51 protein-coding genes and 1 other RNA gene (1 of these 52 cut by a window edge) are annotated in these 55555 nt (G+C 74.3%); 27 read left to right on the top strand and 25 right to left on the bottom strand.

The window, feature by feature from the left end:
- The 3 genes from DT057_RS11650 to DT057_RS11640 form a co-directional block, all read left to right on the top strand.
- Positions 1–21: the 3' end of a sensor histidine kinase gene (locus DT057_RS11650; protein ID WP_128562269.1), read on the top strand. 1005 nt of this gene lie to the left of the window's left edge; only the last 21 of its 1026 coding nucleotides appear in the window; its start codon lies beyond the left edge, outside the window; its stop codon occupies positions 19–21.
- Positions 22–126: 105 nt separating this feature from the next.
- Positions 127–555, top strand: a complete 429-nt coding sequence (locus DT057_RS11645; protein WP_128562268.1) for a SufE family protein — start codon at positions 127–129, stop codon at positions 553–555.
- 119 nt (positions 556–674) lie between these two features.
- Positions 675–2843 (top strand): S9 family peptidase, encoded by a 2169-nt coding sequence (locus tag DT057_RS11640; protein WP_128562267.1) that lies wholly within the window; start codon positions 675–677, stop codon positions 2841–2843.
- A 45-nt stretch (positions 2844–2888) separates the two neighbouring features.
- On the opposite strand, the gene DT057_RS11635 is transcribed toward DT057_RS11640, so the two are convergent.
- Together DT057_RS11635 and DT057_RS11630 are read right to left on the bottom strand one after the other, a co-directional pair.
- A complete protein-coding gene (locus DT057_RS11635; RefSeq protein ID WP_128562266.1) occupies positions 2889–3641 on the bottom strand; it encodes a DUF1275 family protein in 753 nt (250 codons plus the stop codon).
- Between the two features lie 10 nt (positions 3642–3651).
- Positions 3652–6393, bottom strand: a complete 2742-nt coding sequence (locus DT057_RS11630; RefSeq protein WP_128562265.1) for a bifunctional acetate--CoA ligase family protein/GNAT family N-acetyltransferase — start codon at positions 6391–6393, stop codon at positions 3652–3654.
- A gap of 293 nt (positions 6394–6686) precedes the next feature.
- On the opposite strand from DT057_RS11630, the gene DT057_RS11625 reads away from it, so the two are divergent.
- Together DT057_RS11625 and DT057_RS11620 are read left to right on the top strand one after the other, a co-directional pair.
- A complete protein-coding gene (locus tag DT057_RS11625) occupies positions 6687–7007 on the top strand; it encodes a hypothetical protein (RefSeq protein ID WP_128562264.1) in 321 nt (106 codons plus the stop codon).
- Between the two features lie 138 nt (positions 7008–7145).
- Positions 7146–8033, top strand: coding sequence for a peptidylprolyl isomerase (locus DT057_RS11620; protein WP_128562263.1), 888 nt, complete (start codon positions 7146–7148; stop codon positions 8031–8033).
- An 87-nt stretch (positions 8034–8120) separates the two neighbouring features.
- Here DT057_RS11620 and DT057_RS11615 read toward each other — a convergent pair whose 3' ends face one another.
- Complete coding sequence (locus DT057_RS11615) at positions 8121–9434, bottom strand: MFS transporter (protein ID WP_128562285.1); 1314 nt, start codon at positions 9432–9434, stop codon at positions 8121–8123.
- Between the two features lie 398 nt (positions 9435–9832).
- Here DT057_RS11615 and DT057_RS11610 point away from each other — a divergent pair, with 398 nt between their 5' ends.
- From DT057_RS11610 to DT057_RS11595, 4 genes are all read left to right on the top strand, one after another.
- On the top strand, positions 9833–11758 hold the full coding sequence (locus DT057_RS11610; RefSeq protein ID WP_128562262.1) for a bifunctional sugar phosphate isomerase/epimerase/4-hydroxyphenylpyruvate dioxygenase family protein: 1926 nt from the start codon (positions 9833–9835) through the stop codon (positions 11756–11758).
- Positions 11759–11845: 87 nt separating this feature from the next.
- Positions 11846–12769 carry an MBL fold metallo-hydrolase gene (locus DT057_RS11605; protein WP_128562261.1) on the top strand — a complete coding sequence of 308 codons (924 nt, stop codon included), beginning with the start codon at positions 11846–11848 and terminating at the stop codon, positions 12767–12769.
- Between the two features lie 225 nt (positions 12770–12994).
- Positions 12995–13213, top strand: a complete 219-nt coding sequence (locus DT057_RS11600) for a hypothetical protein (protein WP_128562260.1) — start codon at positions 12995–12997, stop codon at positions 13211–13213.
- Positions 13214–13306: 93 nt separating this feature from the next.
- Positions 13307–13570 carry a hypothetical protein gene (locus tag DT057_RS11595; RefSeq protein WP_128562259.1) on the top strand — a complete coding sequence of 88 codons (264 nt, stop codon included), beginning with the start codon at positions 13307–13309 and terminating at the stop codon, positions 13568–13570.
- Here DT057_RS11595 and DT057_RS11590 read toward each other — a convergent pair.
- The 9 genes from DT057_RS11590 to DT057_RS11550 all read right to left on the bottom strand — a co-directional run bounded on the left by DT057_RS11590 (position 13533) and on the right by DT057_RS11550 (position 22281).
- Positions 13533–13979: a DMT family transporter gene (locus DT057_RS11590; protein WP_128562258.1), complete on the bottom strand. Its 447-nt coding sequence runs from the start codon at positions 13977–13979 to the stop codon at positions 13533–13535. The two genes, DT057_RS11595 and DT057_RS11590, sit on opposite strands and share 38 nt — an antisense overlap.
- Before the next feature lie 12 nt (positions 13980–13991).
- Positions 13992–14438, bottom strand: a complete 447-nt coding sequence (locus DT057_RS11585; RefSeq protein ID WP_128562257.1) for a DMT family transporter — start codon at positions 14436–14438, stop codon at positions 13992–13994.
- Positions 14439–14466: 28 nt separating this feature from the next.
- Complete coding sequence (locus tag DT057_RS11580; protein ID WP_128562256.1) at positions 14467–15750, bottom strand: arsenic transporter; 1284 nt, start codon at positions 15748–15750, stop codon at positions 14467–14469.
- 85 nt (positions 15751–15835) lie between these two features.
- Positions 15836–17164, bottom strand: coding sequence for an MFS transporter (locus DT057_RS11575; protein ID WP_128562255.1), 1329 nt, complete (start codon positions 17162–17164; stop codon positions 15836–15838).
- Positions 17165–17295: 131 nt separating this feature from the next.
- A complete protein-coding gene (locus DT057_RS11570) occupies positions 17296–17994 on the bottom strand; it encodes a hypothetical protein (protein WP_128562254.1) in 699 nt (232 codons plus the stop codon).
- Positions 17995–18107: 113 nt separating this feature from the next.
- The gene (locus DT057_RS11565) at positions 18108–19487 is read right to left on the bottom strand and encodes a sigma-54-dependent transcriptional regulator (RefSeq protein WP_128562253.1); all 1380 of its coding nucleotides are present in this window, start codon (positions 19485–19487) and stop codon (positions 18108–18110) included.
- Positions 19472–21019, bottom strand: a complete 1548-nt coding sequence (locus DT057_RS11560) for a sensor histidine kinase (protein WP_128562252.1) — start codon at positions 21017–21019, stop codon at positions 19472–19474. The genes DT057_RS11565 and DT057_RS11560 overlap by 16 nt, the downstream gene beginning before the upstream one ends.
- Positions 21020–21029: 10 nt before the next feature.
- Positions 21030–21803 carry a glycerophosphodiester phosphodiesterase family protein gene (locus DT057_RS11555; RefSeq protein ID WP_128562251.1) on the bottom strand — a complete coding sequence of 258 codons (774 nt, stop codon included), beginning with the start codon at positions 21801–21803 and terminating at the stop codon, positions 21030–21032.
- Between the two features lie 4 nt (positions 21804–21807).
- Positions 21808–22281, bottom strand: coding sequence for a RidA family protein (locus DT057_RS11550; protein WP_128562250.1), 474 nt, complete (start codon positions 22279–22281; stop codon positions 21808–21810).
- A gap of 267 nt (positions 22282–22548) precedes the next feature.
- Between DT057_RS11550 and DT057_RS11545 the strand changes: the two genes are divergently transcribed.
- From DT057_RS11545 to DT057_RS11520, 6 genes are all read left to right on the top strand, one after another.
- Entirely contained in the window at positions 22549–23736 is a 1188-nt protein-coding gene (locus tag DT057_RS11545; protein ID WP_128562249.1) for an aspartate aminotransferase family protein, read from the top strand.
- Positions 23736–24680 carry an ornithine carbamoyltransferase gene (gene argF, locus DT057_RS11540; RefSeq protein ID WP_128562248.1) on the top strand — a complete coding sequence of 315 codons (945 nt, stop codon included), beginning with the start codon at positions 23736–23738 and terminating at the stop codon, positions 24678–24680. Before DT057_RS11545 ends, argF begins: the two co-directional genes overlap by 1 nt.
- Before the next feature lie 277 nt (positions 24681–24957).
- Complete coding sequence (locus DT057_RS11535; protein ID WP_238313072.1) at positions 24958–25971, top strand: Hsp33 family molecular chaperone; 1014 nt, start codon at positions 24958–24960, stop codon at positions 25969–25971.
- Between the two features lie 75 nt (positions 25972–26046).
- Positions 26047–26511 carry a PRC-barrel domain-containing protein gene (locus tag DT057_RS11530; protein WP_128562247.1) on the top strand — a complete coding sequence of 155 codons (465 nt, stop codon included), beginning with the start codon at positions 26047–26049 and terminating at the stop codon, positions 26509–26511.
- 248 nt (positions 26512–26759) lie between these two features.
- Positions 26760–27374, top strand: coding sequence for a LysE family translocator (locus tag DT057_RS11525; RefSeq protein WP_128562246.1), 615 nt, complete (start codon positions 26760–26762; stop codon positions 27372–27374).
- 183 nt (positions 27375–27557) lie between these two features.
- The gene (locus tag DT057_RS11520; protein WP_128562245.1) at positions 27558–28865 is read left to right on the top strand and encodes a GGDEF domain-containing protein; all 1308 of its coding nucleotides are present in this window, start codon (positions 27558–27560) and stop codon (positions 28863–28865) included.
- A 10-nt stretch (positions 28866–28875) separates the two neighbouring features.
- Here DT057_RS11520 and argE read toward each other — a convergent pair whose 3' ends face one another.
- The 3 genes from argE to rpmE all read right to left on the bottom strand — a co-directional run bounded on the left by argE (position 28876) and on the right by rpmE (position 31070).
- On the bottom strand, positions 28876–30057 hold the full coding sequence (gene argE / locus DT057_RS11515) for an acetylornithine deacetylase (RefSeq protein ID WP_128562244.1): 1182 nt from the start codon (positions 30055–30057) through the stop codon (positions 28876–28878).
- 109 nt (positions 30058–30166) lie between these two features.
- Positions 30167–30559, bottom strand: coding sequence for a Co2+/Mg2+ efflux protein ApaG (gene apaG, locus DT057_RS11510; protein ID WP_128562243.1), 393 nt, complete (start codon positions 30557–30559; stop codon positions 30167–30169).
- Positions 30560–30818: 259 nt separating this feature from the next.
- On the bottom strand, positions 30819–31070 hold the full coding sequence (rpmE, locus tag DT057_RS11505; protein WP_128562242.1) for a 50S ribosomal protein L31: 252 nt from the start codon (positions 31068–31070) through the stop codon (positions 30819–30821).
- 143 nt (positions 31071–31213) lie between these two features.
- Between rpmE and DT057_RS11500 the strand changes: the two genes are divergently transcribed.
- Positions 31214–33019 (top strand): ABC transporter transmembrane domain-containing protein, encoded by a 1806-nt coding sequence (locus DT057_RS11500; protein WP_128562241.1) that lies wholly within the window; start codon positions 31214–31216, stop codon positions 33017–33019.
- Positions 33020–33276: 257 nt separating this feature from the next.
- Here the strand turns inward: DT057_RS11500 and DT057_RS11495 are convergent, their stop codons facing one another.
- From DT057_RS11495 to ssrS, 5 genes are all read right to left on the bottom strand, one after another.
- Positions 33277–34290: a peptidoglycan -binding protein gene (locus DT057_RS11495; RefSeq protein WP_128562240.1), complete on the bottom strand. Its 1014-nt coding sequence runs from the start codon at positions 34288–34290 to the stop codon at positions 33277–33279.
- A 25-nt stretch (positions 34291–34315) separates the two neighbouring features.
- Positions 34316–35329 carry a MotA/TolQ/ExbB proton channel family protein gene (locus tag DT057_RS11490; protein WP_128562239.1) on the bottom strand — a complete coding sequence of 338 codons (1014 nt, stop codon included), beginning with the start codon at positions 35327–35329 and terminating at the stop codon, positions 34316–34318.
- A 441-nt stretch (positions 35330–35770) separates the two neighbouring features.
- Positions 35771–36592 carry a TIGR00282 family metallophosphoesterase gene (locus tag DT057_RS11485; RefSeq protein WP_128562238.1) on the bottom strand — a complete coding sequence of 274 codons (822 nt, stop codon included), beginning with the start codon at positions 36590–36592 and terminating at the stop codon, positions 35771–35773.
- A 5-nt stretch (positions 36593–36597) separates the two neighbouring features.
- The gene (locus tag DT057_RS11480) at positions 36598–37185 is read right to left on the bottom strand and encodes a 5-formyltetrahydrofolate cyclo-ligase (protein ID WP_128562237.1); all 588 of its coding nucleotides are present in this window, start codon (positions 37183–37185) and stop codon (positions 36598–36600) included.
- Positions 37186–37195: 10 nt separating this feature from the next.
- A non-coding RNA gene (gene ssrS / locus DT057_RS11475) (6S RNA) lies at positions 37196–37353 on the bottom strand.
- Between the two features lie 208 nt (positions 37354–37561).
- Here ssrS and DT057_RS11470 point away from each other — a divergent pair.
- Positions 37562–37990, top strand: coding sequence for an MAPEG family protein (locus DT057_RS11470; protein ID WP_128562236.1), 429 nt, complete (start codon positions 37562–37564; stop codon positions 37988–37990).
- A gap of 55 nt (positions 37991–38045) precedes the next feature.
- On the opposite strand, the gene DT057_RS11465 is transcribed toward DT057_RS11470, so the two are convergent.
- Positions 38046–38228, bottom strand: coding sequence for a hypothetical protein (locus DT057_RS11465; RefSeq protein ID WP_128562235.1), 183 nt, complete (start codon positions 38226–38228; stop codon positions 38046–38048).
- A gap of 111 nt (positions 38229–38339) precedes the next feature.
- On the opposite strand from DT057_RS11465, the gene DT057_RS11460 reads away from it, so the two are divergent.
- The 7 genes from DT057_RS11460 to DT057_RS11430 all read left to right on the top strand — a co-directional run bounded on the left by DT057_RS11460 (position 38340) and on the right by DT057_RS11430 (position 45177).
- The gene (locus DT057_RS11460; protein WP_128562234.1) at positions 38340–39626 is read left to right on the top strand and encodes an RsmB/NOP family class I SAM-dependent RNA methyltransferase; all 1287 of its coding nucleotides are present in this window, start codon (positions 38340–38342) and stop codon (positions 39624–39626) included.
- Between the two features lie 152 nt (positions 39627–39778).
- Positions 39779–40765 carry an alpha/beta hydrolase gene (locus DT057_RS11455; RefSeq protein ID WP_128562233.1) on the top strand — a complete coding sequence of 329 codons (987 nt, stop codon included), beginning with the start codon at positions 39779–39781 and terminating at the stop codon, positions 40763–40765.
- Positions 40766–40928: 163 nt separating this feature from the next.
- Positions 40929–41882, top strand: coding sequence for an alpha/beta fold hydrolase (locus DT057_RS11450; RefSeq protein ID WP_203236248.1), 954 nt, complete (start codon positions 40929–40931; stop codon positions 41880–41882).
- Positions 41883–42112: 230 nt separating this feature from the next.
- Positions 42113–42784, top strand: coding sequence for an amino acid ABC transporter permease (locus tag DT057_RS11445; protein WP_128562231.1), 672 nt, complete (start codon positions 42113–42115; stop codon positions 42782–42784).
- A gap of 13 nt (positions 42785–42797) precedes the next feature.
- On the top strand, positions 42798–43448 hold the full coding sequence (locus DT057_RS11440; protein WP_128562230.1) for an amino acid ABC transporter permease: 651 nt from the start codon (positions 42798–42800) through the stop codon (positions 43446–43448).
- Between the two features lie 43 nt (positions 43449–43491).
- On the top strand, positions 43492–44319 hold the full coding sequence (locus DT057_RS11435) for a transporter substrate-binding domain-containing protein (RefSeq protein WP_128562229.1): 828 nt from the start codon (positions 43492–43494) through the stop codon (positions 44317–44319).
- A gap of 54 nt (positions 44320–44373) precedes the next feature.
- On the top strand, positions 44374–45177 hold the full coding sequence (locus DT057_RS11430; RefSeq protein ID WP_128562228.1) for an amino acid ABC transporter ATP-binding protein: 804 nt from the start codon (positions 44374–44376) through the stop codon (positions 45175–45177).
- Positions 45178–45214: 37 nt separating this feature from the next.
- On the opposite strand, the gene DT057_RS11425 is transcribed toward DT057_RS11430, so the two are convergent.
- Complete coding sequence (locus tag DT057_RS11425) at positions 45215–45445, bottom strand: hypothetical protein (protein ID WP_128562227.1); 231 nt, start codon at positions 45443–45445, stop codon at positions 45215–45217.
- 143 nt (positions 45446–45588) lie between these two features.
- Between DT057_RS11425 and guaA the strand changes: the two genes are divergently transcribed.
- Entirely contained in the window at positions 45589–47145 is a 1557-nt protein-coding gene (gene guaA / locus DT057_RS11420; RefSeq protein WP_128562226.1) for a glutamine-hydrolyzing GMP synthase, read from the top strand.
- A gap of 437 nt (positions 47146–47582) precedes the next feature.
- Here guaA and DT057_RS11415 read toward each other — a convergent pair whose 3' ends face one another.
- Positions 47583–48602: a TRAP transporter substrate-binding protein gene (locus DT057_RS11415; RefSeq protein ID WP_128562225.1), complete on the bottom strand. Its 1020-nt coding sequence runs from the start codon at positions 48600–48602 to the stop codon at positions 47583–47585.
- Between the two features lie 370 nt (positions 48603–48972).
- Between DT057_RS11415 and DT057_RS11410 the strand changes: the two genes are divergently transcribed.
- Positions 48973–51336 (top strand): putative bifunctional diguanylate cyclase/phosphodiesterase, encoded by a 2364-nt coding sequence (locus tag DT057_RS11410; RefSeq protein WP_238313070.1) that lies wholly within the window; start codon positions 48973–48975, stop codon positions 51334–51336.
- Positions 51337–51396: 60 nt separating this feature from the next.
- Here the strand turns inward: DT057_RS11410 and DT057_RS11405 are convergent, their stop codons facing one another.
- Positions 51397–53094, bottom strand: coding sequence for an acyl-CoA thioesterase (locus DT057_RS11405; protein WP_308220146.1), 1698 nt, complete (start codon positions 53092–53094; stop codon positions 51397–51399).
- Positions 53095–53379: 285 nt separating this feature from the next.
- Positions 53380–53934, bottom strand: coding sequence for a PAS domain-containing protein (locus DT057_RS11400; protein ID WP_128562223.1), 555 nt, complete (start codon positions 53932–53934; stop codon positions 53380–53382).
- Positions 53935–54711: 777 nt separating this feature from the next.
- On the opposite strand from DT057_RS11400, the gene DT057_RS11395 reads away from it, so the two are divergent.
- Positions 54712–55473, top strand: coding sequence for a lysophospholipid acyltransferase family protein (locus DT057_RS11395; protein ID WP_128562222.1), 762 nt, complete (start codon positions 54712–54714; stop codon positions 55471–55473).
- Positions 55474–55555 lie beyond the last annotated feature (82 nt).

Genomic DNA, 55555 nt, shown 5'->3' with positions numbered 1-55555 from the left:
CTCCCGGACGCGACGCCCTGAGGGGCATGCGCGCAGGGCCGCCGGGTTCGCGCCGCCGCGCTGGCGGCAACGCCCCCCTCCGCCTATATCCCGGGCTCGCAACCCCGTCTCCCACGCCCGGTCCCCATGCTGCCGCCCATCGACGAGATCGTCTCCAATTTCGAGTTCCTCGACGAGTGGGACGACCGTCACCACTACCTGATGGAGCTCGGCCGCAAGCTGCCGCCCCTGCCCGACGAGGCGCACAACGAGGCCAACCGGGTGCGCGGCTGCGTCAGCCAGGTCTGGCTCGAGACCCATGTCGACCGCTCGGGCGCCGAGCCGCGCCTGCACTTCCTGGGCGACAGCGACGCGCACATCACCAAGGGCGTGGTCGCGGTCCTGATCGCGTTCTTCGACGGGCGCACGGCCACCGACGCGGCCCGGGCGGACGCCCTCGGGCTGTTCCGGCGGCTCGGCCTCTCCGAGCACCTGACGGCGCAGCGCTCGAACGGGGCCCGGGCCATGATGGAGCGCATCCGGGCCGACGCCGAGGGAGTCGCGGCGGCGGCGTGACGCCGCGCACATCGGCGGCGTGACGCCCCCGCAGGGCCGCGTCCAGGGCCGCGTCACTTGCGGCCGGCCCCGCGGGACGGCACATGGCGTGGACCGCTCGACGCGCTTCCGGTGCCCGCATGACGATTTCCCTCCGCCCGCCCGCCGCCGCCCCGACGGCGCCCGCCCGGCCCGTCTCCGTCACGGTGCACGGCCGCATTGTCACGGATCCCTACGCCTGGCTGAAGGCGCCGAACTGGCGGGACGTGCTCAAGGACCCGGACACCCTGCCGGCGGAGATCCGCGCCTACCTCGAGCAGGAGAACGCCTACGCGGAGGCGGCGCTGGCCGACACCGCGCCCCTGCGCGAGACGTTGGTCGCGGAGATGCGCGGGCGCATCCGCGAGGACGACGGCAGCGTGCCGGAGACGGACGGGCCGTTCGCCTACTACACCCGCTACCGAGAGGGCGGTCAGCACCCCCTCGTCTGCCGCCGTCCGGCCGACACGGTCCCGGCCGGCGAGATCGGCGACCTCGCGGGCGACCTCGCGGGCGACCTCGGCGCGGCGGGCGAGGCGATCCTGATCGACGGCGACCGGGAGGGCGAGGGGCTCGCCTTCTTCAGCCTCGCGGACGCCGCCCACTCGGACGACCACGCGCTCGTGGCCTGGAGCGCCGACACCAAGGGCTCGGAGCTCTACACCATCCGGGTGCGCGACCTCGCCACCGGGGCGGACCGCGAGGACGCCGTCGTGGCGACCACCGGCGAGGCGGTCTGGAGCCGCGACGGCCGCGCCTTCTGGTACGTCGCGGTCGACGCCAACCACCGGCCGGCCCAGGTCCTGCTCCACCGCCTCGGCAGCCCGCAGAGCGAGGACGAGATCGTCTACGAGGAGTCCGATCCGGGCTTCTTCGTCCACATCGACGCGACGCAGTCGGGCGCCTTCCTGACGATCACGGCGAGCGACCACGAGACCGCCGAGGTCCACCTCGTCGACCGCGCCCGCCCGAACGGGGCCTTGCGGATCGTGGCGCCCCGGGAGCCGAAGCTGATCTACTCGGTCGAGCACCGGGGCGACGAGCTCTTCATCCTCACCAACGCCGACGGGGCGGAGGACTTCAAGATCGCGGTGGCGCCCCTCGAGCAGCCCGGCCGGGCCGCGTGGCGCGACCTCATCCCGCACCGGCCCGGCGTGATGATCCGCTTCCAGCACGTGCTTGCCCGCCACCTGGTGCGGCTCGAGCTCGAGAACGCCCGGCCCCGGCTGATCGTGCGCGACGCCCTGAGCGGGGCCGAGCACGCGGTCGCCTTCGCGGAGGAGGCCTACTCCCTCGGGCTCGCGCCGGGCTACGCCTTCGACACCGACCTGATCCGCTTCAGCTACTCGTCGATGACGACCCCGGCCGAGACCTACGATTACGACGCCGTGACGCGGGCGCGGTCCCTGCGCAAGCGCCAGGACGTGCCGAGCGGCCACGACCCGGCGTCCTACGTCACCCGCCGCCTGTTCGCGACCGCGCCCGACGGCGAGACCGTGCCGATCTCGCTCCTGCACCGCCGCGACCTGCCCCTCGACGGCACCGCGCCGCTCCTCCTCTACGGCTACGGCTCCTACGGCACGCTGATGTCGGCGTCGTTCCGCACCAACCCGCTCTCCCTCGTCGACCGCGGCTTCGTGTACGCCATCGCGCATGTCCGCGGCGGCACCGAGAAGGGCTGGCGCTGGTACATGGACGGCAAGCGCGAGAAGAAGCCGAACACCTTCTCGGACTTCGTCGCCTGCGCCCGCGCGCTGATCGAGGCGCGCTACACCGGCCCGCAGCGCATCGTGGGCCATGGCGGCAGCGCCGGGGGCATGCTGATGGGCGCGGTGGCGAACCTCGCCCCGGAGCTGTTCGCCGGGATCGTGGCCGACGTGCCCTTCGTCGACGTCCTCAACACGATGCTGGACGGCGAATTGCCGCTCACGCCGCCGGAATGGCCCGAATGGGGCAACCCGGGCACCGACGAGGCGGCCTTCGAGACCATCCTGTCCTACTCGCCCTACGACAACGTCGCGGCCAAGCGCTACCCGGCGATCCTGGCGCTCGGCGGCCTCACCGACCCGCGCGTGACCTACTGGGAGCCGGCGAAGTGGGTCGCGCGCCTGCGCGCCACCATGACGGGGGGCGGGCCCGTCCTCCTGCGCGTCAACATGGATGCCGGCCACGGCGGCGCCGCCGGGCGCTTCGACCGGCTGGAGGAGGTCGGGCTGATCTACGCCTTCGCGCTCGCGGCCGCGCCCCCGGCCGCCGGGCCGGCCGCGTGAGGGCGCGCACGCCCCGGGACGGCGGCCGGGTGCTGGCGGCCGGCCTCACCCCGGCGGGGCCGCGGACCGCCCCGGGCCGGCGCGCCCGCCCGCGGCCGGCCACGCCGCAAGGGCGAGGGAGGCCGCCAGGAGGGCGGTGATCCCGGCGGCGGGCAGCGCCAGGGCGAGGAGGCCGTGGGACAAATAGGCGGCGCTGCCGCCCGCCGCGCCGGCGAGCAGCGCCGCCCAGGTGCAGGCGTCCGGGAGCCAGCCGAGGGCCGGTCCCCTGCGGGCGAAGGCGAGGGCGAGGCCGTGGCTCAACGCGAACAGCGTGCCGGTGACGAAGGTGACGCCGGGGCGGAACCCGGCGACTCGGCCGAGGGCGGCGTTCTGGGCCCCCATGGCGGCGGCGAGCAGGGGGGCGGCGAGCCGCGGCTCGGGCAGGGCCGTCGCGGTGGCAAGGGCGAGCAGGAGGGCCGCCGCCTCGGCGGCCAGCACGGCGGCGGTCGCCCAGCGCTCCGGGACCAGGATTGCCGCGAGGCTGCCGGCGAGCCCGCCGGCCACGAAGGCGGCGAGCAGGAGACCGATCTCGAGCGCCACCCCGGCCTGCGGGCGCACCAGCGTCACGGCGAGCTGCGTGGTGTTGCCGCTCATGAACGAGGTGTAGAGCCCGTCGAGGCGCAGGAAGCCGACCGCGTCGACGTAGCCGGCCATCGCCGTCAGCAGCAGGCCGACGACGACCGCGACGCCGCGGCGCGCCCGCCCCTCGCCCGGCTCCGCGTCGCCCGGCGGCGCCCGGCCCGGCGCCTCGCGATCCATGCGCCGCGCCTCAGGCCGGGCCCGGGGCCGGGGGCCTGTCGAGGGCGAGGCGCACGAGCAGCAGCTCCGGGTCGGACGGGTCGGTGCGCAGGGTGAAGCCGAGCTTGCGGCACATGGCCAGCATGGTGGTGTTCTCGCGCAGCACCTGACCGTCCACCTCGCGCAGGCCCTCGGCCCGGGCCCATTCCAGCATCAGCCCCATGAGCGACCAGCCGAGGCCGAGGCCCTTGAGGTCCGAGCGCACCAGGATGGCGTATTCCCCGGTCTCGTGGTTGGCGTCGGCGTGGAGCCGCACCGCCCCCATCATGGCGCCGCTCGCCTCGTCGATCGCCACGAACGCGATGGCGCGGGCGTAGTCGAGCTGGGTCAGCCGGGCCAGGAAGGCGTGGTTGAAGTCGCGCACGGGCGCGAAGAAGCGCAGGCGCAGGTCGTCCATGCTGACGTGGTGGAAGAACGCCTCGAACAGCCCCTCGTCCTCCGCCCGCACCGGCCGGATCAGGACGGGCTGCCCGTCGCGGACGATGCGCCGCTCCCAGGCGGAGGGGTAGGGGCGGATCGCCAGGCGGGCGTGGCTCGGGCCGGACCCCGCGTCGCGGCGGGCCGCGGCCGGCAGGGGCGCCACCGCCGCCCGCCCGTCGAGGGCGACGACGCCGCCCTCGTCGGCGAGGAGCGGGTTGATGTCGAGCTCGCGCAGTTCGGGCAGGTCGGCGGCCATCCGGGCGAGCTTGACCAGCACCAGGGCCACGGCCTGCGCGTCAGCCGCCGCGACGTCGCGGTAGGCCTTGAGGCGGCGGGCGACCCGGGTGCGGGCGATGAGGTCGGCCGCGAGACGGAGGTCGAGGGGCGGCAGGGCGAGCGCCCGGTCGTCGATCACCTCCACGGCCGTGCCGCCGCGCCCGAACACCACCACGGGCCCGAAGACCGGGTCGTCGGCGAGCCCGGCGATCAGCTCGCGCGCCTGGGAGCGGCGCAGCATCGGCTGCACCGCGAACCCGGAGATTGCGGCGTCGGGCCGGTCGCGCGCGGCCCGCGCCAGGATGGCGGCGGCCGCCTCCCGCACCGCCGCCTCGCTGGTGAGGCCGAGATGCACGCCCCCGACCTCGGATTTGTGCACGATGTCGGGCGAGACCACCTTGAGGGCGACGGTGCCGCCCCCCGCGATGATCGGCCAGGCGGCCTCGGCGGCCGCGTCGGCGTCGGCGGCGAGGTGCACCGGCAGGGACGGGATGGCGTAGGCCGCGAGCAGGCCCGCCACCTCGCCGGGATCGAGCCAGGTCCGGCCCTCGCCGAGCACCCCCTCGACGATGCGCCGGGCGCGGGCGGTGTCGGGCGCGAAGTCCCGGGGCAGCGAGGCCGGGGTCGTGGTCAGGTCGTCCTGCGCGGCGCGGTAGCGCACGAGGTGGGTGAAGCCCTCGACCGCGTCGGCGTCGGTGGCGAAGCGCGGGATGCCGGCGGCGCTCAGGATCGCGCCGGCCGCCTCGTCCCCGACCGCGACGGCGAAGACGGGCTTGGCGCGGAAGCTCGCCCTGCGGCTCTGCCGGACCGCCTCGACGAGGGCGGTCGCGACCGCGGCCCCGCCCGAGAGGGCGGTCGGCACGTTGATGACGAGGACCGCGTCGTTGGCCCCGTCGGCGAGGAGCGCCGCGAGGGCGGCGGCGTAGCGCGGGCCGTCCGCGTCGGCGCCGATGTCGACGGGGTTGCGCCACGCCGCCGGATCGGTGCCCGGCATGGCGGCGGCGAGGCGCTCCACGGTCTCGGGCGAGAGCCCCGCGAGCACGCCGTCGAGGTCGATGAGCCGGTCGGCCGCGATCGCCCCGACGCCGCGGCCGTTGGCCAGGAGGGCGAGGCGCCGGCCCGGGAAGGGGCGCTGGCGCCCGAGGGTCTCGACGGCCGAGAACATCTCGTCGAGGTCGAAGACCCGCAGCAGGCCGGCGCGCCGGAAGGCCGCGTCGTAGACCGCGTCGGGCCGCGCCAGGATGCCCGTGTGGGTGACCGGCCGGCCCGCGGCCCCGCGGGCGGTCTCGTGCCGCCCCGAGCGCAGCACCACCACGGGCTTGGCGCGGGCGGCGGCCCGGGCGGCCGACATGAATTTCGGCGCGTCCGCCACCGCGTCGATGGAGAGCAGGATCGCCCGCGTGCCGCGGTCGGCCGCGAAGTGGTCGAGGCAGTCGGCGATGTCGACGTCGAGGGCCTGCCCGAGGGAGACCACGCCCGAGAAGCCGTGGCCGCGCTCCTGCGCCCAGGCGACGATGCCGGCCGCGACCGTGCGGGACTGCGAGATCAGCGCGAGGTCGCCCGCCGGGGGCGCCTGCGCCAGGAGGCTCGCGTTGAGGCGCGCCGCCGGCATCGCGAGCCCCATGCAGTCCGGGCCGATCAGCCGCAGGCCGTGCCGGCGGGCGGCCCGGCGCGCGGCCTCGGCCGGGGAATCCGGGCCGGTGCCGAGGCCCGCGGTGATCACCACGGCCGCCCCGCAGCCCCTGGCCCCCGCCTCCGCGATCACGTCCGGCACCGTCCCGGGGGGCGACACCACCACGACGAGGTCGGCGGCCTCGGGCAGGCCCGCGACGCTGGCGCAGGCCGGCAGGCCGTCGACGGCGTCGCGGCGCGGGTTCACGGGCCAGATCGGGCCGGCGAAGCCCGCGGCGCGCAGGTTGGCGAGGATCGCCGCCCCGGACGAGTGCGGGCGGGCGCTCGCCCCGACGAGCGCGACCGAGCGCGGCGCGAGGAGCCGGTCGAAGCGGTAGGTGCTCATCGGGCAGGGCTCACCGGGCAGGACTTGTCGGGCGGTGGAACGCGCGGCCGCGTGCGCAAAGCCGCGGACGCGGCGCCCCATCCAGGAGACGAAACGGCCCGACGCGCCCCCGGTTCGCCCGAGACCCCGGCCCGGCCGGGCCGGGCGCCACGGGCCAGGCATGCGCCCGCCGGAATTGTGCATTGCAACATAGGCATTTTGCAATGCAGCAGAGCGGGGCCATGATGCGGCCTCCCGGAGTTTCCCGGCTTTCCGGACGCAGGCCCGCCCCGGACAGAACCCCAGGATCTCCGATGCGCGTCCTTCCCGTCGCCGCCCTCGCCCTCGCGGTCTCCAGCGCCGCGGGCGCGGCCGAGCTCCGCCCGGCCCAGGCCCACAGCCTCGATCTCGGGCCGGTGCAGGGCACCGCCTACTACACCGTCGAGTCCGACGGCTACCGCCTGGTCGCGACCCTCGCGGCGGCCGACGCCGCCGCCGTCCCGGTCCGCGTCGTCGCCACCCTGGCGCCCGACCAGCGCGTCAGCCTGTCGGTGCCGGGCGCCGCCGGGCCCGGCCCGGTGGTCGCGTTCGCCCGGCGCGGCGACCGGGTCGAGGTCGCCTCGACCGGCTACTGAGCGCGGCCGCGCCCGCAGCCGCGCGGCCCGAACCGCAGCGCCCCGGCGCTGCGGCCCCGCGCCGCTTGTCTTGTCGGCCGATCTGCGCCACCTGTCCGCCCGTTCCGACACGGACCGCGCACAGGCCAAGGATCTCCGATGCCGACCCACTCCCTCTTCTGGCGCACGGGCGTGCTCGCCCTCGGTCTCGTCCTGCCGGTCGCCGCCGGGGCGCAGACGCCCCCGGCCCCGGCGCCCGCCGCGGCGCCCGCGCCCGCCCCGTCGCCCGACACCGTCGTCGCCAAGGTCAACGGCGCGCCGATCACCGCGGGCGACCTCGCGGTGGCGGCGGACGACCCGGCCCTGTCGCTGCCGGGCGTCGGCGACGCGCAGAAGCAGGGTCTCCTGGTCGACTACATGGTCGACCTGAAGCTCGGCGCCCAGGCGGCCGAGAAGGCCAAGGTCGGCGAGAACCCCGACTTCACCCGCAAGCTCGCCTATTTTCGCGATAAGCTCCTCCTCGACGAGTACCTGGAGCGCGAGGCCAAGAAGGCGGTGACGCCGGCGGCCGAGCGCGCGCTCTACGACGAGACCGTCAAGGCGATGAAGCCCGAGGAGGAGGTGCACGCCCGCCACATCCTGGTGGACAACGAGGCCGACGCGAAGAAGATCGCGGCGCGCATCAAGGGCGGCGAGGACTTCTCGAAGGTCGCCGCCGAGGTCTCGAAGGACCCCGGCTCGAAGGCCGAGGGGGGCGACCTCGGCTGGTTCACCAAGGAGCGCATGGTCGCGCCCTTCGCGGACGCCGCCTTCAAGCTCGACGCCGGCAAGATCTCCGACCCGGTCAAGACGCAGTTCGGCTGGCACGTCATCCGGGTCGAGGAGAAGCGGACGAAGCCGGTGCCGAGCTTCGAGGAGATGAAGGAGCAGGTCGAGGCCTACCTGACCCGCAAGACCCAGCAGGACATCATCGCGAAGCTGCGCGAGCAGGGCAAGATCGAGAAGACCGCGGCGGCGCCCAAGGCCGACGAGCCGACGAAGCCCTGACGGGCAGCCCGGCAACGCGTCGAGCCCCGCCCTCCGGGAGGCGGGGCTCGACGCTCTCACGCCGGCGTGCGGGGGCCTTGAGGGCCCTCAGCGCTTGCCGAGGGCGCTCATGGGCGTGCGGTAGGTCTCCCGGGCGGTGGCGATCGACAGGGCCGCGATCGCCGCCGTGACGGTGACGAAGGCCGCGACCGGGACCCAGCCGTTCGGGCCCTCGCCGAGCACCGCGGCGCTGATGGTCGGGGCGAAGCCGCCGAGGGCGAAGCCGATCTGGGTGCCGATCGCCATCCCGGAGAGGCGCACGCGGGTGTCGAACATCTCGCCGTAGAGCGAGGGCCAGACGCCGTTCGCCGCGCTGTAGACGACGCCCGAGAGCAGGATGCCGAAGGTGAAGATGAGCGGCAGGTTCACCTGGCTCAGGGACCACATGTAGGGCCAGATCAGCGCGGCGGAGCCGAGCGCCCCGAAGATGAAGACCGGCCGGCGGCCGATGCGGTCGGACAGGGCCGCGAAGGCCGGGATCGCGCCGAGCGCCACCACGTTGGCGAGGATCAGCACGGTGAGCATCGTCGCGCGCTCGATGTGCATCGTGTTGACGGCGTACGACAGGGTGAACACGCTGAAGATCGTGCTCACCACCGAGACCAGGGCCGCGAAGATCACCCGCAGCACGTCCGCCCACTGCACCCGGAACAGGGTCGCGATCGGCAGCTTGGCGGTGTCGTGGGCCTGCTCCTCCTGCTGGAAGGCCGGGGTCTCGGGCAGCGTGCGGCGGACCCAGAAGCCGACCGCGACCACGAGGGCGCTGAGGAAGAACGGGATGCGCCAGCCCCAGGACAGGAGCTGCGCCTCGGGCAGCTGGGCGATGGGCAGGAACACCAGGGTCGCGAGGATCAGGCCCGCCTGCGTGCCGCTCAGCGTGAAGCTCGTGAAGAAGGCGCGCCTGTCGTCGGGGGCGTGCTCGAGGGTCATGGAATTGGCCCCCGCCTGCTCGCCGGCGGCCGAGATGCCCTGGAGCAGGCGCGCCACCACGAGCAGGATCGGCGCCAGGATGCCGACCTGGTCGTAGGTCGGCAGCAGCCCGATCATGAAGGTCGAGATGCCCATGAGCAGCAGCGTGAAGGTGAGCACCTTCTTGCGCCCGAACTTGTCGCCGATGTGCCCGAGCGCCACGGCGCCGAGGGGCCGGGTGACGTAGCCGACCCCGAAGGTCGCGAAGGCCGCCACGGTGGCGAGCTTCGGGTCGACGGACGGGAAGAAGATCTTGCCGAACACCAGCGCGGCGGCGGTGCCGTAGATGAAGAAGTCGTAGTACTCGACGGCGCTGCCGATCCAGCTCGCGAGGGCGGCCTTGCGGGGCGCCTTCACGGCTTCGGGCGGGTGGGCCGCGCCCGCGCGGGGCATCGGCTGGGCGGGGGGTATCGCGTGGGCGGTCATGGGCGTTTCCTGTCGCGGGAGGGGGTTCGAGCCCGTTGGCTCGGGCCGCGCCGGCGGGGCCCCGGGCGGGCCGCCGCGTCGTTGGACGGGATGTCGGGAAGAGTGGCGCGCCGCCGCAGTGGCCGGGGATCGAGGCCCGGGCCGGCGGGGATCGGCGGGTTTGCGGCGCGCGTTCGCTCCTCTCCTCGGGCCTGCTGCGTTCCTCGTGCGGTGCGTTGTCGACTCGCTTGTCGGCAAATGTACGAACTGGTACGTTCATGTCAATCGGGAAATCGCGCCGCGCGCCGCGCCGGCCCGGACGGCGCCCTCGACGGGGCTGCGGGCCCGGTGCATCAAGGGACGCAGCGGACGAGCGGGAGGGACGGATGAGGAAGGCGATCGCCACGGTGTCGCTGAGCGGCACCCTGATCGAGAAGCTGGAGGCCATCGCCGCGGCCCGCTTCGACGGGGTCGAGATCTTCGAGAACGACCTCCTGTTCCACACCGGCGCCGCCCGGGACGTGCGCCGCTACGCCTCCGACCTCGGCCTGTCGATCGACCTGTTCCAGCCCTTCCGCGATTTCGAGGGCGTCTCGGACGCGCAGCTGAGGCGCAACCTCGACCGGGCCGAGCGCAAGTTCGACCTGATGGAGGAGCTCGGCGCCCCCCTGATCCTCGTCTGCTCGAACGTCGGCACCGAGGTCTCGGACGACGACGCCCGCATGGCCGACCAGCTCCACCAGCTCGCCGAGCGCGCTGCGCGGCGCGGGCTCAAGATCGGCTTCGAGGCCCTGTCCTGGGGCACGCGGGTGCGCACCTACGACCGCGCCTTCGGCATCGTCGAGCGGGCGAACCACCCCCATCTCGGCCTGATCCTCGACAGCTTCCACACCCTGGCGCTGCCCGACGACTGGTCCGGCATCGCGGGCCTGCCGGGCCAGCGGGTGTTCTTCGTCCAGCTCGCCGACGCGCCGCGCCTCGGCATGAACGCCCTGACCTTGAGCCGCCACTTCCGCTGCCTGCCGGGCCAGGGCGACCTCGACGTGCCGGGCTTCCTGCGGGCGGTGCTGGCGAGCGGCTACACCGGGACGATCTCGCTCGAGATCTTCAACGACGACATGCGGGCGGCGCCCCCGCGCCAGACCGCCGCCGACGGCCACCGCTCGCTCCTGTTCCTGGAGGAGCGGGTGCGCCGGGGCGACGAGGCCGCCGCGCAGGAGGCCGCCGCGGGCGCGCGCCGGCCCCGGCGCCGGGTCGAGCTGTTCGACCCGCCCCTGCCGCCGGCCATCGCCGGGCACCGCTTCCTCGAGGTGGCGGTGGACGAGCGCTGCGAGGGCGCGCTCGCGCGCCTGCTCACCCAGCTCGGCTTCCGCCGCATGGGGCGCCACCGCACCAAGGAGGTGACCCTCTACGGCCAGGGCGAGATCCGCATGGTGCTCAACCGCGAGCCGGATTCCTTCGCCTCCTCGTACTTCCTGGTCCACGGCCCCTCGGTCTGCGCCCAGGCGCTCGCCACCGACGACGCCCTGGCGGCGCTCGGGCGGGCGGAATCCTACGGCGCGGCGCGGTTCGGCGGCCGGATCGGGCCCGACGAGCACGCCTTCCCGTCGATCCGCGCGCCCGACGGCAGCCTGATCATCCTCACGGACGCCCAGACCGGGGGCGATTTCGAGAGCGATTTCGTGCTCGAGGCCGCGGCCGGGGCGCCGGCCGGCCACCTCACGCGCATCGACCACGTCGCCCAGGCCCTGCCGGAGGGGCAGCTCGATTCCTGGGTGCTGTTCTACCGCTCGGTGCTCGGTCTCGAGCCCGAGGATTCGATGATGCTGCCCGACCCCTACGGCCTCGTGCGCAGCAAGGCGGTCTCGAACGCCGAGCGATCCCTGCGCCTGCCGCTCAACATCTCGGAGAGCCGCAACACCGCGACGGCCCGGCTGGTGACGAGCTTCGCGGGCGCGGGCGTCCACCACATCGCGCTCGCGACGGACGACATCTTCGCGGCCGCCGAGGCCCTGAAGGCCGCCGGCGCCACCCTGCTGCCGATCCCGGCGAACTACTACGACGACGTGGCGGCCCGCTTCGGCCTCGACGACGCCGTCGTGGCCCGCATGCAGTCCTTCGGCATCCTCTACGACCGCGTCGGGGAGGGCGAGTTCTTCCACCTCTACACGACGCCGTTCGAGGAGCGGTTCTACTTCGAGCTCGTCCAGCGCCGCGACGGCTACGACCTCTACGGCGCGCCCAACGCGCCGGTCCGCATGGCGGCGCTCGCGGCCCTGCGCGGGCCGAACCTCTCGCAGGTGCTGCGCTGAGGGCGTGAGCGCGGGGGCCCGCCTCCGGCCCGGAACACGGACTCCAGGGGGGCATTAAGGGAGAGTTCGACCGCGCGAGGTGCCGGCATGGCTCAGCAGATCCCGATCACCCCCGCGGCCCGGGCGGACGGCCCGGCCGGGCCCGACGGCACCCACGCGGTGACGCCGGACCTGGCCTACCAGCGCCACGCCATCGTCAACGTGGCCTATCTCGGCCCGCCGGGGGCCGGCGACCGGGGCTGGGTGCTGCTCGATGCCGGCATCATGGGCTCGCGCGCCGCGATCGAGGCCGCGGCGGCGTCCCGGTTCGGCCCCGGCGCCCGCCCGTCCGCGATCGTGCTCACCCACGGCCACTTCGACCACGTCGGAGCGCTCGAGGACCTCGCCGAGGCCTGGGACGTGCCGGTCTGGGCCCATCCGCGCGAGCACCCCTACCTCGACGGCCGCGAATCCTACCCGCCGCCCGATCCGGGTGTCGGCGGCGGCCTCGTCGCGCGGCTGTCGCCGCTGTTCCCGACCCGGCCCGTCGACGTCGGCGCCCGCCTGCGGCAGCTGCCCGAGGACGGCTCCGTGCCGCCGCTGCCCGGCTGGCGCTGGCTCGCCACCCCCGGCCACTCGCCCGGCCACGTCTCGTTCTGGCGCGAGGCCGACCGCCTGCTGATCGCGGGCGACGCCTTCGTGACGACAGCCCAGGAATCCGCCTACGCGGTCGTCGTGCAGGCCCCCGAGATGCACGGCCCGCCGCGCTACCTCACGCCGGACTGGGAGAGCGCCGGGCGCTCCGTTACGGCCCTCGCGGCCCTCGAGCCCGAGATCGCCCTCACGGGCCACGGCCGCCCGATGCGCGGCCCCGCGCTGCGCGAGGCCCTGCACGCGCTCGCCCGGGACTTCGCCGTCGTGGCGGTGCCCCGGCACGGGCGGTACGTCGAGGCGCCCCTCAGGACCGGCGCGGACATCCCGGCGAGCCTCGCGCCCGGGAACCCGGCCGCCCGCCGGGACGGGCCGCCCTGACCCGCGCGGCGGCCCGCCGGGACGGGCCGCCCTGACCCGCGCGGCGGCCCGCCGGTATGGGCCGCCCTGACCCGCGCGGCGGCCCGCCGGGACGGGGAACCGCGGCCGCTCTCCCCGCAATCCACATCCGGGCGCATCAGCGCCCGCCCGAGGCCCGCGCGGGCTTGACCGAATCGGGCGTCCCGTGGCTTGTTCACGTTATGTTCTAACGGGGCGCGGGCGGCGATGGGCCAGGAGCGGGCGGACCGGCACGGCGAGGCGCGCTCCACCGTCGAGGCGATCGCGGCGGCCTATCTCACGGCGGCGCAAGGGGATTCCGGGATCGCCCTGCGCCAGGCCATCGCGGACGCCCTCGCGGATCTCGGCGAGGCCGAGCGGCGCACGCGCCAGCGCGACCGCCTGATCTCCCGCGGCTACGTGCGGTCCCGCATGCCCGAGGCCTGACGCTCCCGCGAGCCGCGTGCGCGCCAGCACGTTGGGCCGGCGGCCCAGGGGCTATTCCGCCGAGACTCCCCGCCATCACACGGGACGGACGCCATGCACACCAGAGCCGACCTCATCCGGTACGACATCCGCAAGGACCGACACGGCTGGACCGTCTACGACGTGCGGACCGGACGGACCGCCATCATCGACGAGGTGCTGCAGGTCGGCCTCGACATGGACGAGGCCGACACCATCGCGGACGCGCTCAGCGCCGGGGCGGACGACGCGCGGGCGCCCCTCGCCGCCTGGGCGGGCTGGGGCGCGCTGCCGGCCGGCCTCACGAGCGCGCGATCAGCACGATCCCGGCAACCATGAGGGCGGCCCCGCCCGCGCGCATCGGCCCGAGCCGCTTCGGCTTCATGCCGAGCCAGCCGAAATGGTCGATCGCCAGGGAGGCGAGGAGGTTCGCCGTGATGAGGAGCCCGTTGAACGGGCCCGCCCCGATCTCGTCGACGAACAGCAGGCCCATGAACACCGCGACCGCCCCGGCGATGCCCCCGAGCGGCGCCCACCAGGGCATCGCGGCGACGCTCGCCTTCTCGGGAAACGGCTGCGGCCGCACCGCCGCCATCGCGACGAACACGAACACGATCAGCAGGAAGGACACCAGAGCGGCGAGCCAGGGATTCGTGAGCGCGACCCGCAATTGCGCGTTCATCGAGTTGCCGAGCGCCTGGAGGGCGCCCGCCAGGAGCACGAAGGGGTAGAGCAGGGAGGCGGCCATCGGTTTCCCCCCTCAGCCCCGGGCGATGAGCGCGATGCCGCCGACCATCAGCACGGCGCCGAGCAGCCGGCCGGGCCCGAGGGCGTGCACCTGCATCCCGAGCCAGCCGAAATGGTCGATCCCCAGGGAGGTCAGGATGTTGGCGGTGATGAGGAGCCCGTTGAACGGCCCCGCCCCGACCTTGTCGACGAGGACGAGGCCGCCGAACACCGCCACCGCGCCGGCGAGCCCCCCGAGGGGCGCCCACCAGGGCATCCGGGCGAGGCCCTCGGCGGTCGGCAGCGGGGTCGGCAGCACCGCGAACAGGGTGACGAAGCAGAACACGATCAGCGTGAACGAGAGCGTGGCGGCGAGCCACGGGTTGACCACGGCGACGCGCAGCCGGGCGTTCATCGAGTTGCCCATCGCCTGGAGGATTCCGGCGACGAGGATCAGGGGATAGAGCCAGACGGCGCTCACGCGGGTCTCCTGCGGCGGGGGTCGAGGTTCAGCCGACCCACAGCAGGGCCGCGATGGCGAGGACGAGGGCCGGCGGCGTCACCAGGAGGCCGAGCTTGAGGAACGTCCAGGCCCCGACGTCCTCGCCCTCGCGTCGGAGCGCGGTGAGCCACAGGATGGTGGCGAGGGACCCGGTGACCGAGAGGTTCGGCCCGAGATCGACCCCGATCAGCACCGCGCCCGTGACGGCGTCGGGCACCTGCGCGGCCTGCACGGTGCTGCCCGCGATGAGCCCGGCCGGCAGGTTGTTGACGAGGTTGCAGGCCACCGCGACGAGGAGCCCGGCGCCCCAAGCGGTGCCCGTGGCGCTGTCGGCCGCCGCCGCCCGCAGCGCGTCGGCGAGCATCCGGATCAGGCCCGTGCGCTGGAGCGCCTCGACGAGCACGAACAGCCCGGCGACGAGGGGCAGCACGCCCCAGGAGATGTCCCGGACCACGGCGGCCGGGCTCTCGCGCTTGACGAGGAGGACCACCGCCGCGGTGAGCGTGCCCATCGCCAGGGTCGGCGGGCCGAGGTCGCGGCCGAGGGCCGAGGCGGCGGTCAGGGCCAGGGCCGTGAGGACGATGCCGAGGCCGGCGATCCGCCCCCCGGTGGTCAGGGGCTCGCGGGCGACGTCGGTGGCGACGGTCTCGGCCGCAAGCGCGCGCGCCTGCGTCAGGCGCAGGACCGCGTAGGTCGCCAGGATCGAGAGGGCCGACGGCAGGGCGAAGCGGGCGAGCCACGCCCTCAGGGGCGGCATGTGATCGCCGAACACCACGAGGTTCGCCGGGTTCGAGATCGGCAGCACGAAGGACGCCGCGTTGGCGATGAAGGCGCAGATGAAGAGGTAGGGCAGGGGCTCGCGCACCTTCGCGGCCTTGGCGGCGGCGTAGACGGCCGGCGTCAGCACCACCGCGGTGGCGTCGTTCGACAGGAACACCGTGACGACGGTGCCGACCCCGTAGACGAGGGTGAACAGCCGCGTGGCCGAGCCGCGGGCGAACCCGGTCGCGAGGGCGGCCAGCCAGTCGAACAGGCCCTCCTGCCGGGCGAGCTCGGCGAGCAGCATCATGCCGACGAGGAACAGGTAGACGTCGGTGCCCCGGGCGATGCCGGCGAGCGCGCCCTGGATCGGGATCAGGCCGAGGAGCACCAGCAGGGCCGCGCCGGCCACCGCCCAGACCGCCTCGGGCCACCGGAACGGCCGGGTGATCACCCCGGCGGTCGCCAGCCCGGCGATGCCCCAGGTGAGGGCGTTGAGTGTCGCCGGGTTCGCGCCGATGAGGCCGCCCATCGTCCAGTCCGTTCTCGTCGCGTGAGGGAGGGGGGCGGGCCCGGTCCGTGCGGGCGGCCGGAGCCGGCCGGCCCGCGGACGCAAGCTACTCCGCCGGCATCGCCAGGGGCGCGGCGCCGCCGCCGCGGGACGTCGTGCTGCGGCCGGGGTCGAAGCCCCGCGTCTCCGGCATGACGAGCAGGTAGAGCCCGAAGCCGAGGCCCGCGATGGCGGCGAGGCACAGGAAGGCGGCGGAGTACCCGGCCGACACGATGATCAGGCCCGCGAGCGTCGCGCTCAGGGCGGCGCCGAGCCCCTGCGCGGTCGCGACCGCGCCCTGGCTGACGTTGAACCGGCCGGTGCCGCGGGTGAGGTCCGCCACCACGATGGGGAAGAGCGCCCCGTAGATGCCGGCCCCGATCCCGTCGAGGCACTGCACCGCCACGAGGTAGTAGGGGTTGTCCGAGACGGTGTAGAGCACGCCCCGGAGCGCCAGCACCCCGAAGGCGACGAGGAAGATCGGCTTGCGGCCGACCGCGTCGGCCCTGGCGCCGACGAACATCGCCACCGGCACCATCACGCACTGCGCCGCCACGATGCAGACGGCGATCAGCGAGGTCGCGTTGTCCTTGCCCGACAGGTGCGTGAGGAGCTGCCCGACCGACGTCAGCATGGCGGCGTTCGAGAGGTGGAACACCGCCGCGAGCCCGGCGAAGAGCAGCAGGAACCTGTTCTGGAGGAGCGCGGTCAGGCCGGAGGGCTGCTCGCACGCCTCGTCCTCCGCGCAGTCGAGCCCGCGGGCGAGGTCGTCGTCGATCGCCTCCGCGGGCACCATCAGCATGGCGCCGATCGAGAGCGCCGCCAGGACGGCCATGAGCCAGAACACCACGATCGGCCCGAGGAAGTAGGCGAGCCCGCCTGCGAGGGCCGCCGACACCGCGTTGCCGGCGTGGTTGAAACCCTCGTTGCGGCCGATCCGCCGGGCAAAGAGGGTCGGCCCCACGACCCCGAGGGTGATCGCCGCCAGGGCCGGCGGGAAGACCGCCCCGGCGATGCCGGCGAGCGACTGCGTCGCCGCGACCGCGTAGAAGTTCCCGATGAAGGGCAGCGTGAGGCAGCTCAGGGTGACCGCCAGGGCGGCCGCGATCACGATCGCCCGCTTGTGGCGCGAGCGGTCGATCAGCGCCCCGGCCGGCGTCTGGGCGACGAGCCCGGCGATGCCCGCGATGGTCATCACCATCCCGGTCGTGGCCTCGTTCCAGCCCTGGTCGGGGCCCCGCACGGCGATCAGGTAGATGGCGAGGTAGGGGCCGAGGCCGTCGCGGACGTCGGCGAGCGTGAAGTTGAGGGCGTCGAGCCCGCGCAGGACCCGCCGCGAGGGCTGCCTCGCGGTCGCCTCCGCGGCGGCCGTCGGCGTCGTCGGTACGGTGCTCAACGTCGTCTCTCCTAGGGGGAGGCCAGTTCTCGGGAGGCGGCCCGGCGGGCCCGCAAGTGCCGGCCCGGAGCGCAAACCGGAGGAGCGGCAGAAGGTTTCGCAGGTCCTGGATTATTTTTCGGAACTGTACGTCAACCGCGGGGCGGCGCCTCGGGCTTTCCCGGGGGCGGGGGCCGGGGCCGGCCCGGCTCCCCGGGCGGGCCGCGGTCGAGCGCGGTCATCCGGTCCGGGGTGGCGCCGAGCGCCCGCACCTCCACGACGGTGCCGAGCGCCGTCGCGAGGCGGTCGCCCCGGGCGCTGACGCTCTGGCCCGCCCTGAGCAGGTCCGCCCGGCGAGCCGCCTCGTGCGGCGGCATGCGCAGGGCGGTGCCGTCCTCGAGGAGGACGCCGTTCACCTCGCCGCGCCGGCCGTGGAGGACCATCGCGACCCTGCCCGAGAGGGTGGCGTCGCGGCCCTCGCGGTTGGGCGGGCCCTCGTCGACGACGGCGGCGCCGGTCGCCTCGTTGCGCAAGCCGATGCCGTCGACGAGGGGCACGGCCCGGGCCCGGACGCCCCGGACCGTCACGGCGTCGCCCGGCCTGACCGCGAACACGACCTGCGCGGTCAGGTGGGGCGGCAGGTTGACCTCGGTGCCGTCGGTGAGGATGAGGCCGTCGACGTCGCCGCGGGGCGTGAGCGTGTAAAGCTTCACGACCCCGCGGGTCTCGGGCAGCGAGGCCGGGTCCCAGACCGGGCCGGGGCTCTGGGCGAGCCCGGTCCCGGCCCCGAGGCCGGCGAGGGCCAGGGGCACCGCGGCGAGGCGGCGGGCGGTCTCGATCAGGGTCGCCATCGGGGTGGTCCTCGCGGGAGGTTGCGACCGCCTCCACCGCAACCGCCGTGCCACGGCCCGGAGGACCCTGCCCGCGGGGCGGGGCGACCGGGGCTCCCGCCCTGCTCCCGCCTTCAGGTGTCGTCCTTCCCGACACCCCCTGTCGCCTCGCCCGACACCGCGCCGCCGAGCCCGTAGCGCTCGATCTTGGCGTAGAGGAGCTGGCGCTGGATGCCGAGGCGGCGCGCCGCCTCGGCCCGGTTCCCCCCGGTCTCCCGCAGGGCGCGCGCGATCATCGCGGTCTCCAGGCGCGCCACGGCGCCCGGCAGGTCGCCCGCCAGCCAGTCGGCCTCGGCGGGCGGGGCGTCCGGGCCGAGGTCGAGGTCGCCGGCCCGGATCTCCGCGCCCCGCACGAGCACGGCGGCGCGCTCGACGGCGTTCCTCAGCTCGCGCACGTTGCCGGGCCAGGGATGGGCGAGGAGGCGGGCGGCGGCGCCCGCGCCGAGCCGCATCGCCGGGCGCCCCTCCCGCCCGACCGCCTCGCGCAGGAAGTGCTCGGCGAGGGGCAGGATGTCGGCGAGGCGCTCGCGCAGGGGCGGCAGGGCGATCGGCACGACGTTGAGCCGGTAGAACAGGTCCGCCCGGAAGGCGCCCGCCGCCACCAGGGCCGGGAGGTCGCGGTGGGTCGCCGCGACGACCCGGGCGTCCACCCGCACGGGCCGGCCGCCGACCGGCGTGACGATGCGCTCCTGCAGCGCCCGCAGGATCTTGGCCTGCATGGCGGCCGGCATGTCGCCGATCTCGTCGAGGAACAGCGTGCCGCCTTCAGCCTCCCGGAAGGCGCCGGGCCGGTCCGACGCGGCCCCCGTGAAGGCGCCGCGGGCGTGGCCGAACAGCTCGCTCTCCAGGAGCTCGGCGGGTATCGCCGCGCAGTTGACCGGCACCAGGGGCCCGCCCTGGCGCCGTCCGTGGGCGTGCAGCGCCCGGGCCACCAGCTCCTTGCCGGTCCCGGTCTCGCCCTGGATCAGCACCGTGGCGTCGCTGTCGGCCGAGAGCCCGATCGCCTTCTGCACGCGCCGCATGGCCTCGCTGGCGCCGATGAGCGCGTCGCCCGAAGCGGGCGGCGGGGCCGCCGCGGCGGGCCGGCGCGCGGGCGCCAGCATCTGCCCGACGAGGGCGGCGAGCGCCTCGCGGCCGACGGGCTTCGTCAGGTGGTCGTGGGCGCCGAGCCGCATCGCCTCGATGGTGTTCTCGGCGCTGGCGTAGGCCGTCAGGATCGCCACCGGCGGGGCGTCCTCCCGGGCGCGCAGGGCCCGCAGCACCGCCATGCCGTCGACCTCGCCCGGCATCCGGAGGTCGAGCAGCACCGCGTCGATGGCGGCCGGCCCCGCGAGGTGGGCCAGCGCCTCCCGGCCGGAGGCCGCCCGGGCGACCGCGTGGCCGAGATCCGCCACGGTCTCGGCGAGGGAGTCGCGCAGGGCCGGGTCGTCGTCGACGATCAGGACGGTCGGCATGGCGGGCGGGTCTCGGGCGGGCGGGTCTCGGGCAGGTCGAACTCCGGCAGGTTGGTTTCGGGCAAGTCGATCTCAGGCAGGCCGGTCTCCGGCAGGTCGATCTCGAAGGTGGCGCCCCGGTCGCCCGGCCGCAGGCGGGCCTCGCCGCCGTGAGCCTGCGCGATCTCCCGCACGATGGCGAGGCCGAGGCCCGAGCCCTCCGGCCGGCCGGTGACGAAGGGCTCGAACAGCCGCCCCCGCACCGTCTCCGGCACGCCGGGCCCGTCGTCGGCGACCCGCAGGCGGAGCCGGCCGGCCTCCCGCGCCGCCGAGAGCCGCACCGCGCCCCCGGGGGCGTTCTGGATCGCGTTGAGGACGAGGTTGTCGAGGGCGCGGCCGATCTGCTCGGGATCGAGGACGGGCCGGGCGCCGGGGGCCGGGGCCTCCACCGTGAGCGCGACGCCGCCGGCCCGCGCCAGGTCCTCGTGCAGGGCGGCGCTGCGGGCGAGGAGCGCGCCGAGGTCCACCGGCCGGGGCCGCGGGGGGCGGTTCTGCGTGAGGTTGAGGAGGTCCCGGAGCAGGCCGTCCATGCGGGCGACCTGGTCGAGCACCACGCCCAGGGCCGCCCGGGCCCGGGCCGGATCGGGGCTCGCGAGGGCGTTCTCGGCCTTGAGGCGCATGGCCGCGAGGGGATTGCGGATCTCGTGCGCGACGCCGGCGGCGAGCCGGCCGGCCGCGGCCATGCGCTCGGCCGCGAAGGCCTGCCGGCGGGCCTGCGCGAGGCGCGCGCCGGCCGCGTTGAGGGCGTCGACCAGCCGGTCGAGCTCCCGCTCGCCCGTCAGCGGCAGGCGCGGCAGCTCGCCCCCGTCCTTGCGGTGGGCCGCCAGCGCCCGCTCGATCGCCGTGATGGGCCCGGAGACCGCGTAGAGCAGGCGCCCGAGGAACGCCGCCGACCCGAGCACGGTGAGCGTCAGGAGGCCGAGGCCGAGGAGCAGCTGATCGTAGGCCGGGCCCTGGCCCGTGAAGGCGCGGCCCATGGCCCAGGCCGTGAGCTCGGGGACGGGCCCCGGCAGGGGGCAGGCGTGGAGCACCAGCGCCTGCGTGCGGCCGGGCCGGCGCACGAGGACGGGGCGGTCGTCCCGCAGCGCCTCGGCGTTCGCCTGCGCGATGGCGGCGATCTCGGCCGCCGGCAGGTCGGTCTTGGGGCCGCTGCCCTCGTAGGTCGGGAACGCGTAGGCGAGGGAGCCGGCTGCCGCCTGCCAGATCCCGCCCTCGATCCCGGCGGCGTGGCGCAGGGCCACCTGCACGACGGCGTCGAGGTCGCGGCGCAGCCCGGCATCGACGGCGCCGCCCGCGGGCCCGCCCCAGCCCGCGGTCAGGAAGGCGTAGCGCTCGGCGATGTCCCGGCACGCCCGGCCCGCCGCCGCCTCGGTCTGCGCCACCTGCTGGGCCGCCGACTGCCGGTAGAACACCACCAGCAGCAGGCCCGTGGCGGCGGCCGAGGCCAGGAGAAGGAGCCAGAGGGCGAGGAGGCGGCCGCGCAGGGAGCGCATGGGGACCTCCTCAGGGCCGGAACCCCTCGAACACCATCTGGTCGGCGTGCGCCCCGGCGAGCCGCACCTGCGCGGGCGTCCGCACGGTCCAGGCCATCACGGGCATCCGGCCGAGGAGGCGGCCGAGATGGGTCGCGGCGTTCGGCAGGTCGTCGACGCGCCAGGACAGGAAGTCGGGGCGGCTCTCGGCGAGGTGCAGGAGGTGCGCGAGGGCGTGGCGGGCCGGCCCGCCGAGCGCGGCGTAGCCGGGGTCGTCGTGGCGGCTCTCGGCCACCATCCCGCGGGGGATGCCCGGCGCGAGCTCGGCGAGCGCCCCGACGATCGCCGGGTCGAACGACTTCAGGGCGAGCGGGCCGTCGTAGCCGGCCACGATCTCGGCCGTCCTGCGGGCGAGCGCGAGGTCGCCGTCGTGCCGGGTCTTCACCTCGACGACGAGGGGCGTGCGCCCGGCGACGACCCGGAGGAACTCGGTCAGGGTCGGGATGCGCTGGTCGCTGCCGGCGACCGTGAGGGTCGCGAGGTCGGCCGCCGTGCGGCTGCGCACGAGGTCCGGCACGCCCGCCAGGCGGCCGAGGCCCTCGTCGTGGAACACCACCGCGTCGCCGTCGCGGCTGAGCTGCACGTCGCACTCGATGGCGTAGCCGCCCGCGATCGCGGCCTGCGCTGCCGCGACGGTGTTCTCGGGCACGCCCGAGGCCCGGTCGTGCAGGCCCCGATGGGCGATCGGGCGGGCGGTGAGCCAGTCCGGGCTCAGGCGCTCCGGCAGGGGCGGGGGCAGGGTCATGGCGTCATCGGACCTCGAACATGCCCTCGACCTCGACGACGGCGTCGAGGGGCAGCTCGGCGACGCCGACGGTCGAGCGGGCGTGGCGGCCGCGCTCGCCCAGCACCGCCACCATCAGGTCCGAGGCGCCGTTCATCACGCCCGCCACCGCCGAGAAGCCGGGCGCGGCGTTGATGAAGCCGCCGAGCCGGATGCAGGACACCACCGCGTCGTCGAGGTTGCCGACCGCGGCCTGGAGCTGGGCCAGCACGTTGAGGGCGCAGTGGCGCGCCGCCTCGGTGGCGGCCTCGGGCGAGACCGCGGCGCCGACCTTGCCCTTGTGGGCCTCCGCGAGGGTGCCGTCCGGCCCGAAGCAGATCTGCCCCGAGACCACGACGAGGTTGCCGGCGCGCCGGAACGGCACGTAGTTGGCCACGGGCGCCGCGGCGGGCGGCAGGACGTAGCCGAGCTCCTTCAGGCGGTCCAGGGTCGCGCTCATGCTCGTCGTCTCCTGAGATCGGCCGGCCGGGGAGGGATCGCTTCGCGGCGGGCGGCGTTGATCGGATGCGCGACGGTGTCTGCCCCGGAGGACCGCCCGCCGCAAGGCCGAAGGCGCGGGCCGGGTCCCGGCGCCGGGCCGAGACCTCGGTCCCGGCCGCGGCGTTGACAGGCCGGCCTCGTTCCATAGTATCCGCGCGCGTGCCGCCCTTCGAGGCGGCGCTTTGTTTTTCGGTCGACTCCACTCGACCGCGACGGAGACGGGATCGTGACCTCCTCGCTGCTGCCGACCTATGCCCGGGCCAAGGTGTCCTTCGAGCGCGGTGAGGGCGCCTGGCTCGTCGCCCGAGACGGCTCGCGATACCTCGACTTCGGCGCCGGCATCGCGGTCAACGCCCTCGGCCACGCCCACCCGCACCTCGTCGCGGCCCTGACCGAGCAGGCGCAGAAGGTCTGGCACGTCTCGAACCTGTTCGAGGTCCCGGACGGCGAGCGCTTCGGCGAGCGCCTGGTGGCGGCGACCTTCGCGGACGTGGCGTTCTTCGCCAACTCGGGCGCCGAGGCCAACGAGGCCGCCATCAAGATGGCGCGCAAGTACCACGCCGCCGGCGGCCACCCGGAGCGCTTCCGCATCGTCACCTTCGAGGGCGCCTTCCACGGCCGCACCCTCGCCACCATCGCGGCGGGCGGCCAGCAGAAGTACATCGAGGGCTTCGGCCCGAAGGTCGAGGGCTTCGACCAGGTGCCGTACGGTGACCTGGAGGCCCTGAGGACCGCCATCACGCCCGAGACCGCGGCCCTGATGATCGAGCCGATCCAGGGCGAGGGCGGCGTGCGGGTGGTGACGCCCGAGTGGCTGCGCGCCCTGCGCGGCCTGTGCGACGAGCACGGCCTCCTCCTGATCATGGACGAGGTCCAGACCGGCATCGGCCGGACCGGCAAGCTCTTCGCCCACGAGTGGTCGGGCGTCACGCCCGACATCCTGTCGGCCGCCAAGGGCATCGGCGGCGGATTCCCGCTCGGCGCCTGCCTGGCGACCGCGGAGGCCGCCCGCGGCATGACGCTCGGCACCCACGGCACCACCTTCGGGGGCAACCCGCTCGCCATGGCGGTGGGCAACGCGGTCCTCGACGTGGTGCTGGCGCCGGGCTTCCTCGAGCATGTCCGGCAGACGGGCCTGCTCCTCAAGCAGCGCCTGGCCGCCCTCAAGGACCGCCACCCCGACGTCATCACGGAGGTGCGCGGGGAGGGGCTGATGATGGGCCTGCGCCTGTCGGTCCCCAACACGGACTTCGCCGCCGCCGCCCGGACCGAGCACCTGATCGTGATCCCGGCCGGCGACAACGTCGTGCGGCTCCTGCCGCCGCTGATCATCGGCGAGGCCGAGGTCGCGGCCGCCCTCGACCGGCTGGAGGCCGCCTGCTCCGCCCTGGAGGTCCGGGGGGCCGCCGAGTGATGAACGCGCCCGTGATCACGCCGACCCGGCACTTCCTCGACCTGGCCGACTTCTCGCCGGCGCAGCTGCGCACGGTGCTCGACGCCTGCGCCGACCTGAAGCGCCGCCGCCGCAAGGGCGAGCCGCCGGCGGAGCGCCCGCTCGCCGGCAAGTTCCTGGCGATGGTCTTCGACCGGCCCTCGACCCGCACCCGCGTCTCCTTCGACGTGGCGATGCGCGAGCTCGGCGGCGAGACCCTGATGCTGACCGGGCGCGAGATGCAGCTCGGCCGCGGCGAGACCGTGGCGGACACCGCCCGGGTGCTGTCGCGCTACGTCGACGCCATCATGATCCGCATCCTCGACCACGGCATGATGCTGGAACTCGCCGAGCACGCCGAGATCCCGGTGATCAACGGCCTGACCAAGGCCTCGCATCCCTGCCAGATCATGGCCGACGTGCTGACCTTCGAGGAGCATCGCGGGCCGATCAAGGGACGCACCGTGGCGTGGTCGGGCGACGCCAACAACGTGCTGGCCTCCTGGGCCCACGCGGCGGCCCGGTTCGACTTCCGCCTCAACGTCGCCTGCCCGCCCGAGCTCCCGGTGCCGCCGGAGCTGGTGGCCCGGGCCCGCGCCGAGGGGGCCGAGGTCACGGTGACGAGCGACCCCTTCGCGGCGGTGGCGGGCGCCGACGCCGTCGTGACGGATTGCTGGGTCTCCATGGGCGACGAGGACGAGGCCCACCGCCACAACCTCCTGATGCCCTACCAGGTCAACGGGCGCCTGATGGCGGCGGCCGCCAAGGACGCGGTGTTCATGCACTGCCTGCCGGCGCACCGGGGCGAGGAGGTCACCGCCGAGGTCATCGACGGGCCGCAATCCGTGGTCTTCGACGAGGCCGAGAACCGCCTGCACGCCCAGAAGGGCATCCTGGCCTGGTGCCTCGGCGCCGTGCAGGCGTAGGCGCGCGCCCGGGCCCTCAAGCCCCCGGGCGTCCCCGGCCCCGCCCCGCCGCTCGGGCCGCCTGCCCGCCGGGAGGCGCCGCGCGGGGCCGCCCGGCCTTCGAAACGCGGGCCCGCGCCCCCATATGCCGCGTCACGCCGGTCTCCCGACGCGGCGGCTCCCTCCCCGGGCACCCGACGCGCGAGGGCCGCGAGGCCGGGCGAGCCGCCCCGTCGGGAGACCTTGATTGTCAGTTGCACGAGAGCCGGGCCGCGGCGCGCCCGGCGGCGGTGAGGCCATGCGTTCGGACACAACCCACTCCCAGATGGCGACCCCCCCGGGCGAGGGCCGGGACGACGTCGTCCTGCCCTTCGCGGTGGAGCCCCTCGACGTGCGCGGCCGGGTCGTCCGGCTGGGCCCCTCGATCGACACGATCCTGCGCCGCCACGGCTACCCCGAGCCCGTGGCCCGGCTCCTCGGGGAGGCGGCGGCGCTGACGGTGCTGCTCGGCGCCTCGCTCAAGTTCGAGGGCCGGTTCCAGCTCCAGACCAAGACCGACGGCCCCGTCGACATGGTGGTGGTGGATTTCGAGGCGCCCGACCGCCTGCGGGCTACGGCGCGCTTCGACGCCGGCCGGGTCGGCGCCGGCGCCAAGGCGGATGCCGCCGCCCTGCTCGGGCGCGGCCACCTCGCGATGACGATCGACCAGGGCTCGTCCCAGAGCCGCTACCAGGGCGTCGTCGCGCTGGAGGGCCAGGGCTTCGAGGAGGCGGCGCACCAGTACTTCCGCCAGTCGGAGCAGATCCCGACCCGGGTGCGCCTCGCGGTGGCCGAGCAGGTGGGGGAGGGGGCCGAGCACTGGCGGGCCGGCGGCCTCCTGATGCAGTTCCTGCCGCACTCGCCCGAGCGCGCCCGCCTCGCCGACCTGCCGCCCGGCGACCTGCCGGAGGGCCACGCGCTCCTCGCCGGGAGCCAGCCCGCCGAGGACGACGCCTGGGTCGAGGCGAAGTCCCTCGTCGCGACGGTCGAGGACCACGAACTCGTCGATCCCACGGTGTCGAGCGAGCGCCTGCTCTACCGGCTGTTCCACGAGCGGGGGGTGCGGGTGTTCGAGGCGCAGGGCGTGCGCGAGGCCTGCCGCTGCTCGCGCGAGCGGGTGATGGGGATGATCCGCCGCTTCTCCGACGAGGAGCGCCGCGACATCGTGGGCGACGACGGCCGCATCGGCATCACCTGCGAGTTCTGCTCGCGCCATTACGACCTCGACCCGGCCGAGGTGGAGGCCGAGATCGCCGCCGGGCCGGAGGCGTGAGGGAACTTTAGGGTGCCTCGCCGGATACATCTGCGCCCGGGCCCGCCGGGCTCCCGTCCGTTCCCGGAGTCGTTGATGCACCGCCGCCCGTTCCTCGCCGTCGCGATCCTGCTGCTCGCCGGCGCCAGCGCCGCCACGGCCCAGAGCACCGGCGTCCAGCCGGCGCCGGCGGCCCCGGCCACGTTGTCGGACAGCCTGCGCCCGACCTTCGTGGCCCAGGAGCCGAGCGACGTCGTCGCCTCGAAGCTCGTCGGGCTCAGCATCCAGAACGGGGCCAACGACACCATCGGAACGGTCGCCGACATCGTGTTCGGGCCCGACATGACGGTGAAGTCGTACGTCGTCGGGGTCGGCGGCTTCCTCGGCATCGGCACCAAGTACGTCTCGATCGCAACCAGCGCGATCAAGATCAGCCGTCCCGACGACAAGACGCTCAAGGCCGTGATCGACACCGACAAGGACCAGCTCCGCGCCGCCCCCGAGTACGTCTACCTGTCCCAGCAGGACGACAAGACGAAGAAGGACACGCCGAAGCCGTGATGCCCACGAGGCGCGCCCGCCCCGGTTGAAACGGCCGCGGCTCCCGAATCGTCGTCGGGGACGACCGCCGGCAGCCGGTCCCCCGCCTCGACACGCGATCCGCGTGGCAGCTCGTCCGCGTGCCCGGCGAAGCAGTCGGGTCCGGCCTCTCGGCGCGGCCGGCCGGGGGGCTCGCGGATGCGCCGGCAGACAGGCCGGCGCATCCGTGCCAGGCTGGCGCGTCACCCGAGCCGACCCGCCGCGCCGCCATGCACCTCGACCTCTACCTCGCCTTCGTGGCCGCGACGGTCGTGCTGATCCTGATCCCCGGACCGAACGTCGCCCTGATCGTCGCCAACAGCGTGGCGCACGGCACCGCCTACGGCCTCGCCACGGTGGCGGGGACGAGCGCCGCGATGGTGGTGCAGCTCGCCCTGACGGTGCTCGGCACGGCGGCCCTGCTCGGCACCCTCACGGGCTGGTTCGAAGCCCTGCGCTGGGCCGGCGTCGCCTACCTGGCCTGGCTCGGCCTGCGGGCCTGGCGAGCCCCGCCCGCCGACCTCGGCCGGACCCGGCCCGAGCCCAGGGCCGCGGGCGCGATGGTCCTCAGGGGCTTCCTCGTCTCGCTCGGCAACCCGAAGACGGTGCTGTTCTTCGGTGCGTTCCTGCCGCAATTCGTCAGTCGGGACGCGGACGCGTTCGGACAGCTCCTGCTCCTGTCGGCGACGTTCCTCGGGCTCGCGGTCGTGCTCGACGGTGCCTGGGCGATCGTGTCCGGCCGGTTCCGCATCGCGCTCACAGGGCGCGCGCGCTGGCGCGGCCGGCTCACCGGCGGTCTCCTGATCGGTGCCGGCCTCGGCCTCGCGCTCGTCCGCGAGCCGTGAGCCCGCGCGCCGAAATCTGATCTTCCCTTTGGGAATGTGCCGGGTTTCACGGGATTTTTACGCGCCTCTACGTTTGATGGCCTCGACGGCGGGCTCGGTGTCCAGACCCGACGCCGCCCATGGGCCATCCCAGTGAGCCGGATCGACCGTACCAAGGCCCGGAACGACGGCGAGGCCGCCCGCGTGGCGGACGCGTTGGACGCGCTGGACGAGGAGGAATCGAAGCGCCTGCTCGCCGAGATCGAGCAGGCGATGCGCAGCCGGATGCACACCATCCGGCTCACCGACCGGCTCCAGAAATTCTACTTCCTGGCGACCCGGCGCCAGCGCAGCCGCATAGCCCGAGCGTGGTTCCTCGCGGTCGTCGCCATCAACCTCCTGACGATCGGCATCGACGCCATCCTGCACCCGCCCGTGCTCGGCCTCTCGCTCGCGATGCGGGCGGGGTTCATCCCCTTGGTCTACGGCATCCTGATCGGCGTCTGGCTGCGGCCGCGCCGGGCCTGGATCGAGGGCGCGACGCTCCCGCTCGCGGTGGCCGCCATGATGGTCGTGGCGGGGGTGATCAGCCGCCGGGCGGGCTTCCCGGGCAACGACTACCTCCTCGCCGGGCTGTTCGGCATCTCGACGGGCGTCGTGGTGATCCCCGTCGGCGTGGCCTGGACGATCCTGGGCGCCGCCGTCGCCATCGGGTCGTTCACGCTCCACGGCGCCTTGGGGCCGGCGCCCTGCATCCGCACGCTGATGTTCAGCCTCTACTGCGCCGCGGTGGTCGGCGCCCTGGTGCCGGCGAGGGCGGGGCTCAACGCCGTGATCCAGCACGCCTTCCTGCTCAGGCTCAAGAGCAGCATCCAGAGCCGGGCGCTCGCGGCCGCCAACGCCCGCCTCGCCGTCCAGGCCAGCACGGACACGCTCACCGGGCTCGCGAACCGCCGCGGCTTCGACGAGGCGGCGAACCGGCTCCTGCGGGCGGATGCGGGCCTCCCCTCGCGCCGCCTCGGCATCGTCATCGCCGACATCGACTTCTTCAAGCGCCTGAACGACACCGCCGGCCACCCGGCGGGCGACCGCTGCCTCGAGGCCGTGGCCGGGGCGATCCGGGCCTGCATCCCGAAGGGCGGGCTCGCGGCGCGCTACGGCGGCGAGGAGTTCATCTGCCTCCTGGTCGATCCGACCCCCGGCACGCTGCAACGCCTGGCCGAGGGGCTCCGCGCCGGCGTCGAGGCCCTGGGCTGGGCCAACCCGGGCCTCGGGCCCGGAGCCACCGTGACGGTGAGCGTCGGGATCGCGCTCGCGGCCCGGGATGGCGGCACGGCCGGCCTCGCGGACCTGATCGCGGCGGCGGATTCGGCCCTCTACCGGGCGAAGGCGGACGGACGCAACCGGGTCGTGGCCGCCTGGGAGGGGGGCGCCAGGGGGGCGGCTGACCGGGGCGCGGCCCGCCTCCCGGCCGCCGTCCCGGCCGCCGTCCCGGCGACGCGGGCCTCCTGAGCCGTGTCTCTCAGGGGCTCCAGCCCGCGGCGCAGTCCCGGATCAGCCCGCGCAGGAAGGCCTCGCCGGCCTCCAGGGCGGCGAGGGTGATGTACTCGTCGGGCTGGTGGGCCTGGTCGATCGAGCCCGGCCCGCAGACGACGGTCGGCAATCCGGCGAGCTGGAAGCGCCCGGCCTCCGTGGCGTACGGCACCGTGATGGTGTGGTTGCGGCCGGCCAGGCGCAGGGCGAGGCGCTCGGCGGGCGAGCCCGGCTCCGGCGCGAGCCCGGGCACCGCGGCGTCCTCCTCGGTCTCGATGCGGCCGTAGGGCCCGAAGCGGTTGAGGCGCTCGCGCGTCACCACCTCCGCGTGGGCGGCGAACAGGGCCGGGATCTCGTCGCGGGCGAGGTCGGGCAGGCCGCGGAACTCCCACAGGAACTCGCAGGCCTTCGGCAGGATGTTGCGGGCGGTGCCGCCGCCGATCGTGCCGACGTGGACGGTGGTGTAGGGCGGGTCGAACCGGCCGCTCGCGTCGCCCCGCGCCGCCATCCGGTCGGCGATGCGGTTGAGCTCCGCCACGAGCTCGGCCGCCGCCATCACGGCGTTGGCGCCGAGGGCGGGCTTCGCCGAGTGCGCCTCGTGGCCGTGCACCGTGGTGCGGTAGGTGTAGATGCTCTTGTGCGCGTCGGCGACGTCGAGGTCCGTCGGCTCCCCGACGATCACCGCGCCCGGGCGCGGCAGGTCGGCCCCGAGCCGCGCGATGACGTCGGCGACGCCCAGGCAGGTCGTCTCCTCGTCGTAGGACAGGAGGATGTGGATCGGCGTGCGCAGGTCCGCCGCGACCATGTCGGGCACGAGCGCGAGCGCGAGGGCGCAGAACCCCTTCATGTCCACGGCGCCGCGCCCGTAGGCGCGACCGTCCGCGACCCGCAGGGCGAACGGGTCGCTCGACCAGGACTGGCCGGCCACCGGCACGACGTCGGTGTGGCCCGAGAGCACGACGCCCCCGTCCCGCATCGGCCCGACGGTGCAGAACAGGGCCTCCTTGTCGCCCGCCCGGTTCGGCGCGCGGACGTAGGGGACGCCCCAGGCATCGAGGTAGCCGGCCACCCACGCGATCAGGGCGAGGTTCGACTTCTGGCTCTCGGTGTCGAAGGCGACCAGGCGCTCCAGGAGGGCGAGCGGGGTCAGGCGGGGGCCGGCATGGGTCATCGAGGGATTCGGCATCGTCTGGCTGAAGGAACGCTCCCCGCCGCAGGCCCGGGGCGCAAGCCCGCCGCCACCGGACGGCGCGCCGCGCCGCCCGCGCGCGCGCCGGGCTCTAGTGGACCACCCGGCGGACGTGGGGCGAATCGAGGTGGAAGGCCGGGATCGCCGCCTCGAAGCTGTCGCCGTCGGCGGTCGACATGGTGTAGGTGCCCTCCATGGTGCCGTCCGGCGTCGTGAGGGGGCAGCCGCTGGTGTAGCTGAAGGACTCGCCGGGGCCGAGCACGGGCTGCTTGCCGACCACGCCGGCGCCCCGCACCTCCTGCATCCCGCCGCGGCCGTCGATGATGCGCCAGTGGCGCGAGCGCAGCTGGACCCGCTCCCGCCCGTTGTTCGTGATCTCGACCGTGTAGGCGAAGAAGTAGCGGTCGTTGCCGGGGGAGGATTCCTCCTCCACGAAGCGGGGCTTCACGATCACGCTGATGCCGCGGGTCTCGGCCTTGTACATGAGTGTCTCCCGGGGACCGTCGACCGGAGGTCATGGACAACCGCAGCCGTGGTACGTCCCGGTCCTCGGGCCGTCAATCGCCCGCGGCTGCGGTCAGCACTCCTCCGGCGCCTTGACGGCAGCGGCCGTGCCCGCGCCCGCGCGCGGGCGACGCCGCCGCACCCGCGGGGCCCCGCGAGCGAAGCCCCGGCGCGCGGCCGGGGCCCGGGGGTGTCGGCACGGGGTCCCGGGGCGCCCGGGCCCCGCGGGACGGACCCGCCTACTTCTTGCCGAACGAGATGTTGCCGAAGCGCGAGTTGAAGCGCGACAGGCGGCCGCCGCGATCCATCAGCCGCTGCTCGCCGCCGGTCCAGGCCGGGTGCGTGCTCGGGTCGATGTCGAGGTTGAGCGTGTCGCCCTCCTTGCCGTAGGTCGACCGGGTCGTGAACTCGGTGCCGTCGGTCATCACCACCTTGATGAAGTGGTAATCGGGATGCTCGGTGCCCTTCTTGGCCGCTGCTTGCTTTGCCATGACGAATTCCTGAGAGTGCGGCCCGCCCCGAGCGCTCCGCCGTGGGCCGCGGCCATTGATCGCGCGTAATCGGATGAGCCGCGGCCTATACCTCACCTCCGGGCGCCGAACAAGCGCCCGCACCCGGACCAGACGAATCCGACATGGCCTCTCCCGACGCGTCCCGCTCCAAGGCCTCCTTGGGCGCGCTGAAACCCCTGATCCCGTTCGCGGCCCGCTACCGCGCCCGGATCGCCGCCGCCGTCGTGGCCCTGATCGCCGCCTCGGCCGCAACGCTCGTGGTGCCGGTCGCGGTCCGCCGCGTGGTCGACCTCGGCTTCTCGCAGGGCGAGGTCGGGATGATCGACGCGTATTTCGGCGCCCTGATCGGCGTGGTGGCGGTGCTCGCCGTGGCGAGCGCGGCCCGCTACTACTGCGTGGTGACGCTCGGCGAGCGGGTGGTGGCGGACCTGCGCACGGCGGTGTTTGCCCGCCTCACCACCCTCGATCCGGCCTTCTTCGACCGCTCGCGCAGCGGCGAGCTGGTCTCGCGCCTGACGGCGGATGCCGCGCAGGTGAAGTCGGTCTTCGGCGTCTCGCTCTCGATCCTCCTGCGGAACCTCTTCCTGTTCGCCGGCGCCGTCGGCATGATGGTCTGGTCGAGCCCGCGCCTCTCCGTGCTGGTGCTCGCCGCGATCCCGCTCATCGTGTTCCCGCTGATCCTCTCGGGCCGGGGCGTGCGCCGCCGCTCGCGGGCCGCGCAGGACCGCCTGGCCGACGCCTCCGCGTACGCCACCGAGGCGGTCGGAGCCGTGCGCACCATGCAGGCCTTCGGGATGTCGGAGGCCACGGCGGCGCGCTTCGCGGGCGCGTCCGAGGACGCCTACCTGGCGTCCCGGTCCTCGGCGCGGGCGCGGGCGCTCCTCACGGGCGTGGCGATCTTCCTGATCTCGGCGAGCGTCGTCGGCGTGCTCTGGTACGGCGCGCAGGGCGTGGCGAGCGGCCACATGACGGCCGGCCAGCTCTCGCAGTTCGTGCTCTACGCGGTCTTCGGCGCGAGCGCCCTCGGCCAGCTCTCGGAGGTCTACGGCGAGCTCACCCTCGCGGCCGGCGCGGCCGAGCGCCTGGGCGAGATCCTGCACACCGTGCCGGCGATCGGCGCGCCCGACCGTCCCCGCGCCCTGCCGTCCCCGCCCCGGGGCGAGGTGGCGTTCGAGCGGGTGCGGTTCTCCTACCCGGCCCGGCCCGAGCGCGTCGCCCTGCACGACCTCAGCTTCGCGGTGGCGCCCGGCGAGCGGGTCGCCCTGGTGGGGCCCTCGGGCGCCGGCAAGAGCACCGTGCTCCAGCTTCTGCTGCGCTTCTACGACCCCGATTCGGGCCAGGTGCGGGTCGACGGCGTCCCTGTGGACGCGGTCGAGCCCGAAGCCCTGCGCCGGCGCCTGTCGCTCGTCCCGCAGGACCCGACGGTGTTCAGCGGCACGATCCTCGACAACATCCGGTACGGCCGCCCCGACGCCGACGAGGCCGAGGTGGTGCGGGCCGCCGAGCGCGCCTACGCGGACGCCTTCGTGCGGGCCCTGCCGCAGGGCTACGGGACGCTGGTGGGCGAGCGCGGCGTGACGCTCTCGGGCGGCCAGCGCCAGCGCATCGCCATCGCGCGGGCGATCCTGAAGGACGCGCCGATCCTGCTCCTCGACGAGGCGACGTCCGCCCTCGACGCCGAGAGCGAGCGGGCCGTGCAGGCGGCCCTCGACCTGCTCATGAAGGGCCGCACCACCCTCGTCATCGCCCACCGCCTCGCCACCATCCGGGCCGCCGACCGCATCCTGGTGCTCGACGAGGGCCGCGTGGTGGAGGAGGGCACCCACGAGGGCCTGCTCGCCCGCAACGGGCTCTACGCCCAGCTCGCCGCGCTCCAGTTCGGGGCCGGCGAGCCCGCGGCCGACCCGCGCCAGGTGGCGACGGCGTAGCGCCCGCCCCCGCGGGGCCGAGGTCCCGCGCCGCGGACTTCGCGACGAGAACAGGAACCCGGCGACGAGTACAGGAACCCGGCGACGAGAACAGGAACCCGGCGACGAGGCAGGGACCCGGAGCCGTCGCGGCTGCACCCCGAACGGGCGCGGCCCGAGAGCATTTTCCGGCGAAGGGGACACCGGTTCGCCGCGGAGAATGCGGCAGAACCAAGAACCTGGAGCAGCGGCCGATTGCAGCGTGATCGGATGCTGCTCTAGCGCTCGGTCAGCTTCATCTCGATGCGGCGGTTGCGGGCGTAGGCCTCGTCGGTGGTCGCCGCGTCGAGGGGCTGGAACTCCCCGAAGGCCCCGGCGAGCAGGCGCTGGGGCGGGATGCCCCGGCCCGCCAGGTACTGCACCACCGCGATGGCGCGCGCCGCCGAGAGGGCCCAGTTCGACGGGAACTGCGACGAGCTGATCGGCCGCGCGTCGGTGTGGCCGTCGACCCGCAGCACCCAGGGGATGTCCGCCGGGATCTGCCGGTTGAGCTCCAGGATCGCGGAGGCGATGCGGTCGATCTCCGGGCCGGCCTCCGGCTTCAGGGTGGCCTGGCCGGCCGCGAACAGCACCTCGGATTGCAGCACGAAACGGTCGCCGACGATGCGGATGTCGCTGCGGCTGCCGAGGACCTGGCGCAGGCGGCCGAAGAAGTCCGAGCGGTAGCGCGCCAGCTCCTGCACCCGCTGGGCCAGCGCGACGTTGAGGCGGCTGCCGAGATCGGCGATGCGGGCCTGGCTCTCCCGGTCGCGGGTCTCGGAGGCCGCGAGCGCGTCCTCCAGGGCCGCGAGCTGCTGGCGCATGGCCGAGATCTGCTGGTTGAGCAGGTCGATCTGGCTCATGGCCCGGGCGGCGGAGTTCCTCTCCGCCTCGAGCTGGCGCCCGATCTCGGCCGCGCGCCCCTGCGCGCCCTGGTCGGTGGCGAGGAGGTCCTGCAGCCGCCGCCGCTCGCCCTCGGCGTTCTGGAGGTTGGCGCGCAGGGAGGCCGCGCCCTCCTCGGCCGCCCGCTTGCCGGAGCGCTCGAGGGCGAGGAGGTCGGTCAGCTCGACGATCTGGCGGTTGAGCCGGTCGAGCACCGTGTCGCGGCCCGACAGTTCCTGAGACAGGAAGAACTGGCCGGTGACGAAGATGGTCAGGAGGAAGACCACCGACAGCAGCAGCGTCGTCAGCGCGTCGACGTAGCCGGGCCAGATGTTGAGGGCGCGGTCGCGCCGGACGAGGCGGCCGGCCATCAGCGAGCCCGCCCGCGCGAGGCGCTCACTCCACCCGCTCCCGGGCGATGCGGTCGAGCACCTGCTTCAGCTCGCGCTCGCGGCTGGCCTGGGCCTCGACCCAGTCGCGGATCATCTGCTGCTCGGCACGCATGTGCTGCACCAGCCCCTGGATGCCCTCGGCGAGGTTCGCCATGGCCTGCGTGCTGGAGCGGCTGTGGCTGGTGCTGTCCCCCACCAGCGTGCCGAGCCGGGCCATGGCCTCGGCGAGCTCGCGGTTCGGGGCCTCGGGCGACCGGGCCGGCATCACCGCCACGGTCGCCGGCACCGGGACGGGCGCCGCGGCCGGCGCCGGCCCCGCCCCGGTGACGAGCCAGTCCTCGAGCTCGTTGTAGAAGCGCGTGTGGGCCTGGCCGGCCTGCAGGTCGAGGAAGCCGATCACCAGGGAGCCGGCGAGGCCGAACAGCGAGGCCGAGAACGACAGGCCGATGCCCGACAGCGGCACCGCGAGCCCGCTTTTCAGCTCGTCGAACATCACGGCGGCGTCGCCGCCCCCGGCCCGCATCGAGCGGATCACGTTGCCGACCGCCGACAGCGTGTCGATCAGGCCCCAGAAGGTGCCGAGCAGGCCGAGCAGGATCAGGAGCCCGCCGATGTAGCGCAGGATCTCCCGGCCCTCGTCGAGGCGCGACGCCACCGTGTCGAGGAGCGGCTGGAAGGCGGCCTGCCCGTGGGGCCGGCCGCCGCCGCGGTCGCGCAGGGCGGGCGCCAGGGCCGCGAGGATGCGCGGCGTGCCCGCCTGCTGCCCGCCGCCCTCGGCGACCCGGTTGACGTACCGGACCTCGCGGAAGAGGCGCTGCACCTGCCCGAACGACAGGATGACGGCGATGAGCGCGACGCCCAGGATCAGGCCGTTGAGGCCCGGGTTGGCCATGAAGGCCGGCACGATCTGGCGGTAGAGCACGAAGGCCAGGAAGCCGGCCAGGGTCAGGAACACCACCATGCGGATGAGGTAGATCCGCGGCGATGTCAGGGGAGGGGACGCAGCACTCGCCGCCATCGCGTCGACGTTCTCGCTCTATCCGGGGCGGCGCGGACGCGGCCGCGCGCAAGGTTCCACAGGTCTCTCCCCGGTCGGAACGCCCGGCCGAGGCCCGTCGCACTCTGCCGGGTGGCGTGGCCCCGATCAAGCCGGAGCAGTGCGGATGGCCGGGGCGCCGCGCGGGCGCGCCGGCGCCACGGAGGCGGCCGCGCGCGATTGCGCGCAGGACGCCCGGCACCGCGTGGAGGATGCGGCGCTCGCCGAGGTGGCGCTCGAGGCCAGGGAGCGCGGCTGCGGCGGCCCCGCCGGCGCGCAAGGGAGCCCCGTCCGGGTCGTCGCCGACGAAACGAGCCGCTGCGCCGTTCCCGTCGCGGCGGTGCCGGCGATCCGCTCCCCCGAGCGCGGCGCCGGCCGGGCGGCGCGGGCCGGGGCCGGGCTCTCGCCCGCGCCGACCGGTCGTCAGTCCCAGTGCCCCGGCCAGGTCTCCTCGAGATGCGGCCCGAGGCGCACGGGGCTGACCCGGCGGGCGAGCCCGGTGGCGTCGTCGGTCTCGACGGCGAGGCCGCAGAGCGTGCCCTCGCCGGTGGCGGGTTCGAGGCGGCTGCCGGGGGTCTTCTGCAGGAAGCGCCGCACCGGCTCGTCCTTCTGCATGCCGAGGACCGAATCGTAGTCGCCGCACATGCCGACGTCGGACTGGTAGGCGGTGCCGCCGGGCAGGATGCGGTGGTCGGCGGTGGGGACGTGGGTATGGGTCCCGACGACGAGGCTCGCCCGGCCGTCGAGGAACCAGCCGAAGGCCTCCTTCTCGCTCGTGGCCTCGGCGTGCACGTCGACCACCACGGCGTCGGCGGCGTCGCGCAGGGGGCAGGCCGACAGCTCGCGCTCCGCCGCCGCGAAGGGATCGTCGAGGGCGTCGAGGAAGACGCGGCCCATCACGTTGACGACGAGCACCCGGGCCCCGCCGCGGGTCTCGACCACGGTGGCGCCGCGGCCGGGCGTGCCCGGCGGGTAGTTGGCCGGGCGCACGAGCCGCGGCTGGCGCTCGATGAACACCAGGGCCTCGCGCTGGTCGAAGGCGTGGTTGCCGAGGGTCACCGCGTCGGCGCCGGCGTTGAGGAGCTCGTCGCAGATCGCCTCGGTGAGGCCGAAGCCCCCGGCGGCGTTCTCGCCGTTCACCACCACGCAGTCGAGGCGCCAGCGCTCGCGCAGGGCCGGCAGCCGGTCCGCGACGGCGTGGCGCCCGGGACGTCCCACGACGTCGCCGAGGAAGAGGAGGCGCATGGCGGTCAGGCTCCGCGGGGGTGGAGGATGCCCGCCTCGGTGACCACGCGGTCGAGGCGGCGGTCGTGGGGACCGTCCGGCACGCACGGCGTCTCCTGCGCCGCGAAGGCGATGCCGACGGCGAGCACGGGGCCGTCGGCCCCGAGCGCCGCGAGGGCCCGGTCGTAGTAGCCCTTGCCGTAGCCGATGCGGTGCCCCCGGCGGTCGAAGGCGGCGAGCGGCACCAGGAGGGCGCGGGGGCGCACCGCGGGGGCGTCCGGCCCGGGCTCGCTGAGGCCGAAGCCCGCCGGCGCCAGGGCGTCGGCGTCCCGCACGAGGCGGAACACCAGGCCCTCCGGGGCGACCTGCGGCAGCGCCACCCCCTGCCCGCGGGCCCGCAGGCCGGCGATCAGCGGGCGCACGTCGACCTCGCTGCGGATCGGCCAGTAGGCGCCGAGGACGGCGAAGTCCCGCAGCTCGGGCAGGGCGAGGACGCTCTCGGCGATGCGCGCCGAGGCCGCCGCCCGGGCGGCGGGGCCGAGGCCGTCCCGCCGGGCCAGGGCCGAGGCCCGGAGCGCGGCCTTCTCGGAGGAGGCGGACGGGGTATCGGTCATCGAGATCAAGCGCGGAGCCACGAGAGCCGTTGGAGAATCGATCCCGGGAAACCTACAGAGTAGGTGGGCGCCGTTTTGCCCCGGTCCACGGACCGGGGCAGGGACAGCTCCCTGGGGAGTCGATAAGGCCCCGGGGAATGTGTCTCCTGACGAGAACCGCAGCCCCGCCCACCCCATGTAGCGCTGCGACGGGCCCGGCGCCAGGGGTGCGCCCGCGCGATCCGCGCGATCGCGCCCGGGCCGGGACACGCCCGGGCCGGGACACGGGGCGAGAAAGCTGCTAGGCACCGGCCCTCCCGCGCCGGCCGCCCGCACCGGCGCCCGCCACCCCCCGCGTCCCCGCAACGGCGCGCGACCCCCGCCCCCGCGACGATCCATGAGCATCCAGGCCGTCCTCGCCCCCGTCTTCGTCCAGGTTCTCCTGACCTTCGGGCTCCTGCTCTGGACCGGGCGGGCCCGCTTCGCCGCCGCGCGGGCCGGCGCCGTCCGGGTCAGGGACATCGCCCTCGGCCAGCGCGCCTGGCCGGCGCCGGTGCAGCAGGTCTCGAACGCGTTCTCCAACCAGTTCGAGCTGCCGGTCCTGTTCTACGCGCTCACCGCCCTGGCGCTCGCGACCCGGAAGGCCGATCTCCTGTTCGTCGCGATGGCCTGGCTGTTCGTGCTGTCCCGCCTCGCGCACGCGGCGATCTACGCCTCCTCCAACGTCGTGATCCGGCGCTTCGGCGCCTTCCTGGCCGGAGCGCTGGTGCTGATGGCGATGTGGATCGTGTTCGCGGCGCGGATCCTCCTCGCGCCGGCGGCGTGAGAGCCGCCGGACGGGCGGCGTGAGGGCCGCCGGACGCGCGGCGCGGGCCGCCGGGTCAGTAGCGCGGGGCGCGCGGCGGGCCGCCGTACTCGAGCTGTGTCTTGGCGTCGTAGGGCCGGGGCGGCGGCGGGGTGAGGTCGGGGGCAGGGGCCAGCGCCGTGGCGCAGGCAGCCAGGGCGACCGCCAGCAGGCCCGCCAGGCTCAGGGACAAGGCAGGTGACATGACCTTAGGCGACATGGACGATGGGCTCCGGGCGTGCAGGGCGCACCCGCAGGATCTGGACGGGCTTCGGGCCGAAAGCTTGGCCGTCCCGGGCCGCAACGCCGGCGCGAGCGTGGCGGTTTCGCGATGACGCCCGCCGCCCGCCTCTCCGCCGCCATCGAGGTGCTCGGCGACATCGCCGGCCGGCGCCGCCCGGCCGCCGACGCGCTCAAGGATTGGGGCCTCGCCCACCGCTTCGCCGGCTCGGGCGACCGGGCCGCCATCGCGAGCCTCGTCTACGACGCCCTGCGCCGGCGCGCCTCCGCGGCCTGGATCATGGGCGAGGACACGCCCCGGGCGGTGCTCATCGGCTCGCTCCGCCTCCAGCGCGGCCTGGCCTCCCCCACCATCGCGGCCCTGCTCACCGGCGAGCGCTTCGCGCCGCCCCCCCTCACGCAGGACGAGCGGGAGCGCCTCGACACGGCCTCGCTCGCCGACGCGCCGCCCCACATCGCCGGCGACGTGCCGGACTGGGTGCTGCCGTCGCTCGCCGGCGCCCTCGGCGCCGACCTGCTGGCGGAGCTGCGGGCGCTCGCCCGGCGCGCGCCCCTCGACATCCGGGTGAACAGCCTGAAGGTCGCCCGCGAGGCCGTGCGGGAGGCGCTCGCCCACCTCGCGCCGGAGCCGACCCCGCACGCGCCCTGCGGCCTGCGGGTCCCGATCGGCGAGGACGGGCGGGGGCCTGCCCTGCACGTCGAGCCGGAGTTCCTGGAGGGCTGGTTCGAGATCCAGGACGAGGGCTCGCAGCTCGCCGCCGGCCTGGCCGGCGCCGTCCCGGGCGCGACGGTGGTGGACCTCTGCGCGGGCGGCGGCGGCAAGACCCTCGCGCTCGCCGCCCTCATGCGCAACGAGGGCCGCCTCGTCGCCACGGACGACGATCCCCGCCGCCTGGCGCCGATCCACGAGCGCCTGCGCCGCTCGGGCGCCGCCGCCGAGGTGCGCACCCCCCGGGGCGGGCGCGGGCGGGCCGACGTGATGGCCGACCTCGACGGGCAGGCCGACCTCGTGCTCGTCGATGCGCCCTGCACCGGCTCGGGCACCTGGCGCCGCAATCCCGACGCCAAGTGGCGCCTGCGCCCGGGCAGCCTCGCCACCCGGGTGGCCGAGCAGCACGCCGTCCTCGACCGCGCCGCGCGCCTCCTGAAGCCCGGCGGGCGCCTCGCCTACGTCACCTGCTCGCTCCTGCCCGAGGAGAACGACGACGCGGTCACGGGCCTCCTCGTGCGCCGCGGCGACCTCGCGGTCGCCCCCCTCGACCTGCCCCCGAGCCTCGCCGCCGCGACGCGCCGGACGCGCCACGGACTCCAGATGACGCCCGCGACCACCGGCACCGACGGCTTCTACGTCGCCGGTCTCGTCCTGCGCGGGTCCTGAGGGCGCCGCCACGGCAGCGCTGCCGGGCCGGTATTTTTCTGCCGTGCATCTGGAATGATTTCGCTTATTCATCGCACAGGGGAGCGTGGCCGTCGGCCGGGCGGCGCGCCGGACGCCCCGGGCTGAGGCGACGGCACTTCGGACGGTCGGGCATGGCGGTGCATCGCAGGACCTTGCTCACGGGAGCCGCCGCCCTCCCGTTCGCGCGCCCGGGACCCGGCGCGCAGGCGCAGGAGGCGCGGCCGGCCCACGACGCGCCCCTGGCTCCCGGCGCCGCCCTCGAGACGGTGCGGCTCTGGCCGGACCGGCCCCCGGGCGGGGGCGGGCCGAGCCCGGACGGTCCCCGCTTCGACGAGAGCCGCGAGGGCGTCATCACGGCCGTGGCCGAGCCCTGCCTGATGGTGATGCGGCCCGCGCGCCCCAACGGCACCGCGATGCTGATCGCCGCCGGCGGCGGCTACCGGCGCATCGACATCGGGCACGAGGCCGTGCCGGTGGCGCAGTGGCTGACCTCGCTCGGGGTCACCGCCTTCGTGCTCGTCTACCGCCTGCCGGGGGAGGGCTGGGGGGCCGGCGCCGACGCGCCGCTCCAGGACGTGCAGCGAGCCCTGCGGCTCGTCCGCGCCCGGGCCCGGCGCTACGGCTACGAGCCCGGGCGGGTCGGCGTCATCGGCTTCTCGGCGGGCGGGCACCTCATGGGCTGCGCCTCGGTGCGCTTCGGCGCCCGCCTGTACGAGCCGGTGGACGAGGACGACGCCCTCTCGGCCCGGCCCGACGCCGCCGCCCTGATCTACCCGGTGATCACCCTGCGGCCGCCCTTCGACCGCACGTCGAGCCGGCGCGTGCTCGTGGGCGAGAGCCCGACCCGCTTCGCCACCAACAGCTACTCGGTCGAGATGCACGTGCGGGCGCAGTCGCCGCCCACCTTCCTGGCCCAGGCGGCGGACGACCCGGTGGCGGTGGTCGACAATTGCCTGCTGATGTACGGGGCGCTCAGGGCCGCCGACGTGCCGGTGGAGATGCACCTGTTCGAGAAGGGCGGCCACGGCTTCAACCTCGGCGTGCCGGGCTCGCCCGCCGCCGCCTGGCCCGGCCTGTTCGCCACCTGGGCCCGGCGCCGCGGCCTCATCCGGGCCTGACCGGGACGCCAAGCCCCGCTTGTCGAAGCAAGCCCCGCTTGTCGAAGCAAGACCCGCTTTTCGAAGAACGCCCGGCGGACGGCATCGGCGCACCCGCGCACGGCATACCGTATCTTCCAATACCGATTGACAGGCCCTCGGCCGCCATCCCATCATGGCTCCCGTGAGCACCGCCGGCCCGCCCGATCCGACCCTGAACGCGCCGCTCGCGGCCTTCGCGGGCGCGCCGCCGCCGGCCCCGGCCTGGTTCCGCGAGGTGCTGGCGGCGGCCCCGGAGGCGGGGTCCCTGACGGTGGCGGGGGCGCGAATCGAGACCCTGTCCTGGGGCGAGCGCGGCAGGCCCGGGCTCCTCCTCCTGCACGGCAGCGGGGCGCACGCGGGCTGGTGGCGCTTCATCGCGCCGTTCCTGGCGGACGGGCACCGGGTCGCCGCCCTGTCCTGGTCCGGCATGGGGGGCTCCGACTGGCGGGAGGCCTACGGCCTCGACCTCTTCGCCGACGAGGCGGAGCGGGCCGCCGAGGCGGCCGGCCTGTTCGCGGCCGGGCCCCCGCTGATGGTCGGGCACTCCTTCGGCAGCCTGCCGATGCTGGCGCTCGCGGGCCGCTCCGGCCCGCGCTGGCGGGGCGCGGTCCTGGTCGACCCGCCGATCTTCTCGCCGGAGCGCCGGCACCGCCCGGCGCGGGGCGACGGCGCGGCCCGCACCCACCGAGTCTACCCGACGCTGGCCGAGGCGCTGGCGCGCTTCCGCTTCGCCCCGGTGCAGCCCTGCGACACGCCCTACATCGCCGACCTGATCGCCCGCGAATCCCTGAAGCCGGTGGCGGGCGGGTTCACCTGGCGCTTCGATCCCGCCCTCTGGGGGCGCCTGCGGCTGCCCGATCGGGCGGCGCTGGTGGGCGCGGCGCGCTGCCCGCTCGCGCTCGTGTGCGGCGCCCGCTCCGACCTGATGCGGCCGGCCGACGCCGCCTACGTGACGCGCCTCCTGCCGGCGGGCTCGCCCCGGATCGACGTGCCGGAGGCCTACCACCACGTGATGGTCGACCAGCCGCTGGCCTTCGTGGCGGCCCTGCGCGCCCTGCTGGCGGCCTGGCCCGGGGAGCGGTCCCGGCCGGCCTGACGGGATCGTCCCGACAACTTCGCGGTGGATGGCGGATTGCTCATTCGGCCGGTTTGCGCCAAGCGCTTACGGAAGGGGTTCGCGGATGGCGGACGCGCGAGTGCGCCCCCCGCGCGAGGCCGGCCCGACCGGGCCTGCCGCGCCAGTGCGAGGAGGGCCCGCGTGCCAGGTCACGACGTTTCCCCGGCCGCCCCGGCGCCGGCGCGCGCCCCCGGGGCGGCGCGCGCGCCATGAGCTACGAGTTCGAGTTCGGCGAGGTCTTCGCCTACTGGCCGGAGCTCGTGGCCGGCGCGGCGCACACCCTCGTGCTGTCGACCCTCGCCATGGCGATCGGGATGGTGGTCGCCGTGCTGGGCGCCCTCGCCAAGACCTCCGGGCCGGCCTGGCTCCGGTGGCTCGTCGACGCCTACATCGAACTCATCCGCAACACGCCGTTCCTGATCCAGATCTTCGTGATCTTCTTCGGCCTGCCCTCGATCGGCCTGCGCCTCGAGCCGGACAGCGCCGCGCTCCTCGCCCTCGTGGTCAACGTCGGCGCCTACGGCATCGAGATCATCCGCGCCGGCATCGAGAGCATCGACGGCGGCCAGATCGAGGCCGGCAAGTCCCTCGGCATGAAGCCGCTCCAGATCTTCCGCTACGTCGTGCTGAAGCCGGCCATCCAGGCGATCTACCCGTCGCTGACGAGCCAGTTCATCCTCCTGATGCTGAATTCCAGCGTCTGCTCGGCGATCGCGGCGAGCGAGCTCACGGCGGCGGCGGGCGACATCCAGTCCCGCAACTTCCGCAGCTTCGAGGTCTACCTCGTGGTCACGGGCATCTACTTCATCCTCTCGTGCCTGCTGTGGGGAGCGTTCGCCGGGATCGAGCACGCGTTCCTGCGCAGGCCGAGCCGGCGGTAAGGACAGGGTCGCCATGCGGGTCCTCGGCGAGAGCGACGTCCTCTTCATCCTGGCGGCGGTGCGCTGGACGCTGCTGCTCTCCGTCATCGCGTTCCTGGGCGGGGCGATCGGCGGCCTGTTCGTGGCGCTCGCCCGCACCGGCGAGATCACGCCCCTGCGCTACGTCGCGATGGGCTACATCAAGATCTTCCAGGGCACGCCGCTCCTGATGCAGCTCTTCCTGGCCTTCTTCGTGCCGGGCATCTTCGGGTTCAACGTCGACCCCTGGGGCGCCGCCGCCCTCGGGCTGTCGCTGCACGCCAGCGCGTTCCTGGGGGAGATCTGGCGCGGCAGCATCGAGACCGTGCCGCGCGGGCAGTGGGAGGCGGCGACCTCGCTCGGGTTCCGCTACTGGGCCAAGATGGCGCTGGTGATCGTGCCCCAGGCGGTCCGCATCGCGGTCGCGCCGACGATCGGGTTCCTGGTCCAGCTGATCAAAGGGACATCGCTCGCCTCGATCATCGGCTTCGTCGAGCTCACCCGTGCCGGCCAGATCATCAACAACGCCACCTTCCGGCCGTTCACGATCTTCGGCTTGGTCGCCCTGGTGTACTTCGTGATCTGCTGGCCGCTGTCCGCCTACAGCCGGCGGATCGAGAGAAAGCTCGCGGTGGCCGGCCGCTGAGCCGGGACCGCGTCAGCGCGTTCGCGTCGAGAGGAGACACACGATGACGTCACTGATGAGGCCGTCCCGCCGGCGGCTCGGCCTGATGCTGGCGGCGGGGCTGGCCGCCGCGCTCCTGCCCGGGCTCCCGCGCGACGCGCGCGCCGCCACGCCGGAGGAGATCAAGGCCCGCGGCAAGATCGTGGTCGGGGTGCTCACCGACTACCCGCCCTTCGGCGGCACCGACGCGGCCCAGAAGCCCGCCGGCTACGACGTCGACGTCGCCCGGCTCTTCGCCAAGGCCCTCGGCGTCGAGCTGGAGCTCGTCCCGGTCACGGGTCCCAACCGCATCCCCTACCTCTTGACGAACAAGATCGACCTGCTGATCGCGACATTCGGCATCACGGCCGAGCGCTCGAAGCAGGTGCTGTTCTCCAACCCCTACAGCGCGCTCAGCACCTACGTGCTCGGCCCCAAGGCGCTGGCGGTCTCCAAGCCCGAGGACCTGAAGGGCGTCACGATCGGGGTCGCCCGGGCGAGCACCCAGGACACCGCGGTCTCGGCCGTCGCGCCGCCCGGGACCCGCATCATGCGCTTCGACGACGACGCCACGACCACGCAGGCGATCATCTCCGGCCAGGTCCAGTCCATCGGCGCGAGCAACACCGTGCTGGCCCAGCTCACAAAGGACTACGCGAGCCTGGGCATCGAGCCGAAGTTCAATCTCAAGGAGCAGGCGAACGGCATGGCGTTCCGCAAGGCCGACACGGCCCTGCGCGAGCGCGCCAACGCCTTCATCGCCGAGATCGCCGCCAACGGCGAGCTCTCGGCCATCAACCAGCGCTGGTTCGCCCGGCCCCTCGGCGCGCTGCCGCCGATGCCGCAGTTCTGAAGCCCCCGCCGGGCGGTCGATGCCGCCCGGCCCGAACCGATGCCGGAACCCCCCATGACGACGAGCGACGAGACCGCCCCGATCCCGCACGCGCTGGGCGACGTCGTCATCACGATGCGCCAGGTCAACAAGTGGTACGGCAGCTTCCACGTGCTGCGCGACATCGACCTCTCGGTGCGCCGCGGCGAGCGCATCGTGATCTGCGGGCCCTCGGGCTCTGGCAAGTCCACCCTGATCCGCTGCCTCAACCAGCTCGAGGCGCACCAGTCCGGCGACATCACGGTCGACGGGGTCGCGCTGGTCCCGGGGCTCGCCGGGATCGAGAGCGTGCGCCGCGAGATCGGCATGGTGTTCCAGCGCTTCAACCTGTTCCCGCACCTGACGGCGCTCGAGAACTGCACGCTCGCGCCCATGAAGGTGCGGGGCCTGTCCCGGGCCGAGGCCGAGGCCGCGGCCCGCACCTACCTGGAGCGCGTCCACATCCCCGAGCAGGCGGGCAAGTACCCGGTCCAGCTCTCCGGCGGGCAGCAGCAGCGCGTGGCCATCGCCCGCTCGCTGTGCATGAACCCCAAGATCATGCTGTTCGACGAGCCCACCTCCGCCCTCGACCCCGAGATGGTCAACGAGGTGCTCGACGTGATGATCGAGCTCGCCCTCAGCGGCATGACGATGCTGGTTGTGACGCACGAGATGGGCTTTGCCCGCCGCGTCGCCGACCGGGTGGTGTTCATGGACCAGGGCGAGATCGTCGAGCAGGCGCCGCCCGCGGCCTTCTTCGGAGAGCCCCGGAACGAGCGCACGCAGCGCTTCCTCGGGCAGATCCTGCCGGCCGGACGCAGCGGCGCGACGGCCGGGTGAGGGCCGCCGCGCCGCGGCGCCGGTTCGCTCCGGCGCCTCAGAAGCAGCGGCGGACGCGGCGCACCAGCACGCGGCCCATCGGGCCCCGCGTCCGCGTCACCGCGACCGTGCAGCGCGGCCCGCGGCGCACCACCCGGCGGGTGACGTACTGCGCCGGCGCGACCGCGTCCGCCGGGGCGAGGACCGCCCCGGCGGCGACCGGCAGGGCCGCGGCGGGCGCGGCGGCGAGGGCCGCGAGGGCGGCGATCCCGAGGACGATGGCTCTCATGGCGAGACCTCCTGTCTGATGGGGTTCCAGGGGCGCCCTCCCTCGCGCCGGAGCGATGAACGCCGGGTTAACGCGGGCGCCCGGGTGTGGGCGGCGGCGCCGGCGCGTTGCACCCGGGCGAGGGCTCGTCTAACTCCAGCAGCATGACGACCGACCACGACAAGATCCTCATCGTCGATTTCGGCAGCCAGGTGACCCAGCTCATCGCCCGCCGGGTGCGGGAGGAGGGGGTCTACTCCGAGATCGTGCCCTTCCAGGCGGCGGAGGCGGCCTTCGCGGCCATGAAGCCGCGCGCCGTGATCCTGTCGGGCGGGCCGGAATCCGTCACCGTCGAGACCTCGCCCCGGGCGCCGCAGACGGTGTTCGAGGCCGGCGTCCCGGTGCTCGGGATCTGCTACGGCGAGCAGACCATGGCGGCCCAGCTCGGCGGCGAGGTCGAGGGCGGCCACCACGCCGAGTTCGGCCGCGCCGAGGTCGAGATCATCGCCGATTCGGCGCTGTTCCGGGGCGTCTGGCACGTCGGCGAGAAGTACCCGGTCTGGATGAGCCACGGCGACCGGGTGACCAAGCTCCCGGACGGCTTCTCCACGGTGGCGATCTCGCCGAACGCGCCCTTCGCGGCGGTGGCGGACGAGGCGCGGCGGTTCTACGCCGTGCAGTTCCATCCCGAGGTCGCCCACACCCCCCACGGGGCGCTCATCATCCGCAACTTCGTGCGCGACATCGCCGGGTGCACCGGCGACTGGTCGATGCGGGCGTTCCGCGACGAGGCCGTCGCCCGCATCCGGGCCGAGGTCGGCGGGGCCAAGGTGCTGTGCGGGCTGTCGGGCGGCGTCGACTCGGCGGTGGCCGCGGTGCTGATCCACGAGGCGATCGGCGAGCAGCTCACGTGCGTGTTCGTCGACCACGGCCTGCTGCGCCTGGGCGAGGCCGAGGAGGTGGTGCGGCTGTTTCGCGACCACTACAACATCCCGCTCGTGCACGTGCAGGCGGCCGACCTCTTCCTCGGCGAGCTCGCCGGGGTCACCGACCCGGAGGTCAAGCGCAAGACCATCGGGCGCCTGTTCATCGACGTGTTCGAGGCGCAGGCCAAGACGATCGGCGGGGCGGAGTTCCTGGCCCAGGGGACCCTCTATCCCGACGTCATCGAGAGCGTGTCCTTCACGGGCGGCCCCTCGGTGACGATCAAGAGCCACCACAACGTCGGCGGGCTGCCGGCGCGCATGAACATGCGCCTCGTCGAGCCCCTGCGCGAGCTGTTCAAGGACGAGGTCCGGGTGCTCGGCCGGGAGCTCGGCCTGCCGGAGGCCTTCGTGGGCCGCCACCCCTTCCCGGGCCCGGGCCTCGCCATCCGCTGCCCGGGCGAGATCACGCCGGAGAAGCTCGACGCCCTGCGCAAGGCCGACGCGATCTACCTCGAGGAGATCCGCAAGGCCGGCCTCTACGACACGATCTGGCAGGCCTTCGCGGTGATCCTGCCGGTCAAGACCGTCGGGGTGATGGGCGACGGGCGCACCTACGACCACGTCTGCGCGCTGCGCGCCGTCACCTCCGTCGACGGCATGACGGCGGATTTCTACCCCTTCGACATGACCTTCCTGGGCCGGGTCGCGACCCGGATCATCAACGAGGTCAAGGGCATCAACCGCGTCACCTACGACATCACCTCGAAGCCCCCCGGGACGATCGAGTGGGAGTGAGGCCCCGCGGCCCCGCCCGTCGCTCCGGCGCGCGGCGAGGCGTGCGGCGTGTCCGCGGCGCGGCCTTCCGGACCCGGATCCTCCGCGGCGTCCCGGCCGGGCGCGGGCGGGCCTGAAGCTCCGGCCTCGGGGCCGGATGATCCGTGCCGGCGCACTCGGCGCGCCGCGGTCGCGACGCCTCACCCGGTTCCGCGGCCTCGCCCGCCCGACCAGGGTGCCGGGCATCGACCTCCTCGCCCCGCAACCGCGCCGGAGGGTGTCGAGACGCCCGGGCGACCGGCGCGGGGCTGCACCGAGGCGCAAGGGTCCCCGATCGGCCGGCCGGAGCCGGGCCGGCGCGACGCCGCCTGACGCCGCGGGGGCCCGGGAGCGGAGCCTCCCCCGGGCCCCCGCGGGCGCGCCCGCAGGATCGCGTTCCGGGTCCCGCCTTCGCGCCTTCAGGCGATCGGGCCCGTGTGCTTCTCGAGCAGGGCCCAGGCGTCGTCGCCGAACTTGCCCTTCCACTCCTTGTAGAACCCGGCCGACTGGAGCTTGGCCTGGAACGACTTGGTGTCGACGTCGTGGAAGGTCAGGCCGCGGGCCAGCAGGTCCTTCTCGGTCGAGCCGTTGCGCGCAAGCGTCTCCTTGCGCTGCTCGACCGCCTGGGTGTTGAAGTGCTTGCCGACGACGGTCCTCACGTCCTGGGGCAGCGAGCGCCAGATCTTGCCGTTGGCGAGGAGCCAGAAGCCGTCCCACATGTGGTTGGTCTTCGAGAGGTGCTTCTGCACCTCGTAGAGCTTGGCCGCCTCGATCAGGGCGAGCGGATTCTCCTGCCCCTCGGCGATCCGGGTCTGGAGCGCCGAGTACACCTCCGCGAAGTTGATCGTCATCGGGGCGGCGTCGAAGGCCTTGAACATCGAGGTCCACATCGGGCTCGGCGGCACCCGGATCTTGAAGCCCTTGAAGTCGTCGGGGGCGAGGATCGGCCGCGACGACGAGGTGGTCTGGCGGAAGCCGTTCTCCCAGATCCGGTCGAAGGCGTAGAGGCCCGACTTGTCGATCCGGTCGCGCACGTGGGCGCCGAGATCGCCGTCCATCGCCGGCCAGAGCTTGTCGTAGGAGGTCCAGGCGAAGCCGACGCCGCTGATCGAGGCCGCTGGTACCAGGGTGGCGAGGATCAGGGGCGAGAGGGTGAAGAACTCGAGCGCCCCCGAGCGCAGCTGGCTCAGCATGTCGGTGTCGCCGCCGAGCTGGTTGTTGGGAAACAGCTTGATGTCGACCCGGCCGCCGGTCTCCTCCCGGATGCCGTCCGCGGCCTTCGCCATGTAGATCGTGAGCGGATGGCTGACCGGGGCGTTGTTCGCGGCCTTCAGGTTGAACTCCGCCGCCTGCACCCGGCTGACCCGGAGCACGGCCGGCGCCGCGACGGCGCCCGCGAGGGTGAGATGGAGCGCGCGGCGGCGCGTGATCGTGGTCATGGCGTCCTCCCTGGTAACCGGCTCGGCCTGCAAGGCCCGATCGGCAGCGTTCCCCCCGCGTCTGCCGCACGGGTCGACCCGCGCGGGTCTGCCGCAGGGTCCGAGGGCGCTTAAAGCACGTTTTCTTGCATGCCGACACCGGCAATCCGGCGGCGCGCGCGCGGATTTCCGCACCCGCCGGGGCGGCCGTCCACCCGGGACCCGGCGGGCCGCCCCGGCCCGCCGCGGACGCGCAATCATCGCCGCGCCCCGCATTTTAATCGATGCCTTAAGTGCGGGTTAATGAAAAATATATAGAAAAAGACCGTAGCTCCATAATACCAATGTCCATTAAGCTGCTCTAAATCAGCGAATGGCACGAATCTTTGTCATGGAAAAGTTGATCGCGTTGGCCGAGATGCTCGATGCCTTCCTGAACGGCAGCAACAACAGGTACGGCTCTCTGGACAACAATCTCAAAGGACGCGTGCGGGTCGAGCAAGTCGACGTCGCATTGCGGCTTGTTCCCTTCACGCTGCTCGTCAGTGTCGGCGTCGTCCAGGTGATCTCGTTCCTGTTCTGGACGCCCGGGAACCAGGTCTACATCGCGAGCCTCGAGGCTCTCGCCGTCCTGCTCGCCAGCGTGGCGCTCGCCCGGTGCTTGCGCTGGCGGTCGCGCCCGAAGCCGAGCGAGATCGGGCCGGGCCTGATCCACCAAGTCGTCGCCATGGCGCTCCTGTACGGCACGGTGCTGGCGTCGATCCCCGTGATGCTGTTCGCCCAGGCCGACGCGCATCAGCGTCTCCTCATCGCGGCCTCCTGCGCCGGGCTGATCTCCACCGGGATGAGCGCCGCCGTGATGCCGCGGGTCGCCATGAGCTTCTCGGGGCCGATCATCCTCGGCTCCTTCATCGGGCTCGCGATGACGGGGGAGCCCTTCTACATCTACGTGGCGCTGCTCCTCGCCTTCTACGCCGCGTTCATCGTCTTCACGATCCTGCACCTCAGCCGGCTCGTGACCATGCGCGTCGAGACGCAGGCCGACCTCGAGCGCCAGCAGGAATTCACCAACCTCCTCCTCAACGACTTCGAGGAGAATGCCAGCGACTGGCTCTGGGAGACCAACGCGGACCTGCGGCTCCAGCACGTCTCCGCCCGGCTGGTCCAGGTCGCGGGCTCCTCCGAGCGGCAGCTCCAGGGCCTGCCGCTCGAGCGCCTGTTCCTGCCGCCGGTGGGCGCCGGCCCCGCCCATCCGGGCACGCTCCTCTGGCACCACGTCGTCGAGCGCCAGGCGTTCCGCAACATCCTGCTGCCCGTCGAGATCGCCGGCGAGGCCCGCTGGTGGTCGATCAGCGGCAAGCCGATCTTCGACGCGGCCGGGAGCTTCGCGGGCTACCGGGGGGTCGGCTCCGACGTGACCGAGCGGCGCCACTCCGAGGAGCGCCTGTCCTACCTGGCGATGCACGATTCCCTGACCGAGCTGCCGAACCGGGTCTCTTTCCAGCAGGAGCTCGAGGCGGCGCGCGCGGCCCTGCGCGCCGGCGCGCCGTTCGCGGTGTTCTGCCTCGACCTCGACGAGTTCAAGAGCGTCAACGACAGCTTCGGGCACGCGGCCGGCGACGCGCTGCTCCAGGCGGTCGCCGAGCGGCTGCGGCACTTCGCCGGGCCCGGCACGGCCCTCGCCCGCCTCGCCGGCGACGAGTTCGCGATGCTGGTGCGGGCTCCGGCCCTGCTCGACCGGCCCGCCCTCGAATCCCTCGGCGCCCGGATCGTCGACGCGATCGGGGCGCCGTTCCACCTCGACGGCCTGCGCATGAGCATCGGCGTGAGCATCGGCATCGCCATCGCGCCCCAGGACGGCGACCAGGAGATCGTCCGGCGCGCCGACCTCGCGCTCTACCGCACCAAGAGCGGGGGCCGGCACGGCTACCGGTTCTACGAGGCCGAGATGGACGAGATCATCGAGGCGCGCCGCCTGCTCACGGCCGACCTGCGGGGCGCCCTCGACCGCAACGAGTTCCTGCTGCACTTCCAGCCCCTCGTCGACGCGAAGGATTCGTGCACCCGGGGCTTCGAGGCGCTGCTGCGCTGGAAGCACCCGACCCGGGGCTTCGTCTCGCCGGCGGAGTTCATCCCGCTCGCCGAGGAGACCGGCGTCATCATCCCGCTCGGCGAGTGGATCATCCGGGAGGCCTGCCGGATCGCCGCGACCTGGCCGCCCCGGATCAGCATCGCCGTCAACCTGTCGCCGATCCAGCTGCGCCACTCCGACGTGCCGGCGGTGGTCCGCACGGCGCTCGGCGAGAGCGGCCTCGACGCCGGCCGCCTCGAGATCGAGATCACGGAATCGGTCTTCCTCGAGGCGACCCCGGCCACGCTCGTCGCCCTGACGAAGCTGCGCGAGATGCGCCTGCGCCTGTCGCTCGACGATTTCGGCACCGGCTACTCGTCCCTGAGCTACCTGCGGCGGGCGTCCTTCGACAAGATCAAGATCGACCAGAGCTTCGTGCGCGACCTGCCCTGCGAGACGAGCAACCTCGCGATCATCCGGGCGATCGTCGACATGGCGACGAGCCTCGGCATGACGATCATCGCCGAGGGCGTCGAGACCGAGGCGCAGCGCGTCTGCCTGCTCCAGCAGGGCTGCCACCAGTTCCAGGGCTACCTGTTCAGCAAGCCGCTGCCCGCCGAGGAGGCCGCCGCCCTCATCGCCGCGCCCCCCCGCCGCCTGCTCGGGCGGCCCCACGCCGCCTGAGCGCCGGGCCGCCCCTCGGCGCCCGGGCGCCGGGCCCTCAGGGTCCCGGCTCCCACCCGGTCAGGGCTCGGCCGCCGCGGTCACCCGGGGGGGCGTCCCCGGGGCCGCCACGTCGCCGGCATGGGGCGATTCCCTCGGCCAGTACGGCAGGAAGCCCGCGATGATCGCCCGGGGGATGTCGAGCGGGCGGTACTGCACCGTGTCGACGAACATCAGGGATTGCTCGCCCCGGCCGAGGAGGCCGTGGCTGTCGCTGAAGATCTCGTGGGCCAGGGTGACGAACTTGCGGTTGTGCCGGGCGATCCGGACCCGCACCGTGACGTGCTCGAACTCCTTGATCTCGCGCCGGAAATCGTGGCTGAAGGAGCGGGTCAGCACGTAGTACTCGGTGGTCCGCAGGTCGAAGTCGGGCATGCAGGCGCTGAAGAACAGCTCCCGCGCCTTGCCGACCCAGCGGACGTAGTTGGCGAAGTAGACGTTCCCGACCGAGTTGGTGTCGTCGTAGGTCGGCACCAGGTGCAGGACGAACCAGTGCCCGTCGAAGCCGTGGGACACGATGGCGTTCTGGGTCGCCAGGGCGACCGCCGGGACGAGCGGGGTGACCTCCTCGGGGGCGGCCCCCCGCGCGGGCGGCCCGGGCGGCGCGGGCCGCACGAGCGCTGCGATCATCGGCAGGGCGCCGACGAGGCCGAGCAGGGGCGCGAGCGCCAGGAGGGCGCCGACCGGCGCCACGTAGCCCTGCAGGAACACGAGGCTCGCGGCGAGCCCGATCATCAGGCACAGCACCGGGTCGTAGCGGCGGGGCGCGCCGAAGGTCTCGCAGACGAGGCAGGCCGCGGCGCCGACGAGGAGCGTCGCGTAGGGCAGCATCAGGTACATCAGCGACAGGTTCGCCGCGACGGCCGCGAAGGCGACCGCGACCGCGCCGAGCGCCAGCCAGAGCGGCGACGCGACGAGCCCGGCCGGCACGAAGGCGAGGAGCGGCGAGGCGCTGCGCCGGGTGACCGACGTCATCAGCCAGCGCGTCGCGCAGTAGAAGCCGTCGATGGTCGAGGCGGCGGCCACCAGCGCCCACAGGACGTACGCGAGGGCCGCCGGGCCGAGCCCGTCGCGGGCGAGCGCGAGGGCGACCGCCGGCTGCGCGCCCGGCAGCCCGTCCGCCGACACCACGGTCCCGCCCGTGCCCGCCGCCGCCGCGAGGGCGGCGTTCAGCACGAGGAGGCCGAGGAACAGCGCGGCCCCGATCCCGTAGGCGGCCCGGACCGATCCGCCCTCGCGGTGGATCGCCACCGCGCGCTGCCATTGCTGCACGTCCATCCAGGGGCCGAGCAGGAAGCCCACGAGCGTCGGCAGGGCGAGACCGTAGAAGCGCGCGTCGAAGGCCGCCAGGGGAGGGGCCTCGCCCCCCGGCGCCGGCGGCATCCCGGCGAGCGCCGCGAGCGCCGCCGCGACCCCGACCACGAGGTAGGCGGCGTGGAGCAGACGCAAGGTTCCGATCTCGAGGGAATGCCCGATCGAGCAGGCGACCAGCATCAGCAGGACGACGCCGAGTGCCGCGGTCGAGCCCGTCAAGGGAAGCCACAGGTAGGCGACGATGCCGAACAGCGTGATGGAGACGGCGCCGAGCTGGCACAGCAGGAAGAGACCGGTGTAGGCGGTCTCGACCGCGGCGAAGATCTTGGCGGGGTCGCGGCCCGGTGCGCCCAGGAACCAACCGAACAGACCAAGTCCGACCGCGTTCGGCACCGCAAACGCCAAGAACCCGAGCCATCCGTAGGTTAAGGTGACGTGGATTGCGTAGAAAAATCCCAAACCCCACATCCACGAAAGTGAGATTGTCGGTACCCAAGACAAGGTGCGAAAATTCGGTACGGTCATTTCTTGGACGCGAGTTCTGCTGGCCTGGCAGCACATTAATCTGAATGAATGCGCTCGGGAATACGCTGCGTGAGCAGCCCTGCCCGATCGGCAGGGGCCGGGCCCGGGAACGTCCATCCCGGCCGCGCGCCCGCGCCGGGCCGCCGGCTTGGCCGGCCCGCGCCCTCAATTCGCCTTGCGGCGCGTCTCCGCGCTGGCGCGGCGCGCGAGCCCGCGGCCGATCTCGAGGAGCAGCATGTCGACGAGGCGGCGCAGGAAGGGCTGGTCCGCCACCTCGAGAATCGCCTCCCGGGCCTCCAGGCAGAGGTCGGCCGCCCGCTCGAGCGCGTCGGCCTGCGGGCGCCGCGCGGGCTCGGCCACGCGCACGCGCGGCGCCGACAGGTCGGCGGCGATGCCGCGGCCCCGCAGGGGCCGGCCGTCCGCGCCGCGATGGATCCGGCCCCGGATCAGCAGCGGGCGGAGCGCGCCGTCGGGGCGGCGCACCCGGAATTCCGCCGCGTAGTGGCCGCCCGGCATGCGCTCGGCCTCGTGCATGTGGGCGCGGACGCGCGCGCGGTCCTCCCCATCGAGGCAGCCCAGGAATTCGTCGAGGCCGTATCCGCTCTCCGCCTGCAACGGATCGAGCCCGAACAGTTCGGCCGTGAGCGTGTCCGCGTAGAGCCTGTCGCCCGGAATGTCCCGGTCCCAGGTGCCGGTGGTCTCGGGCGAGCACAGGAGCATCGCATGATCCTGATGGCTGGAGTGGGAGCGCGCGCCGGCGGCAGGGCATCTGGCACGCTCCGGGCGGTTCGGCACTCGGGCCCGCCGCGGCCTCAAAGCGAAACAACGCCGACGGTCACACTCTCTGAGGAATTCTGCACGAAATCAACGCTGTTCGGCCCTCATTCGCTTACAAAACGACTTCCACTTTGCTGACGACGCCAGTCATGCTGCCGCACTATTCCGAGAAAACTCGGATTGCACACCCTCCACGGCAGCGATCGTGCCGGCCGGAGGCGCGACGGGGCGGCGGCGCGCCGCCCCGTCGCGCGGCCCCCGGCGCCTCGGGTCGGCCCCGCGCCGCGATGCCGCACGAAGCCGTCGCGCCGGGCATCGTCGCGCCGGGCACCGGCCCGCCGGGAGGCCGCGTGCCGCCGCCTCGGCCGGATCCCGGCCCCGGATCTGCGCTCGCGGCGCCGGCCGGAGGGTGCGTTCCCGCCCCGTCCGAGCGCGCCGTGACCGGTCGCGACGTTCTGTATCGTCCACATGCGGGTGTGCAACCAGGGAGCGAAATGCCGCGGCGGGGCGGCCCGCCGGGAGACCCGGGCCCCGCCGCGTCCCGCCCGCCGCGCCGGCGCTCCCCGGTATCCACCCCGGGCCGAAATGCTCTAAGGGGGTGGCCCGCGCGCCGCAGCGCCGCCCCCGGCCCGACCGGGCGGACGCTGCGCGCTCACCGTGTCGCCGCGCGGCCGGGGCCGAGCCGCTGGGCTCGGGCCCGGCCGGGCCCGAAGGCTCGCCATGCTGCTCGTCCGCTCGCTCCTGTTCAACGTCCTGTTCTACCTCGCCACCGCCGTGATGATGATCGGCGGCCTGCCGGCCCTGGCCTCGCGCCGCGGCGTGATCCGCCTCGCCCAGGTCTGGGCCCGGGTGATGCTGTGGCTGCTGCGGGTGATCGTCGGCCTGCGCGTCGAGTTCCGGGGCCTCGAGCACCGCCCGCCGGGGGGATTCGTGGTCGCGGCCAAGCACCAATCCGCCCTGGAGACGCTCGCCCTCGTCACCGTGCTCGACGATTTCACCTACATCCTCAAGCGGGAGTTGCAATGGCTGCCGCTGTTCGGCTGGTACCTGTCGCGGGGCGGGATGGTGGCGATCGACCGCTCCAAGGGCTCGCGCGCCCTGGTGCTGATGAACGAGGAGGCCGCCGCCGCCATGGCGGAGGGCCGCCAGCTCATCATCTTTCCGGAGGGCACGCGGCGCCCCCCGGGGGCGCCGCCGGCCTACAAGTACGGCGTCGCCCACCTGTACGACCGCCTCGGGGTGCCGTGCCAGCCGGTAGCCGTGAACACCGGCCTGTTCTGGCGCCGGCGCAGCGTCCTGCGCCGCCCCGGAACCGCCGTCATCGCGTTCCTGCCGCCGATCCCGCCGGGGCTCGCCCGCGACGCCTTCTACCCGCTGCTCCAGGAGCGGATCGAGGCGGCCACGGAGGCGCTGCTGCGCGAGGCCGCCCCGGCCGGTGCCGCCCGTGACGCCGTGGCGACGGGTCCGACGCCCGCCGCGTGAGAGCCTGCGCCGGACGCCCGCGCCCGCCCGCAGCGGCGCGGTCCGCCGGACGGCCCGGCCGCCGCCTCGCCTGGGAGGCCCC

Origin of the sequence: Methylobacterium crusticola, from assembly GCF_003574465.1 — a bacterium.
Taxonomy (GTDB): Bacteria; Pseudomonadota; Alphaproteobacteria; order Rhizobiales; family Beijerinckiaceae; genus Methylobacterium; species Methylobacterium crusticola.
Note: the sequence above shows the minus strand (reverse complement) of the source record. Positions and strands in the feature narration are given on the sequence as shown.

Coding starts and splice junctions, on each gene's coding strand:
- DT057_RS11565 (WP_128562253.1), bottom strand. CDS start 19,487: ATGCCGACCGTCCTGATCGTCGACGACGACCCGGCCCTGCGCGACTCC.
- DT057_RS11500 (WP_128562241.1), top strand. CDS start 31,214: ATGGCCTCTCCCGACGCGTCCCGCTCCAAGGCCTCCTTGGGCGCGCTG.
- DT057_RS11480 (WP_128562237.1), bottom strand. CDS start 37,185: ATGACCGATACCCCGTCCGCCTCCTCCGAGAAGGCCGCGCTCCGGGCC.
- rpmE (WP_128562242.1), bottom strand. CDS start 31,070: ATGGCAAAGCAAGCAGCGGCCAAGAAGGGCACCGAGCATCCCGATTAC.
- DT057_RS11400 (WP_128562223.1), bottom strand. CDS start 53,934: ATGCTCCTGTGCTCGCCCGAGACCACCGGCACCTGGGACCGGGACATT.
- DT057_RS11430 (WP_128562228.1), top strand. CDS start 44,374: ATGACGACGAGCGACGAGACCGCCCCGATCCCGCACGCGCTGGGCGAC.
- DT057_RS11560 (WP_128562252.1), bottom strand. CDS start 21,019: ATGCGCTCCCTGCGCGGCCGCCTCCTCGCCCTCTGGCTCCTTCTCCTG.
- DT057_RS11555 (WP_128562251.1), bottom strand. CDS start 21,803: ATGACCCTGCCCCCGCCCCTGCCGGAGCGCCTGAGCCCGGACTGGCTC.
- DT057_RS11445 (WP_128562231.1), top strand. CDS start 42,113: ATGAGCTACGAGTTCGAGTTCGGCGAGGTCTTCGCCTACTGGCCGGAG.
- argE (WP_128562244.1), bottom strand. CDS start 30,057: ATGACCCATGCCGGCCCCCGCCTGACCCCGCTCGCCCTCCTGGAGCGC.
- guaA (WP_128562226.1), top strand. CDS start 45,589: ATGACGACCGACCACGACAAGATCCTCATCGTCGATTTCGGCAGCCAG.
- DT057_RS11530 (WP_128562247.1), top strand. CDS start 26,047: ATGCACCGCCGCCCGTTCCTCGCCGTCGCGATCCTGCTGCTCGCCGGC.
- apaG (WP_128562243.1), bottom strand. CDS start 30,559: ATGTACAAGGCCGAGACCCGCGGCATCAGCGTGATCGTGAAGCCCCGC.
- DT057_RS11605 (WP_128562261.1), top strand. CDS start 11,846: ATGGCTCAGCAGATCCCGATCACCCCCGCGGCCCGGGCGGACGGCCCG.
- DT057_RS11535 (WP_238313072.1), top strand. CDS start 24,958: ATGCGTTCGGACACAACCCACTCCCAGATGGCGACCCCCCCGGGCGAG.
- DT057_RS11645 (WP_128562268.1), top strand. CDS start 127: ATGCTGCCGCCCATCGACGAGATCGTCTCCAATTTCGAGTTCCTCGAC.
- DT057_RS11630 (WP_128562265.1), bottom strand. CDS start 6,393: ATGAGCACCTACCGCTTCGACCGGCTCCTCGCGCCGCGCTCGGTCGCG.
- DT057_RS11455 (WP_128562233.1), top strand. CDS start 39,779: ATGGCGGTGCATCGCAGGACCTTGCTCACGGGAGCCGCCGCCCTCCCG.
- argF (WP_128562248.1), top strand. CDS start 23,736: ATGAACGCGCCCGTGATCACGCCGACCCGGCACTTCCTCGACCTGGCC.
- DT057_RS11550 (WP_128562250.1), bottom strand. CDS start 22,281: ATGAGCGCGACCCTGGACCGCCTGAAGGAGCTCGGCTACGTCCTGCCG.
- DT057_RS11610 (WP_128562262.1), top strand. CDS start 9,833: ATGAGGAAGGCGATCGCCACGGTGTCGCTGAGCGGCACCCTGATCGAG.
- DT057_RS11590 (WP_128562258.1), bottom strand. CDS start 13,979: ATGGCCGCCTCCCTGCTCTACCCCTTCGTGCTCCTGGCGGGCGCCCTC.
- DT057_RS11470 (WP_128562236.1), top strand. CDS start 37,562: ATGAGCATCCAGGCCGTCCTCGCCCCCGTCTTCGTCCAGGTTCTCCTG.
- DT057_RS11460 (WP_128562234.1), top strand. CDS start 38,340: ATGACGCCCGCCGCCCGCCTCTCCGCCGCCATCGAGGTGCTCGGCGAC.
- DT057_RS11600 (WP_128562260.1), top strand. CDS start 12,995: ATGGGCCAGGAGCGGGCGGACCGGCACGGCGAGGCGCGCTCCACCGTC.
- DT057_RS11410 (WP_238313070.1), top strand. CDS start 48,973: ATGGAAAAGTTGATCGCGTTGGCCGAGATGCTCGATGCCTTCCTGAAC.
- DT057_RS11395 (WP_128562222.1), top strand. CDS start 54,712: ATGCTGCTCGTCCGCTCGCTCCTGTTCAACGTCCTGTTCTACCTCGCC.
- DT057_RS11525 (WP_128562246.1), top strand. CDS start 26,760: ATGCACCTCGACCTCTACCTCGCCTTCGTGGCCGCGACGGTCGTGCTG.
- DT057_RS11615 (WP_128562285.1), bottom strand. CDS start 9,434: ATGCCCCGCGCGGGCGCGGCCCACCCGCCCGAAGCCGTGAAGGCGCCC.
- DT057_RS11435 (WP_128562229.1), top strand. CDS start 43,492: ATGACGTCACTGATGAGGCCGTCCCGCCGGCGGCTCGGCCTGATGCTG.
- DT057_RS11595 (WP_128562259.1), top strand. CDS start 13,307: ATGCACACCAGAGCCGACCTCATCCGGTACGACATCCGCAAGGACCGA.
- DT057_RS11640 (WP_128562267.1), top strand. CDS start 675: ATGACGATTTCCCTCCGCCCGCCCGCCGCCGCCCCGACGGCGCCCGCC.
- DT057_RS11620 (WP_128562263.1), top strand. CDS start 7,146: ATGCCGACCCACTCCCTCTTCTGGCGCACGGGCGTGCTCGCCCTCGGT.
- DT057_RS11635 (WP_128562266.1), bottom strand. CDS start 3,641: ATGGATCGCGAGGCGCCGGGCCGGGCGCCGCCGGGCGACGCGGAGCCG.
- DT057_RS11485 (WP_128562238.1), bottom strand. CDS start 36,592: ATGCGCCTCCTCTTCCTCGGCGACGTCGTGGGACGTCCCGGGCGCCAC.
- DT057_RS11440 (WP_128562230.1), top strand. CDS start 42,798: ATGCGGGTCCTCGGCGAGAGCGACGTCCTCTTCATCCTGGCGGCGGTG.
- DT057_RS11495 (WP_128562240.1), bottom strand. CDS start 34,290: ATGGCCGGCCGCCTCGTCCGGCGCGACCGCGCCCTCAACATCTGGCCC.
- DT057_RS11415 (WP_128562225.1), bottom strand. CDS start 48,602: ATGACCACGATCACGCGCCGCCGCGCGCTCCATCTCACCCTCGCGGGC.
- DT057_RS11425 (WP_128562227.1), bottom strand. CDS start 45,445: ATGAGAGCCATCGTCCTCGGGATCGCCGCCCTCGCGGCCCTCGCCGCC.
- DT057_RS11570 (WP_128562254.1), bottom strand. CDS start 17,994: ATGGCGACCCTGATCGAGACCGCCCGCCGCCTCGCCGCGGTGCCCCTG.
- DT057_RS11490 (WP_128562239.1), bottom strand. CDS start 35,329: ATGGCGGCGAGTGCTGCGTCCCCTCCCCTGACATCGCCGCGGATCTAC.
- DT057_RS11465 (WP_128562235.1), bottom strand. CDS start 38,228: ATGTCGCCTAAGGTCATGTCACCTGCCTTGTCCCTGAGCCTGGCGGGC.
- DT057_RS11580 (WP_128562256.1), bottom strand. CDS start 15,750: ATGGGCGGCCTCATCGGCGCGAACCCGGCGACACTCAACGCCCTCACC.
- DT057_RS11625 (WP_128562264.1), top strand. CDS start 6,687: ATGCGCGTCCTTCCCGTCGCCGCCCTCGCCCTCGCGGTCTCCAGCGCC.